The organism is Streptomyces sp. NPDC047853, from assembly GCF_043204535.1.
Taxonomy (GTDB): domain Bacteria; phylum Actinomycetota; class Actinomycetes; order Streptomycetales; family Streptomycetaceae; genus Streptomyces.
In genome coordinates, this window is record NZ_JBIDCI010000012.1 from 111,472 (window position 1) to 169,142 (window position 57,671).

Sequence of the window (57,671 nt, forward strand, 5' to 3'; positions counted from 1 at the left end):
AACCTGCCGTGCGCCTACTGGCGGGCTCCCCGGCAGCGGCCCCTGGACGTGCGCACCGGTCCGGGTGAGCTGCCGCCGACGCTGGTGCTGGCCGCGGAGCGGGACGCGGCCACTCCGTACGACGGCGCGCTGGAGCTGCGCCGGCGGCTGTCGGGCTCGGTGCTGGTGACCGAGCGCGACGCCGGTACGCACGGCATCGCCGGCGGGGCGAACGCGTGCGTCAACGGGCACCTGGAGGCGTACCTGCTGGAGGGCCGCCTCCCGGCGCGGGACGCGTCGTGCGCCCCGCGTCCGGAGCCGCGGCCGACCGGGGCCGCGGCACCGACGTCCTGATCAGGCGAGCCCGGCCACCAGCTCCGCGATGTCCTTGCGGCGCCCGGTGTAGAAGGGGACCTCCTCGCGGACGTGCATACGGGCCTCGGAGGCGCGCAGGTGACGCATGAGGTCGACGATGCGGTACAGCTCGTCGGCCTCGAAGGCGAGGATCCACTCGTAGTCGCCCAGCGAGAAGGAGGCGACCGTGTTGGCGCGCACGTCCGGGTAGCCGCGGGCCATCTTGCCGTGGTCGGCGAGCATGCGGCGGCGGTCCTCGTCGGGCAGCAGGTACCAGTCGTAGGAGCGCACGAACGGATAGACGCTGATGTAGTCGCGGGGCGTCTCGTCGGCCAGGAACGCCGGGATGTGCGAGCGGTTGAACTCGGCGGGGCGGTGCAGCGCCATGTTCGACCAGACGGGCTCCAGGGCGCGGCCGAGCTTCGTGCGGCGGAAGAGGTTGTACGCCTCCTGCAGCTCGTCGGCGGTCTCCGCGTGCCACCAGATCATGAGGTCGGCGTCGGCGCGCAGACCGGACACGTCGTAGGTGCCGCGGACGGTGACGTCCTTGGCGGCGAGCTGGTCGAACAGCTCCTGGACCTCGTCGGCCCAGCCCGCCCGGTCCTCCGGCAGCGTGTCCTTCAGCCTGAAGACGGACCAGAGGGTGTAGCGGATGACCTCGTTGAGGTCCTTGGCCAGCTTGCCCTTGTTCGGGATGCGCTCGGCGGCGGGGGTGGAGGCGTCGTCACTCATGGCCCTATTCTCCCGCTCCGCCGTGCAGGCTCTGCACCGGGTGGGCGGTGAGCTCCTCCACACCCCGCGAGTCGCCCCGGAGCCGGTCCACGGCCGCGTAGGCGCTCGCGATGCTCGCCGGGATCCCGACGCCGTCGTAGGCCGCGCCGCACACGGCGAGGCCCGGGACCCTGCCCACGTGCGCGCGGACGCGGGCCACGCGCGCGTGGTGACCGACGGGGTACTGGGGCAGGCCGTCCTGCCAGCGGGTGACGCGGGCGGCGACGGGCTCGGCCGTCAGCCCCGTGGCCGCCGCCAGGTCGTGCCGGGAGACGGCGACCAGGCCGGCGTCGTCGCGGCCGAGGATCTCCGTCTCCCCGTAGCGGCCGACGGAGGTGCGCAGGACGACCAGGTCCGGGTCCTCGTCGGCGATCCAGCCCCACTTGCGGGAGGCGAAGGTCGACGCCTTGACGGTGCGTCCCTCGACCGGCGGCACGAGGAAGCCGCTGCCGTCGGGGAGGGCGGCGGCGTCGCAGCGGCGGTAGGCAAGGGTGATCAGGGCCATGGAGGCGTACTCGACGGCGGCCAGCTCGGCCGCGGCGGCGGGGGCCTCGGCGCGCAGCAGCTCGGCGGCGGGGCCGGCGGGGACGGCGACGACGACCGCGCCGGCGTGCAGCACCCGGTCGCCGGCGACGATCCGCCAGCCGTCCGGGGCGGTGCGGCGCAGCTCCGTCACCGGGGCGCCCGTGACGATCTCGCCGCCCCGGGCGCGCACCGACTCGGCGACGGCGAGCGGGAGGGTGCCGACGCCGCCCTCGATACCCGTGAACACCGGGCCGGTCGCGGGCGAAGTGGCCGTCCTGCCCTGGATCGCGCGGACCGCTTCGGTGAGGGAGGTGTGGGTACGGGCGGCCTCGAAGAGCTGGGGCACGGCCGAGCGCAGCGAGATGCGGTACGCGTCACCGGCGTAGACGCCGCCCAGCAGCGGTTCGACGAGGCGGTCGACGACCTCGCGGCCGAGGCGCGCCGCCACGTACTCCCCCACCGCGACGTCGTCGCCGACCTCGGTGCGGGGCAGCTCGGCGTCGCGCTCGATGCGGGCGAGGCCCTCCGCGGAGAGGATCCCGGACAGCGCGGCCGCGGTGCCCGGGACGCCCATGACATGGCCCTTGGGCATGGGGCGCAGGGTGCCGCCGGTCCACAGCGAGGCCGACGCGGTCGCGGGGGGCTGGAGGCGGTCGGCGAGGCCCGCCTCGCGGGCCAGGCCCACGGCCTCCGGGCGGCGGGCCAGGAGCGACTCGGCGCCGAGGTCGACGCGTACACCGGCGATCTCGCCGGGCAGCAGCTTGCCGCCGACGCGGTCCGACGCCTCCAGCACGGTCACCCGCGCGCCGCGGGCCAGCAGCCGGTGGGCGGCGGCCAGTCCGGCGATGCCGGCTCCGACGACGACGACATGCCCCGGGTCCGCGGAGGTCAGGTTCACGCCGGTCTCGCTCTCGTCCATGCACCCAGCGTCTCAGACCGCACCGACAGCGACGCCGCCAGGCCGGTCGCCCGTGCCGGCTCCGCGAGTCCGGACCGTGACCTGTTCGGGACCGTTCCGCGCCGTCGTCGGGGGCCCTCCGCGCGTCGAAGGAGCGTCAGTCGTCACACACCCCGGGGGGTACCCACATGCACGTACGACGAGCAGCCCGGCGTTCCACGCCGCCCGCCCGCGCCCTGGCCGGCCTGCTGCTGGCCGCGGCCCTCGTCCTCACCGGCTGCAGCGGCTCGGGCGCCGACTCCGACGCGGGCGGTGACGCCAAGGTGGCCGCGCCCCAGGAGGGTGCGCGGGCGGAGGCGGGTGCCGAGGACCGGGCGGGCGCGGCGGGCGGCGGGGCCGACGGCGCCAGGGCGACCGCGCCGCCGCAGCTCGCACCCGCCCACGTCATCCGGACCGCCTCCCTGACCGTCCAGGTCGAGGACGCGCCGAAGGCCCTGACCGCGGCCCGTGCCGCCACCGAGGACGCCGGCGGGTACGTCGGAGACGAGACCACCACCCGGGACGAGGAGGGCCACGAGCGGACCCGGGTCGTCCTGCGGGTGCCCGTGGAGCGCTACGAGGAGGTGCTCGAGGAACTGGAGGGCACCGGCAAGCTCCTCGAACGCCGCGCGAAGGCGGAGGACGTCACCGACCAGGTCGTGGACGTGGACAGCCGCGTGACGTCGCAGCGTGCCAGCGTGGCCCGCGTCCGGGAGCTGATGGACCGGGCGACGAAGCTCGCCGACGTGGTGACGCTGGAGGGTGAGCTGAGCACCCGTCAGGCGGAGCTGGAGGCGCTGCTCGCCCGGCAGGCGGCCCTGAAGGACCGCACCAGCCTCGCCACCCTCACCCTCTCCCTGTCCGAGACACCGGTCGAGCGGGCCGACGAGGACGAGGACCCCGGCTTCACCGACGCGCTGGCCGGCGGCTGGGACGCCTTCGTGACGATGCTGCGCTGGCTTGCGGTGGCGCTCGGCGCGGTGCTGCCGTTCGCCGTGGTGGCGGCGCTGCTGGTGCTGCTGTGGCTGCGGGTGCTGCGGCCCCGGCTGCCGCGCCGCGCGGCGCCGGTGCCCGCGGCGCCTGCGGCCGGGGTGCCCGCGGCCCCGGCGCCGCTGCCGACGGCCCGTCCCGCGCCGGAGGGCGGCCCCGGCCGCCGGGAGGGGACCGGCGCCCAGGACTGAAAGGCCCCGCCCCCGTAGCGTGTTCCTCATGAGCATGAACGCTGCGAGCGGTAACGGGCGGGCCGGAGAGCGGCTGGTGGTGATCGGCGGTGACGCCGCGGGGATGTCCGCGGCGTCACAGGCACGCCGGCTGAAGGGCCCCGGCGAACTGGAGATCGTCGCCTTCGAGCGGGGTCACTTCAGTTCGTTCTCGGCCTGCGGCATCCCGTACTGGGTCGGCGGCGACGTCACCGACCGGGACCAGCTGATCGCCCGGACGCCCGAGGAGCACCGCGCCCGGGACATCGACCTGCGGACGCGCACCGAGGTCACGGAGATCGACGTCACCGGCCGGCGGGTGCGCGCGCGGGACCTCGACTCCGGGACGGAGGCCTGGACGCCGTACGACAAGCTCGTGATCGCGACCGGCGCCCGTCCGATCCGCCCCGGTCTGCCGGGCATCGACGCGCCCGGCGTGCACGGGGTGCAGACCCTGGACGACGGCCAGGCGCTGCTCGACACGCTGGAACACACGCGCGGCCGCCGCGCGGTGGTCGTCGGCGCCGGGTACATCGGCGTGGAGATGGCCGAGGCCCTCATCAAACGCGGGTACGAGGTGACGGTCGTCAACCGCGGCCGGGAGCCGATGTCCACCCTCGACCCGGACATGGGCCGCATGGTGCACGAGGCCATGGAGGGCCTGGGCATCACCATGGTGAACGGCACCGAGGCCACCGAGGTGCTCACCGGGGACGAGGGCCGGGTCCGCGCGGTCGCCACCGAGGAGGCCGAGTTCCCGGCGGACGTGGTGGTGCTGGGCATCGGCGTGCGCCCGGAGACCGCGCTCGCCGAGGCGGCCGGTCTTCCGCTGGGGGCGCACGGGGGGCTGCTGACCGACCGGGCCATGCGGGTGCGCGGGCACGAGAACATCTGGGCGGGCGGCGACTGCGTGGAGGTGCTCGACCTGGTCTCCGGGCAGGAACGGCACATCCCGCTCGGCACGCACGCAAACAAGCACGGGCAGGTCATCGGCACCAACGTGGGCGGCGGTTACGCCACCTTCCCGGGCGTGGTCGGCACGGCCGTCAGCAAGGTCTGCGACCTGGAGATCGCGCGGACCGGGCTGCGCGAGAAGGACGCGCTGCGGGCGGGGCTGCGGTTCGTCACGGCCACCATCGAGTCCACCAGCCGCGCCGGCTACTACCCGGGCGCGTCCTCCATGACGGTGAAGATGCTCGCCGAGCGGCGCACCGGCCGGCTGCTCGGCGTCCAGATCGTCGGCCGCGAGGGCGCGGGGAAACGGGTCGACGTCGCCGCGGTGGCCCTCACGGCCGGGATGACGGTGGAGCAGATGACGGCCCTGGACCTCGGTTACGCGCCGCCCTTCTCACCGGTCTGGGACCCCGTGCTGGTGGCCGCCCGCAAGGCGACGAGGGCGGTGGGGCAGCAGGCCTGAGGAGGTCCGCTACGCCGTGCCGTTGATCCGGTCGATGGCCTGCCGGGCCTGCTCGGCGGGGGGCCGTGACGGCAGGGACGAGACCGACGCCGGGGCGGTCGCCGGCGCCTGTGCGGGCAGCGGTGCCGGGCCGCCGGCCGCGGGCGGCTGCTCGCCGGCCGGTCTGGCGTGCGCCGCGCCCCGCGCGGAGCGCAGCCGGTGGCTCACCGCCTCGTCCAGCGTCACCGGCCGCTGCATCCGCGCGGCCAGCCGCCCGGCCTCCTGACCGAGCCGGGCGACGTCCTCCCAGGGCAGCCGCAGCACGAGGGCGACCTCGGCCTCGCCGTCGGGCAGGGCGTGCATCACCGGTGCCGGTGTGACCCGTTCACTCATCGCCTGTTCCTCACGTCGTCCCCGCGCCCCGCCTTCCCCGGACCGCGGGCGGTTGGGTGGACATACGTACGCCCGCGCGCGAGCGTTCAGGGTCGGTTTCGTCGTCGGCGTGCTGCTCCCCTGGCCGGGGGTGGTGGGGGGGGCTGGGTAAGCTCCCCGGGGCACAGGGTCTACGGCTTGGGGGGACCGATGGCGACGGTGGACGGGCCGGTACTGGACGAGGCCCGGATCAGGCATCTGGAGCTGATCCAGCTGACGGTGGCCCGGATGGGCAGCAACTCGTTCGTGATCAAGGGCTGGTCGCTGACGCTCACCGGCGCGCTGCTCGCCTTCGCGGTCGGCAACGACGACGCGTCCGTCGCGCTGGTCAGCTTCGTGCCCGTCGTGGCCTTCTGGTTCCTCGACGGGCACTTCGTCTACCAGGAGCGGCTGTTCCGGCGGCTCTACGACCGGGTGCGGCGTCCGGGGCCGGCCGTGGAGCCCTTCACCATGGACGTGGCACCGGGCCGGGAGCGCGCGGGGAGGCTGAAGGCGACGTTCTCGCCCACCCCCGCCTGCTTCTACGGAGGGCTGCTCGTCGCCCTGGCCCTCGCTCTGCTGTTCGTCGGCTGAGCCGCGGGCCGAGCGACCCGCGGGACGCCTCAGCGAGCGGTCTGCGTGTGGACGTACTCCACGAGGCGGGTCAGCGCGTCCGGGTCGGTGGTGGGCAGGACGCCGTGGCCGAGGTTGAAGACATGGCCCTCCAGGTCCGCCGCCGCGTCCAGGATCTCGCGGGTCTTGGTCTCGACCGCCTCCCGCGTGGAGAAGAGGACGGCCGGGTCCAGGTTGCCCTGGAGCGCCTTGCCGGGGCCGACGCGGCGGGCGGCCTCGTCCAGCGGGACGCGCCAGTCGACGCCGACGACGTCCGCGCCGGCCTCGCCCATGAGGCCGAGGAGCTCGCCGGTGCCGACACCGAAGTGGATGCGCGGCACGCCGTACCCGGCGACCGTCTCGAAGACCTTGCGCGAGGCGGGCATCACCGAGCGGCGGTAGTCGGCGGGCGAGAGGGCGCCGACCCAGGAGTCGAAGAGCTGGACGGCGCTCGCGCCCGCCTCGATCTGCACGGTGAGGAAGGCGGCCGTGATGTCGGCGAGCCGGTCCAGGAGGTCGGCCCACAGCTCGGGGTCGCCGTACATGAGCGCCTTGGTGTGCTCGTGATTGCGGGACGGGCCGCCCTCCACGAGGTAGCTCGCCAGGGTGAACGGGGCGCCGGCGAAGCCGATCAGCGGGGTGGCGCCCAGCTCGCGGGTGAGCAGGCCGAAGGCCTCGGTGACGTAGGAGACGTCCTCGGGGGTCAGGTCGCGCAGCCGTGCCAGGTCCGCGCGGGTGCGGATCGGCTTCTCGACCACCGGGCCGACGCCCGGCTTGATGTCGAGGTCGATGCCGATGGCCTTGAGCGGGACCACGATGTCGCTGAAGTAGATCGCCGCGTCCACGCCGTGCCGGCGCACCGGCTGGAGGGTGATCTCGGCGACCAGTTCGGGCCGCATGCAGGACTCGAGCATCGGGATGCCCTCGCGCACCTTGAGGTACTCGGGCAGCGAGCGACCGGCCTGCCGCATGAACCACACGGGGGTGTGCGGCACCGGCTCACGCCTGCACGCCCTGAGGAACGCGGAGTCGTACGTGGCGGTCGGCTGCTTGCCCGCGGGGCTCTGGTTGGCACTCACACCGGCAAGTCTCGCACGGCGCGTCCGGCGCGCCGGACCACGGGTGGGCCCGCGCGCGCGAGGCGCGGGGGCGCCCGCGCCGGGCCGCGTGATCCGGACATCGCGCCCGCACGCGGGTGTCCCTCCCTGCGCCGAGGCGCTGTTCCGCTTAATCTTCCCCGCATGGCTGCGGCTCAGGGACGACTGTCGGACGGCGCTGGCGGAATGGACGAACAGAAGGGTACAGAGGAGGGGGCCCGGGATACGGGGAGCACGGCACCGTCGGCCTTCACGGCCGCCGTCGAGGCGCTCAAGGCGGCGCGGCCGCGGCCGCAGATCGAGGTGGAGGCGACGCGCGCACCCCAGCGGCTCGCCCCGTACGCGTACGCGCTGGAGGCCGCGGTGGTCGACGGCGACGACGACCTCGCGGACGGCCGGCTGGTGCTGCTCCACGACCCGGCCGGGCACGACGCCTGGCGGGGCACCTTCCGGCTGGTGACGCTGGTGCGGGCGGAGCTGGAGCCGGAGATGGCCGCGGACCCGCTGCTGCCGGAGGTGTGCTGGTCGTGGCTCACCGGGGCATTGCAGGCCCGCGGGCTGGCGTACGGCGAGCCCAGCGGCACCGTCACGCGGGCCAGTTCCCACTACTTCGGTGGGCTCTCGGCCCGCCCGTCCGCCTCGCAGATCGAGATCCGGGCGTCCTGGACGCCCCGCGAGGGTCTGGGCGGCGTCCCGGACACCACCGCCCACCTCGCCTCGTGGTGCGACCTGCTGGCCCAGGTCGCGGGCCTTCCGCCGGCCACGCCGGGAGACTCGTCGATCGTCACGCTGCCGCAGCGCCGCGGCCCGCAGTCGCGCTAGGTCCGCGCTTCCTCCGGGTTCTCCCTCTCTCTCCTTCCTCCGTACCCTCCCCTGCTGTGCACCCGGGTCCCGTCCGGCCCGGGAAACGTTCCGTCACTTTGTCGACACGACAACTTTCGGCCCGTTATCGACAAAGTGCGAAACCGTTTGATCTTCGAATGATCGACCGCGTGTCCGAATTGCTCGGATTGTTACTCACTAGATCGTGATCATTCTCTAAAGGCGGACGGGTTCGGTGCCGAAGACGACTGTGACCTTGAAAGCACGGTTCGTCCCGGCTTCACCCCCACGAGCCGGCCCCGTCCCACTCCCCAGGAGGCCTGGTGTCCGTTCTCCTCGAGCAGCCTGCAAGCCTGGTCGCCTACCGCCCGAACAAGCCGACCGCCATGGTGGTCGTGGCCGACCCCCGCGTCCGTTCCACCGTCACCCGCCATCTGTGGGCCCTCGGTGTTCGCGACGTCATCGAGGCCTCGTCCGTCGCGGAGGCTCGTCCCCGCATCGGCAACCCCCGCGACATCTGTGTCGCAGACGTCCACCTCCCCGACGGCTCCGGCCTGACCCTGCTGTCGGAGACCCGTGCCGCGGGCTGGCCCAACGGGCTCGCCCTGTCCGCCGCCGACGACATCGGCGCCGTACGCAACGCCCTCGCCGGCGGAGTGAAGGGCTACGTCGTCACCGGTACCCGTACCAACGTCGGGCTCCCCACCCGGCCGGGCGCGGCCCCCATCGGCGCCGCCGCCGCCCGTCTGCACCGCCGTCCCCCGGGTGCCCCGAGCCACCCGGGCGGCTACCGCGAGCTCTCCGGCCGCGAGGTCGAGGTGCTGCGACTGGTCGCGGAGGGCCAGTCGAACAAGGCGATCGGCGTCTCGATGGGACTGTCCGCCCTGACCGTCAAGAGCCACCTGGCCCGCATCGCCCGCAAGCTCGGCACCGGCGACCGGGCCGGCATGGTCGCGGTGGCGCTGCGCACCGGCATCATCCACTGAGCGAAGTCCGCACCCACCGCTCCGTCCCGTCCCGACCGCTCCCCCTCTCTTCTCCCCTCCTCTTCTCCCCTCCTCTTCTCGCCCCTCCCCCCACCCCGCCGCCCCCTCCGCTCCCTCTCCTTGACGCGGATCTTTCACTGACCTGACTGGTTTACGACCCCCCGGCGCCCGCCGACGGAACGTTCCGTCGGCGGGCGCCGTCGATCCACGGATACCCTTGACAGGTGACCGACGCCCACGAAACCGCAGCAGACCCTTCACTGCGAACCACCGGAGGCGCCCCTCCGGACGACGCCGGATCTTCTGTGACTCAGGCGCCGACCCCCTTGCTCGAACCACGCGAGGGCGTTCCGCCGGTGATCGCCGACGCGTCCGCCCTCGCCGAGGTGACCGCCGCCTTCGCCGCCGGGAGCGGCCCCGTCGCCGTCGACGCCGAGCGTGCCTCCGGCTACCGCTACGGCCAGCGCGCGTATCTCGTGCAGCTGCGCCGCGCGGGCGCCGGCACCGCGCTCATCGACCCGGTGGCCTGCCCGGACCTGTCGGGGCTGGGCGCCGCGCTCTCCGACGTGGAGTGGGTGCTGCACGCGGCCACCCAGGACCTGCCGTGCCTGCGCGAAATAGGGATGGTGCCCACCCGCATCTTCGACACCGAGCTGGCCGGGCGGCTCGCCGGCTTCCCGCGGGTCGGACTCGGCGCGATGGTGGAGAACGTCCTGGGCTTCGTGCTGGAGAAGGGCCACTCGGCGGTCGACTGGTCGACCCGCCCGCTGCCCGAGCCGTGGCTGCGCTACGCCGCGCTCGACGTCGAGCTCCTCGTCGACCTGCGCGACGCGCTGGAGAAGGAGCTGGACCGGCAGGGGAAGCTGGAGTGGGCGCGGCAGGAGTTCGACGCGATCGCGTCCGCCCCGCCGGCCGAGCCCCGCAAGGACCCCTGGCGCCGTACCTCCGGCATGCACAAGGTGCGCCGCCGGCGTCAGCTCGCCGTCGTGCGGGAGCTGTGGGAGACCCGGGACCGCATCGCGCAGCGCCGCGACGTCTCCCCGGGCAAGGTGCTCGCGGACGCGGCCATCGTCGAGGCGGCGCTCGCACTCCCGCCCAACGCGCACGCGCTCGCCGCCCTGCACGGCTTCGGACGGATCAACCGCCGGCAGCTGGAGCAGTGGCAGGCCGCGGTCGACCGGGTCAGGGGGCTGTCCGAGTCGCAGCTGCCGCAGCCGGGCCAGCCGGTGACCGGCCCCCCGCCCCCGCGGGCGTGGGCCGACAAGGACCCCGCCGCCGCGGCCCGGCTGTCCGCCGCGCGGGCCGCGGTCACGGCGCTCGCCGAGCGCCTGAACATGCCGCAGGAGAACCTGATCACGCCGGACACCGTGCGCCGGGTCTGCTGGGAGCCCCCGGCGACCGTCGACGCCGAGTCCGTGGGCGCGGCCCTCGCGGGCCACGGGGCCCGGCCCTGGCAGGTGGAGCAGGTGACGCCCGCGCTGGTGGCGGCGCTGGATCAGGGCGTGTCGTAGGCGGAGCGGCGGCGAGTTCCGGCCAAGATCCAGGGTGGAGCGGTGCCCGGGCGGTGTGACGTTCGCCGCTCCAGCCGGGGGGACTGTGCAGCTACGTTACCCACAAGTAGCATGGGCCTGAGCGCGCGCTCAGTGCATGCGTGCCGCAGCAGTGCCACCCCGCACCCTGGAGGAGAGCCATCGTGCCTCGTACCGTCAGGGACGTCGTCTTCGTAGACGGCGTCCGCACCCCGTTCGGCAAGGCGGGCCCGAAGGGCATCTACCACGAGACCCGCGCCGACGACCTGGTCGTGAAGGCGATCCGGGAGCTGCTGCGCCGCAACCCCGGTCTCGACCCCAAGAAGATCGACGAGGTCGCGGTCGCCGCGACCACGCAGATCGGTGACCAGGGCCTGACCATCGGCCGCACCGCCGGCATCCTGGCGGGCCTGCCCACCTCGGTCCCGGGCTACTCGATCGACCGCATGTGCGCGGGCGCCCTGACCGCCGTCACCTCGGTGGCCGGCTCGGTCGCCTTCGGGGCGTACGACGTCGCCGTCGCGGGTGGTGTCGAGCACATGGGCCGCCACCCGATGGGCGAGGGCGTGGACCCGAACCCGCGGTTCGTCAGCGAGAAGCTGGTCGACGAGTCCGCCCTGTTCATGGGCATGACCGCCGAGAACCTGCACGACCGCTACCCGAGCATCACCAAGCAGCGCGCCGACGAGTACGCCGTGCGCTCCCAGGAGAAGGCCGCCAAGGCGTACGCCAACGGCAAGATCCAGGCCGACCTGGTCCCGGTCTCGGTGCGCCGCACCAACGAGGAGGCCGGCGAGACCGGCTGGGGTCTGGTCACGGCCGACGAGCCGATGCGTCCGGGCACCACCCTGGAGAACCTGGCGGGTCTGAAGACGCCGTTCCGCGTCCACGGCCGGGTCACCGCGGGCAACGCGGCCGGTCTGAACGACGGCGCGACCGCCTCCCTCATCGCGAGCGAGGACTTCGCCCGCGAGAACGGCCTCCCGGTCAAGATGCGCCTGGTCTCCTACGCCTTCGCGGGCGTCGAGCCCGAGGTGATGGGCTACGGCCCGATCCCGGCGACCGAGAAGGCCCTGGCCCAGGCCGGCCTCTCCATCGACGACATCGGCCTGTTCGAGATCAACGAGGCCTTCGCCGTCCAGGTCCTGGCCTTCCTGGAGCACTACGGCATCGCCGACGACGACGCGCGCGTCAACCAGTACGGCGGCGCCATCGCCTTCGGCCACCCGCTGGCCTCGTCCGGCGTGCGTCTGATGACGCAGCTGGCCCGCCAGTTCGAGGAGCAGCCGCACGTCCGCTACGGCCTGACCACCATGTGCGTCGGCTTCGGCATGGGCGCGACGGTCGTCTGGGAGAACCCGCACTTCGAGGGGGACAAGTGAGCACCACCGCAGAGCTTCTGAAGGGTGCGGCCGAGCTGTTCCCGGGCGAGGTCGTCACGCAGGCGCACGTACGCCACTTCGACCTCCCCCTGGGTGCGGGCCGTTTCGCCCTGATCACCCTGGACAACGGTCACGACCACACCAAGCCGACCACGCTCGGCCCGCAGTCGCTGGCGAACATCGACGCCGCGATCGACCGGGTCGAGAAGGAGGCCGCGGACGGCGAGATCGTCGGCGTCGGTGTCACCGGCAAGCCGTTCATCTTCGCGGTCGGCGCCGACCTCAAGGGCGTCGAGCTGCTGAAGCGGCACGAGGACGCGCTGGCCATCGGCAAGGGCGGCCACGACGTCTTCAAGCGGCTGTCGCAGCTGGCCGTGCCGACCTTCGCGTACTACAACGGCGCGGCCATGGGCGGCGGCGTCGAGATCGGCCTGCACTGCGCGTACCGCACGGTGTCGGCCGCGCTCCCGGCGTTCTCGCTCCCCGAGGTCTTCCTCGGCCTGGTCCCCGGCTGGGGCGGCTGCACGCTGCTGCCGAACCTGATCGGCGCCGAGAAGGCCGTCTCGGTCATCATCGAGAACAGCCTGAACCAGAACAAGCAGCTCAAGGGCGCGCAGGTCCACGCACTCGGCATCGCGGACGCGATCTTCGAGGGCGCCGACTTCCTCGAGCAGTCGCTGATCTGGACGGCGTCCGTCCTCAAGGGCGAGATCGTCGTCGAGCGTCCGGCGATCGACCGCGGTGAGGCCTGGGACCAGGCCGTCGCCAAGGGCCGCTTCGTCGCCGACTCCAAGGTGCACGGCGCCGCCCCGGCCGCCTACCGCGCCCTGGACATCATCGCGGCCGCCAAGAACGGCGACCTCCAGCAGGGCTACGACGCCGAGGACCAGGCCCTCGCCGACCTGATCATGGGCGGCGAGCTGCGCTCCGGCATCTACGCCTTCAACCTGGTGCAGAAGCGCGGCAAGCGCCCCGCGGGCGCCCCGGACAAGTCGCTGGCCCGCCCGGTCACCAAGGTGGGCGTCGTCGGCGCCGGTCTGATGGCCTCGCAGCTGGCCCTGCTCTTCCTGCGCCGCCTGGAGGTACCGGTCGTCCTGACCGACATCGACCAGGAGCGCGTCGACAAGGGTGTGGGCTACGTCCACGCCGAGATCGACAAGCTGCTCGGCAAGGGCCGGATCAACCAGGACAAGGCCAATCGCCTCAAGGCCCTGGTCACCGGCGTCCTGGACAAGGCCGAGGGCTTCGCGGACGCGGACTTCGTCATCGAGGCCGTGTTCGAGGAGATGGGCGTCAAGCAGAAGGTGTTCGCCGAGGTCGAGGCGGTCGCCCCGGCGCACGCGATCCTCGCCACCAACACCTCCTCGCTGTCCGTGTCGGAGATGGCGTCGAAGCTGAAGCACCCCGAGCGGGTCGTCGGCTTCCACTTCTTCAACCCGGTCGCGATCCTTCCGCTCCTGGAGATCGTCCGCGGCGAGCAGACCGACGACGCCTCGCTGGCCACGGCGTTCGGCGTCGCCAAGAAGCTGAAGAAGACCGCGGTCCTCACGAAGGACGCCCCGGCGTTCGTCGTGAACCGCATCCTGACCCGCTTCATGGGCGAGATCCAGAACGTCATCGACGAGGGCACCCCCGTCGAGGTCGCCGAGAAGGCCGTCGAGCCGCTCGGCCTGCCGATGTCGCCGCTGGTGCTGCTGGAGCTGGTCGGCCCGGCGATCGGCCTGCACGTCTCCGAGACGCTCAACCGGGCCTTCCCGGAGCGCTTCACCGTCTCCCCGAACCTCAAGGCGGTCGTCGAGGCGGGCAAGCGCGGCTTCTACGTCTACGACAGCGGCAAGCCCGAGCTGGACCCCGAGGTCGCCGCGCTGCTCAAGCAGGGCGACACCGTCCTCACCGAGGAGCAGGTCCGCGACCGCGTCCTGGACGCGGTGGCCCAGGAGATCGGCCTCATGCTGGACGAGGGCGTCGTCGCCGAGGCGCAGGACATCGACCTGTGCCTGATCACCGGCGCCGGCTGGCCCTTCCACCTGGGCGGCATCACGCCGTACCTGGACCGTGAGGGTGTCTCCGAGCGGGTGAACGGGAAGCGGTTCCTGGAGCCGGGCGTGGCGAGCGTGCCCGCGTAGTTCCGCGCGGCGTACTCCGGTACGACACGAGAGGGCCCCCGCCCTGAGGCGGGGGCCCTCTCGTGTGCCCTCGGGGGCGCGGTCAGTAGCCGTACGGCGTCGCGCCCGCCGGGGTGTGGGCGACGGCGAAGGGGACCAGGGTGGCCGGGGACTCGTTGCCCGCCGCGTCCACGGCGAACACCTCGACCGTGTGCCGGCCCTCCTGCCACGGCCAGCCGGAGTCCCAGGCCCAGCGTCCGTCGACCGCGACCGGGCTGCCCCCGAGGAGGGTGCCGCCCGCCCTGAACCCCACCTGCGCGGCCCCCCGGGCGAGGCCGGTGAACCGCACGGCCGGCGTCGTCACCTGCTCGTACGCCACCGGGGACTGGACCGCCGGGGCCGCCGGCCGCCCGCCCGCCGGGGCCGCCTCGAACCGCGCGGCGGGCTGGGCCGGGATCGCGCCCGCGGAGGCGGCGGTGGCGCCGGCCACCGTGGTGAACGGGACGACGACGCCCTTGGTGTGGCCTCCGGCCGCGTCCCAGGCGACGGCCTTGACCTGGTGCTTGCCCCTGCTCCAGGCCTTGCTCAGCTGCCAGGACCAGGTGCCGTCCGCGGCGACGGACGGCGAGCCCAGGAACTTGCCGTGCTCCCACAGGCTCACGCGTACGGCGCCGTGTGCCGTCCCGGTGAAGTACACACCGTCCGTGGGCAGTTCGCTGTGCGGCACCGGGTGGGTGACCACCGGCAGCGGGAGGTCGGCACGCTTGTCCTTGGAGGTGCCGGACAGGTAGGCGGTGATGGCCGAGGTGTCGCGGTCGGGTTCCTCGTACCCGTTGCGCACCATGCCGAGCCGCGGGGGGAGGCCGTCCGCGAGCATGTTGACGAGGCCCATCAGGAAGGGCACGTTGCGGCGCGTGACCTCCGAGTGCTTGGTGATGTAGGGCGACTCGCTGTAGACGAAGTTGAAGTTGTCGTATCCCTGGAAGAGCGGGAGGAACGGCTCGACCTGTTCCCTGTACTGCTCGTCCTGCGGCGAGGAGAGCAGGTAGATGTTGGCCTGCCGGGCCACCCCCGAACGCACGAGGTCGGGCAGGATCGCGTCGAGCACCCGCACGTTCTGCTCGGGCACCCCCTCGCCCAGCATGAAGCGGGCGGTCTTGGGGTGGACGGTGCTGATGTAGGTGCCGATGAGGAACTGCGGCACGATGGAGACGATGTTGCCGAACCCGTAGCGCATGCCGAAGTAGAGGGCCGCGCTGCCGCCCTTGGAACCGCCCCAGAGCGTGACCCGGTCCGGGGTGAGGTCCAGGGCGTTCATCACCTTGGAGATGACCCCGATCACGGACTGCTCCAGGGAGAAGTCCATCCCCTCGCACAGGTAGTAGCTGCGCATGCCGCGGAACCGGTCCCGGATCCACAGGATGTTGGCCCGGACCGGGTTGAGGACCCCGTTCGACCAGCCGTAGTCGTCGGTGACGCCGAAGTTGGCGAAGACGACGACGAGATGGCGGTTGCCGCCCTTGGCATGCGTGAAGCGGTACTCGACGGGGTGGGCCCCGGAGGTGTCTATCCCGTTGATCAGTTCGCGTGCTTGCGACGGTGCTGTGGGCATGTGTGGCTTCCACTCATGAGTTGTTCGACGGCGGTCGCGGCGGTGGTCAGTACCGCGGCGTGAAGGAGCCGGCCGGTGCGGCCGTGGGGGCGACGGCGAAGGGGACCTGGGTGGGCACGGACTCCACTCCGTCCGCGTCGACGGCGACGGCCTCGACCAGGTGCGGGCCGTCGGGCCAGGGCAGCCCCGGCTCCCAGGACCAGGTCCCGTCCGGCCGTACGGCGCCCGCCCCCAGCAGTGCGCCGTTCCCGCGGAACCTGACCTGTACGGCGCCGGGGGCGGTGCCGCGGAAGACGACCGCGGTCGCCGGCACCCGCTGGTGTGCCGCGGGCTGGGAGACGAGCGGCGGTCGCGCGACCGGCGCCGCGTGCGGTGCCGCCGGTGCGGCGGGGCCCGGTGCATGCGGCGGCAGGCCCGGGGCGGCGTCCGCGGTGGCCGTGAAGCGGACCTCCGTCGTCGCCGAGTGGAAGCCCGCCCCGTCCACCGCGAAGATCTTGACGCGGTGCTCCCCCGCGGCCCACGGCTTGGCCGGCGCCCACGACCAGGTGCCGTCGGCGGCGACCGGCGGCGAGGCCAGGAACTTGCCCTTCTCCCACAGGCTCACCCGCACCGCGCCGGGGGCCGTGCCGCTGAAGGGGGTACCCGTCGCGGGCAGTCGACCTCCGGCGGACGGGACGGCCACCACCGGCGGCTGGAAGGTGGTGCCCTCCTTGACCTTGGCGGTCGCGCCGAGGAAGTCGTCGATGGCGGAGGTGTCCCGGTCCGGCTGCTCGTAGCCGTGCCGGGTGACACCGAGCCGCGGGGTGATGCCCTCGACCAGCAGGTAGGCGATGCCGAGGAGGGGCGGCACGTTGCGCAGGGTGACCTGGTTGTGCTCCCGCACGAACGGCGACTCGCTGTGGATGTAGTTGAAGTTCGGGTAGCGCCGGAGCAGGTCCAGGAAGGGTTCGACCTGGTCCCGGTACTGCTCGTCCTGCGGCGACGACACCAGGTAGATGTGGGCCTCGGGGCTCGCGCCCGCTCTCAGCAGGTCGGGGAGGAGCGCGTCCAGCACCCGCGCGTTCTCCTCGGGGAGCCCCTCACCGAGCATGGAGCGCCCCACCTTGGGATACACCTCGCGGACGAAGGTGCCGATGCGGAACTGCGGGACGCAGGCGACGATGTTCCGGAAGCCGTACCGCAGCCCGAACCAGAGGGCCGCGCTGGCCCCCTTCGAACTGCCCCAGAGCGTGACGTCGTTCGGGGTCAGGCCGAGCGCCGACACGACCTTGGCGATCAGGTCGATGACGGACCGCTCGACGGAGAAGTCCATCTCCCGGCACAGGTAGTAGGTCAGCCCCCCGTCGAAACGGTCGCGGATCCAGAGGATGTTGGAACGCAGGTCGTCGAGGGTGCCCGTGGACCAGCCGTAGTCGTCCGGTGCCGCGAGGTTGGCGAAGACGACCGTCAGGTGACGGTTCCCCTTCTTCGCGTGGGTGAAGCGGTACTCGACCGGGTGCGCACCGGACGTGTCGATCCCGGTGATGATCTGACGCGCCTTCGACGCTGCTTTCGGCATGGGCGGCTTTCCACTCGTGGAGTCGTTGTGATCGGCGGCCGTCGGTACTCAGTACCGCGGCGGAAGGTGACCGGCGGGCACGGAGACGTCCAGCGCCGTGAAGTCGGCCGGGGCCGGAGCGGACTCCGCGCCGTGGGCGTCCACCGCGACGACCTCGACCAGGTGCCGGCCCACCGGCCACGTCCAGCCCGGTTCCCAGGCCCAGACGCCGTCCGGCGCGACGGCCGCCGCACCCAGGAGGACGCCGCTGCGCCGGAATCCCACCTGGACCGCGCCCGGCGCGGTTCCGTGGAAGGTGACCGACGTCCCCGTCTCCTGCCCGGGGCCGGGCACGGTGACGACCGGCGGCGCGGGGACGGCCGGACCCGCGGCGGGACCGTCGACCACCGTGAAGGGCACCTCCACCCGGCTCGAGTGGAAGCCGGCCGGGTCCACCGCGAAGATCTTGACCAGGTGGTTCCCGGGGGCCCACGGCTTGGCCGGCTGCCAGAACCAGGTTCCGTCGGCCGCGACCTCCGGCGACGCCACGAACTTGCCGTTGCGCCACATGCTCACCCGCACCGCCCCCGGGGCGAGCCCGGCGAAGTGGACGCCGGACACGGGGACCTCGCCGTGGTAGCCGGGTGAGGTGACCACCGGCGGCGCGAAGGCGTCGGTGTCCTGCACCTTGGAAGTGGCGGAGAGGTAGGCGTCGATGCCCGACTGGTCCCGGTCGAACTCCTCGGCGGCATGGCGGACGAACCCGAGGCGGGGGGCGTAACCGTCCGCCAGCAGGTTCAGCAGACCGACCAGCGCCGGGACGTTCCGCCGCGTCACCGTGGCGTGGCCGGTGATGGTGGGCGACTCGCTGTACAGGAAGTTGAAGTTCTCGTAGCCCTGGAAGATGCCCAGGAAGGGCTCCACCTGCACGGCGTAGTGCTCGTCCTGCGGCGAGGACAGGACGTAGATGTTGGCGCCGGGGTTGGCGCGGCTGCGCACCAGGTCGGGCAGAAGGGCGTCCAGGACCCGGGCGTTGTGCGCCGGCGCGCCCTCGCCGAGCATGTAGGCGGAGACCTTCGGGTGCCGCTTCTCCAGGGCGTCGCCGACGAGGAACTGCGGGACGATGGCCACGATGTTCCGGTAGCCGTGGCGCAGGCCGAAGTACAGTGCCGCGCTGCCGCCCTTGGAGCCGCCCCACAGGGTGACCTGGTCGGGGGTGAGCCCGAGGGAGCGCATGACGTTCGAGATGAGGGTCTGCACCGACTCCGCCAGGCCGAAGTCCATGTTCCGGCACAGGTAGTAGGCGTTCATCCCGTCGAAGCGGTCACGGATCCAGAGGATGTTGGCGCGTACGTTGTCGAAGACGCCGTTGGACCAGCCGTAGTCCTCGGGGGCCGAGAAGTTGGCGAACACCACGACGAGGTGGCGGTTGCCGCTCTTGGCGTGGGAGAACCGGTACTCGACCGGGAACGTCCCCGACGCCTCGATCCCGTTGAACAGCTTTCGCCCGCTCGAGGATGCTTTGGACATGGACGGCACTCCAGTTTCGGGGACAGATCGTCGGATTGGCTCCGAATCACCTGATCGGACATGATGTCGGGATGCCTCTCACGGCCCCCTCGCTTCCGCCCGGCCTGCGCCGGCGCGGCACACTGATCGCCCTGGTCCCGGTACTCGCCGTGTCGGCGGTCCTCGCGGCGGTGCTGGTGCGCACCGTCCCGGGTGACGGCATGGACGGCAGGGGGGACGGCAGGGGTGCGACACGGCCGCCGGTCGCCGAGCGCCTCCTGACGGTGGCGACCTGGAACATGTGCGGCGTGCGGCAGTGGGGTTGCGCGGACACCGGCAGCGGCCCGGAGAAGCGGCGGGCGGTGGAGCGGCTCGTCGGCGCCGGGGCCGACGTCGTGCTCCTCCAGGAGGCCTGCGCCACGCACGCGGAGTCGGTGCGCGAGGCACTCGGCGAGAGCTGGCAGTCGGCCTTCCGGCCCTACACCTGGCGGGACGGCGGCGGACGCACCGGAACGATCGACTGCGAGGGGCCCGGCCGGGGCACGGCAGGGCTCGCTGTCCTCTCGGACCGCCCGCTGTCCGCCGTCCGGTCCGTGCCCACCAGCCAGCCCGAGGTCGGACTGCGGCGCGGCATCCTGTGCGCGACCGTCGCGGCCGTCGACGTCCGGGTGTGCAACGCCCACCTGAGCCTTCCCGGCAGCGACCGGGCGCACCCCGGCTGGGAGTACCGTGACGACCAGTTGAAGGCGCTGGTCGCGGCGGTTCCCGGCCGGCGCACCGTGTTCGGCGGCGACTTCAACCTGAGACCGCCGGGTGCCCGCAACCGGTCCGGCTGGGTGTGGCCCCCGGCCGCCTACGACGCGTTCCGGGAGTGCGACCAGACGTCCGGCGCCGACCGGTCGGGCCGTGCGACCCATGTCTCCGGTCACAAACTGGACTACCTCTTCGCCGGGTTGCCCCGCTCCTCCTGCGCGGTGCGCGACACCGGGGTCTCCGACCACCGGGCGCTGCTGATGCGGGTGGACACCGGCTGAGGCCGTGCCGGAGGGGCGCCCGGCTCCTCCCCCGTGGTCGGGGGACGGTCCGGGCGCCGACGGGGCGGGCCAGGGCGCGGTCATGGGGCGCCGGTGCCTTCGGCGGCGGCGCCGCGCGGCCGGGGGCCGCCGTCGGGAAGGATCGTCGGCGTCATACGATCGCGCCCTCGTAGGTCCGGCCCTCGGCGGCAGGCGCCTGCCCGAACGGGTCGGCCGGCTGGTCGGACCCGGCCGGCGTGAGCCGCGGCAGGTGGGGGTGCTGCTGCGGCAGGTGCACCTGCCGAGGGGCGGCGGCGGGCGCGGTGGCGGGCCCGGGCTGCGCGGGGACCGCCCCGGCCGGCTCCGTCTCGGCGGTCCGGGCCCGCACCGCCCGGCGCGGTGCGGTGAACCAGCTGCCGGCCATGCCCCGCACCGGTGTCATGGCCCGCCCGGCCTGCCGGGTGTCGCCGGTCCCGACGGCGGGTGCCTGCGCCTGACCGGGCGCGAGGTCGCCGCCCGCGACCAGCATCCGGTCGGCGAGGCGCGCGGAGGCGTACCCGTCGTCGAGGTCGCAGAACTCGCGCTGGAACCAGCGGTACCGCTCGGCGTAGGCGTCCTGGATCCGGTCGATCTGCTCGACCGCCGACACCAGGTCCTCGGAGGTGTCCAGGAGGGGGCCCGGGGCGCTGCTCGCGAAGTCGAAGTAGAAGCCGCGCAGGGTGTCGCGGTAGTGCTCGAGGTCGTAGGTGAAGAAGAGGATCGGCCGTCCGGTGTTGACGTAGTCGAACATCAGGGACGAGTAGTCCGTGATCATGATGTCGGTGATCAGGGAGAGGTCGGCCATGTCGGGGTAGTCGGAGACGTCGAAGACGAACCCGTCGCCGGCGCCCGGGACCGGGTCCACGACGTTGGGGTGGCGGCGGACCAGGAGCACGTGCTCGGCGCCGAGCCGGGCGCGGGCGTCCGCCAGGTCGATGCGGAAGTCCAGTTTGTACTTGCCGGGCGCGTAGTACTGGTCGTCGCGCCAGGTGGGCGCGTACATCACGACCCGCTTGCCGTCGGGGAGGCCGATCCGGCGCCGGATCTCCTGCTCCCGCTGCTCGGTGCCGGGCAGGCGCAGGATGTCGTTGCGCGGGTAGCCGGACTCCACCATCTCGCCGGGGAAGCCGAAGGCGCGCTTCAGGATCGGGGTGGAGAAGCTGTTGGGCGAGACCAGCATGTCCCAGTTCCGCACCTCCTTCTCGACCCGTTCCAGGTAGCGCTGGTCGGCGAAGTGGATGGACTCGATGTCGTGGCCGATCTTCTTCAGCGGGGTGCCGTGCCAGGTCTGGACGACGATCTGGCCGTCCCGCTTCTGGAACCAGTCCGGGAGGTGGTTGTTGGCGACGACGTACCGGCTGGTGGCGAGGGCCTCGTACCACTCGGGCGACCACATGCGGATCGGGATCGCGGTGTGCGGCACCTCGACCTGGTCGTCGCGGACCACCCACAGGTGTTCGAGGTCGGTACCGCGCCGCAGCAGTTCCTCGTGCAGGGCCCGGGGGCTGTCCGAGTACTGGGTGCCCTTGAAGGCGTCGAAGAGGATCGCGGGGCGCACCCGCTGCCGGCGGGCCGCCGGGTACGCCCTGGTGCGCAGCAGTTTCTGGCGGTAGGGGCCGCGGGCGTCGTCGGGCATGGCCGAGTGCACCAGCAGGGACAGCCGGTCGTAGGCCTCGGCCTGGAGGTCGTAGCGCCGCTCGTCCTCCTCGTACTCCTCGGGGAGGGCGGTGATGAGGTCCTGTTCGGTCTTCAGCATCAGGTCTTCGAGGCGGTCCTCGCGGGCCACCGCCGACAGGTCCTGGCGCCGCAGGAAGAAGTCCCAGCGGCCGGCCGCGAGCGGGATGTCGCCGGCCAGGGTGCGCATGGCGGCCGGATGGACGACGGCCCGGAACGCGTTGCCGTTCCACTCCACGGGGACCGCGCGCTCCGCGCCGTGCGCCCGTGAGCGGACCACCAGGTGCGCGTCCTGGTACTCCCGCGGCGACAGCCGGTCCGCGGCCAGGTACCGGCCGCGGAGCTCCAGCGAGCCGTCCTCGTGCCAGGTGAACGCCGTCGTCGTGGGGAGGGTGGCCCGCTCGAAGAGCACCAGGTAGCCCGAGCCGTTGCGGTGGACCACGACCTCCCGGTCGCCCTCACGGGTCTGCAGCGGGGCGGGCACGCGGTAGTGCCCGTCCGGGGTCTCCTCCGCCATGACGGGGTAGAGGGCCGCCTTGCGGCCCTCCACGTGGAGGGTCGTCTTCCAGCCGTTGCTGCCCATGCTCCACGACTGCGGGATGTCCGCGTCGGCCTGGGCGTCGGCCCGGAAGGCCGGCACCAGCGAGCGCAGCGGCAGCCTGGCCGCGAAGGTGCACCACCCCTCGCCGCCCGGGGTGAACCAGACCCGCCCGTCGTGCTGGCCCGCGCCGCTCAGGCTGGTCACGCGGAGCTTGCCCCACTCGGGCACCTTCGGGCCGAGGTACACGCCGCGCAGCTCCAGCTGGTCGCCGACCACCTGGTGGGACGTGATCCGGCAGCGCACGACCTCCACCCGCAGCTTCAGCTTGCCCTGGAGGAAGACCGGAAGGATGCGGGTGTTCTTGTCGACGTACCGGTACGGCGGGTTCGCGGCGCTGCCCGCGCCGCCGCGGTCGATGCCGCGGTAGCGGAACAGGCCGCGGCTGAGGACGCCGGTGGCCACGTCCCAGGTCCCCTCGGCCCACTGGCCCTTGCGCTTGAGGCGGGTGGTGTCGATGCGGGCCTCGAAGCCGGCCCAGTCGTAGCAGTAACGATTCTGGTTGGAGGACTCGGTGGCCTGCGGCGCGTAGGTGGTCTTCGCCGCGGTGATCACCATGCGGCCCTGCTTCTTGTTCCGCAGGGCGATCGCCTTCACCGACATGTGCCGCTTGTGCACGTTGATGTAGCGCACGTACGCGGTGCCGGTGAGGGTCAGCAGGTGGCCGTTGGTGCTCCAGCGGGCGCCGCTGAGCGAACCGTGCAGGGAGAGTTCCTTGTCGAGGCGGAACGCCTTCTTGTCGAGGCCCACCCCGCGGTCCCCGAGGTAGGGGTACTTCAGGTAGCGGTGGAAGCGGCGCTGGACCGGCATCGGCCCGCCCCGGCGCTCGAACTCGATGACCTCCAGCAACTCGGTCAGCCGCAACTCGCGCACCAGCAGCCACTTGACCCGGGCGTCCGCGGGCAGTTCGTCGATGATGGTGAGGTCGGTCTCGTCGAGGAACTCGTTGGCCCACCGCATGAACGACTGGCGGTACTCCTCGTCCGCGTCCGGCAGCACCTTGAGGTGCAGCATCAGGTCGGACTTCAGACAGGCGAGGTCGTACTTGCGCTTGCTCTCCTCGTACTGCCGCGAGCGCCGGTCCGCCAGGAAGCGGCTGACCGACTGCACCGCCGCGACCCGGTCGCGGAGGTTGGACAGTTCGGTGTGACGCTGGGTGATCGAGGGCGCGGCCCCGCCCTCGCGCCGGCGCCAGAAGTACACGATGTCGGTGATGACGTCGACCTTGGCGGCCCGGAAGTGGGCGTACATGTTGACCCAGGAGTCCTCGTACATGACGCCTTCGGGGAACGCGATGTAGTGGTAGTCCCAGAAGGACCGCCGGAACATCTTGTTCCAGACCGTGCGGTCGTAGATCAGCGCCTCGAACCTGGTGATGTGCGTGCCGCGCCGGTTCTTCTGCATCGGCCCCTTGTGCAGCGGTGACTGCCACTTCTTGGTGGAGTTCATCATCTGCACGTTGCCGGAGACGAAGTCGGAGTCGGATCCCTCCAGGGTCCGTACCAGCAGCCCGTAGGCGTACTCGGGGATGACGTCGTCACCGTCGACGAAGGCCAGGAACTCACCTTGGGGGTGCATGGCGCGCAGCCCGGTGTTGCGCGCGTGCCCCGGGCCGTTCGGCTCCTGGCGGATCATGCGGAAGCGCGGGTCGGCGGCGCAGAAGTCGGCGGCGATGCGCGAGGAACCGTCGGTGGAGCCGTCGTCGACGAGGATCACCTCGAAGTCGCGGAACGACTGGCGCGCGATGGACTCCAGGCATTCGGCGAGATAGGTCTCGACGTCCTGAAAGGGCACGACGATGCTCAGACGCGGATGATCCACCAACTCGTACTCCTACCAAGACATTTCGCCCAGCGGGCCACCAACAGTCCGTACCGGCAACGGCCCGTACGGACTTCCCACCCCTACCTGGTGCACCCGCGGTCCCCTCAACCGCCTCGGCTTCACCTGTCCCCCTGACCGCAGACGAAGCCCCCCTCGCTACGGTCACAGGTTCGCCACATCTTATGTCACCCTTAAGGATGGTCAAGGCCAGTTAATGTGGCGTACATCGCTGTGACGCGATAAGGTTTCCGGCTCGTAAAATCACTGTGCGTAAGCGCATATAGTTCTCGCAACGACATGACCGCATAGTGGACCGGCCTCCCCCCACCCGGGCCCCTGCGACTCCGCCCCGCGGAGCCCGTGAGGAGAGGAACCGAACACCATGAGCCATACCGCCACCACGGAGCCCCGGCGCACCCGCCGGGCCGCACCGAACGGCGGTCGCCGTGCGCCACGCCGCCGCAGGCGCTGGGGACGGATCGTCCTGCTGTCGTTCCTCGTCCTCCTGCTCGCCGCCGGGGGCACCGGCTACTGGCTCTACAGCGGCCTGAACGGGAACATCGACGGGGTCGACCTCAACAAGGCCCTGGGCGAGGACCGGCCCGAGAAGCTGCCGACCTCGGGGCAGAACCTGCTGGTCCTCGGTTCCGACTCGCGGGCCGGCGCCAACGCCTCGCTGGACACCGGCAAGGCCTCCGGGGCGCGTTCGGACACCGCCCTGGTGGTGCACATACCCGAGGGCCGCAAGCAGGCCGTCGCCGTGAGCATCCCCCGCGACACCCTCGTCACCCGCCCGCAGTGCGCCAGGTCGGACGGCTCCGACCTGCCCGAGGCGAAGCGGGTGATGTTCAACTCGGTGTACTCCTCCGCGGGTCCGGCCTGCGTGGTCAAGACCGTGGAGAAGATGTCCGGCGTCCGCATGGACCACTACGTGGAGATCGACTTCGCCGGCTTCAAGGGACTGGTCGACGCCATCGGCGGCGTGCCCGTCACGGTCGACGAACCCATCAAGGACAGCGCCAGCGGCCTGGACCTGAGCGCCGGCACCCACACGCTGGACGGCACCGAGTCCCTGGCCTTCGTACGGACCCGGCACGGCGTCGGCGACGGCAGCGACCTCGGCCGCATCGGGCTCCAGCAGCAGTTCCTGGTCGCGCTGCTGAGCGAGGTGAAGAAGCAGGACCTGCTGGGCAGCCCCACCAAGACCTACAAGATCGCCGACACGCTGACCTCGGCGCTCACCACCGACTCCGAACTCGCCTCGCTGACCAGCCTGGCCGACTTCGGGCGCAGCATGAACGGGGTCGACCCCGCGACGATGGAGACGGTCATGCTGCCGGTGGCGTACGACAAGACCGACCCCAACCGGGTGGTCGCCGCCGAGCCCCAGGCGACCGAGCTGTGGAAGGCCGTCCGCTCGGACTCCGAGATCCCCGAGTCGGCCAAGAAGTCGCCCGCGACGGGCGGCTGACCCGGGGCCCCACGGCGCGAAGGTGCCGGCCGCTCAGCCCCCAAGGGTGTGCCACCGGGTGAAGGAGAGGCCGGCGCCGTCGTCCTGGCGCGCCACCTTCGGCGCGCCGTCGGGTCCGATCAGCGCCAGCACCACGCGCCCGTGCCCGTCCCGGGCGAGCGCGGGGACGCCCTGGCAGGACTCGCCCAGCGGGTACCACCAGAAGCCGCCGGCCTCGTTCTCGGTGCCGCCCATGCCGAGCGTCACGGAGCCGTCCCGCTCCCGGTGGGCGAGGACGACGCAGTCGTAACCGTCCACCGCCGTACGCAGGGACGCGTATCCCTGCCCGGCCGGCGCCCCGCCCAGCGCGGCCGGCCAGTCGCCCTCCCGCCACGCGGCCGCGCCCCCGCTGTCGGCGTCGGTCCAGAAGAACGTGGCGCGGTCCGGCCCGGTCTCCAGGGCGGTGACCGTCCCCGGCAGCGGGCGCAGGGCGAAGCCGCGGGGGCCGGTGAAGTCGCCGCCGGGCACGGTCTGGCGCCAGACGAGGACACCCGACGCGGACGCGGCGCAGACCTCCAGCCGCCCCCCGGCGAGGGCGACCGGCGCGGGCAGGGCGTCGGTCTCGCCGCCCTGGAGGTCCTCCCACGCCCGCCACTTGCCGTTCGGCGACTCGCGGCGCAGCGCCAGCCCGCCGTGCGCGTTCCGCACGAAGACGTGCACCGTGCCGTCGGCCGCCACGGCCCCGACCGGCGGCCCGAGCAGGCGGCCCTGCTCACGGTCGCGGTGCGGGTTGCCGAGCGAACGCCATTCCGTGAAGGCCAGTCCCGTCTGGTACTGGATCGCGTGGACGACGTCCACACCGAGCGCGCCGTCGGCCCGCTCGCGCTCCCTGCGGCCGAGGAAGTGGACGTAGGTGTCCGCGCCCTGCACCACCGTCAGGTGGGTCAGTCCGGGCGCGGACACGGCGTGCGGTCCGCTCCAGTCGGGGCCGCCCACGGCGGTCTCCGTCCAGCGCACCAGGCCGCCGTCGGCGGGCGCGTAGAGGCTGAGGCGGCCGTCCTTGCCGAGGGTGAGCCAGTCGCCGTGGGCCGCTGCGGGCGCGTCGGCACGCTCCGGGGCGCCGGGCCCGTCCTGGCGAGCGGTGCCGACGGGGGCTGCCGACTTTCTCCGCATGGGCTGCTGCCCCTTCCTGAAGCCCGCCGGGTCACGGACAGGGACCCTGGAACGCGCAACATCATATGCGGTTCGTTCACCAGTTCCCCATGGTGTGGTCGGCGGACCCCACCGGGCGGTCGCCAAGCCGTCGAGGAACGGTCACCAAGCCGTGGAGGGACGGTCGCGAAGCCGTCGGGGACGGTCGGGTGCCCGGTCAGACGGTCTGCCAGGGGCCGAGCGCGAGTCCTGGTTCGTCCTTGCGCCGGGTGAGGCGCAGCTCGCCGGTGGAGGGGCAGAGCGTGGCCGCCACCAGCCGGCCGTCCGCGTCCAGGGCCAGGGACACCACCGCGTCGGTGGGCAGCGCGGGACCCGACTCCGTCCACTGCGCCCCCATCTCCTCCTGCTCCGAGGGATAGGCCGCGAAGACGACCCGGCCGGTGTCCGTCGAACGCTGGGCGACGAGCGTGCAGTCGTGGCCGTCGATGACGCAGCGGACGGCCGCGACCGGGCCCGGGCCGGCGGCGGTCACCAGGGGCACCGGCTTGCCGCCGGGGCGCCAGGCGCGGAGTTCACCGGTGTCGGCGTCGGTGAAGAAGACGGTGGTGCGCTCCTCGGAGGTCGCGAGCGCGCGCAGCGAGCCCGGGCGGACCGACGCGTCGACGGCCTCACCGAGCACCGGCCGCGCGCCCGGCTTCTCCTGGTACCAGTGCCGGATGCCGTCCGTGACGGCCGCGTAGACCTCGACCCTGCCGGACTCCCCCGTCACGGCCGCGGGCTCCTCCTGGACACCCCGTCCCTTCAGGTCCCGCCAGGGGTCCCAGCCGCCCTTCTCCTTCTGGGCCACCATGCTCAGGCCGCCGCCCCCGTTGCGGACGAAGACGTGGGCGCGTCCCTGCGCGTCGACCGCCACCGCCGGGGTGCCGGTGCGGTCGCCCTGCTTGTTGGGGTGACCGGCGGGCTGCCAGTCCAGCGGCGCGAGCAGCGGACGGAAATGGGTGGTGTGCACCAGGTCGGACCGGTCCGCCCCGGTGGGCCGCCAGGCGACCAGGTGGGCGTAGCCGTCGGGGCCCCGGCCGACCGAGAGCCCGGGGCGCAGTTCCTGGTCGCCGCCGATCCTGCGCGGGGCCTCCCAGGGCCCGGCGGGCATGCGCTCGGCACGCCACAGGGCGGCGTCGTCCGACGGGAGGTAGACACTGAGGCGGCCGTCGCGGCCGAGGAGAAGCCAGTCGCCGTTCACCCGTCCACTCTATGCGGGACGGCCGGTTCCGCGTCGGGCGGGTGCGGACCGGCACGAGGGCCTCGTGCGACCCTGACGGCATGGACGCCAGCGCACCCCTGCTCGTGATCGTCGACGCCGCGAACGTGGTCGGGTCGGTGCCCGACGGCTGGTGGCGGGACCGGCGCGGGGCCGCGGAGCGGTTGCGGGACCTGCTGGCGGCGGACGGGGTGCCGGGGCGGCCCGGCCCGGTGGAGGTCGTCCTGGTCGTCGAGGGCGCCGCCCGCGGGGTGGGCTCCGTGCCCGGCGTGCGGGTGGAGTCGGCGCCGGGCAGCGGGGACGACCACATGGTCGAGCTCGTCGCCCGGGTCGCGGGCGAGCGTGCGGTACTGGTCGTGACGGCCGACCGGGAGCTGCGCCGCCGGGTGACGGAGCTGGGCGCCGAGGTGGCGGGGCCGCGGACGGTGCGTCCCACGTGACGACACCCCGCACCTGCCCCCACGCTCCGGCCGACCCGACCGCACCCCCCGAGCGCTCCGGCCGACCCGACTGCACCCTCCCCGCGATCCGGCCCACGCGACCGCGCCCCGCACCCGCGGACGCGTCCGGCCCGGCGGTTCCCGTGGAGGGGGACGCACCGGGCCGGAGCGGCAGGTGACCGGGCGGATCACACCGCGGCGTCACCCCCGGGTGGCTTCGACGGCCCGCCGGCCGGTGTCTCCTCGCCGAGGGCCATGCGGCTGTGGGTGCGGCTGTACAGGAAGTACACGACGACACCGATCGCCATCCAGACGCCGAACCGCACCCACGTCTCGGCGGGCAGGTTCAGCATCAACCACAGCGAGGCGGCGACCGACACGATCGGCAGCACCGGCACCAGCGGGGTGCGGAAGGCGCGCGGCAGGTCGGGGCGGGTCCTGCGCAGGATGATCACGCTGATCGCGACGATGACGAACGCGAACAGCGTGCCGATGTTCACCAGCTCGGCCAGTTCGCTGAGGCTGGTGAAGCCCGCGACGATCGCGATGATCACGCCGAGCAGGATGGTCGGCCGGTAGGGGGTGCGGAACTTGGGGTGGACCCGCGAGAAGAAGCGGGGCAGCAGCCCGTCCCGGCTCATCGCGAAGAACACCCGGGTCTGGCCGAGCAGCAGGATCATGCACACCGTGGTCAGGCCGACGGCGGCGCCGAAACTGATCACACCCGCGAAGAAGGGGTGTCCGGTGGACTTGAACGCGTCGGCGAGCGGGGCGTCGACCGACAGCTCGCTGTAGTGCTGCATGCCGGTGACCACGATGGAGACGGCTACGTACAGCGCGGTGCAGATGAACAGGGAGCCGAGGATGCCGCGGGGCATGTCGCGCTGCGGGTTCTTGGTCTCCTCGGCGGCGGTGGCGACGATGTCGAAGCCGATGAAGGCGAAGAAGACGACCGAGGCCGCGGTGAAGATGCCCATCACACCGAAGTTGGCCGGCGCCCACCCGAACATCAGCTGGATCAGGGGTGAGTCGAGGCCCGCCCCCGCCTCCACGGGCTTCGACTCCGGGATGAACGGGTCGTAGTTGGAGCCCTTCACGAAGAAGGCACCCGCGATGATCACGATGAGGACGACGGTCACCTTGATGGCGACCACGAGCGAGGTGATCCGCGCCGACAGCTTCATGCCGAGGACCAGGATGCCGGTGAGCACCAGCACCAGGGCGGCGGCCAGGATGTCGAAGCCGAAGCCCTCGGCCCCGTCCCGGCCGCTCAGGGCCTCGGGGAAGGTCACGCCGGCGTTGTCGAAGAACGAGCGGATGTAGCCCGACCAGCCGACGGCCACCACCGCCGTGCCGAGCGCGAACTCCAGGACCAGGTCCCAGCCGATGATCCAGGCGGGCAGTTCGCCCAGCGAGGCGTAGGAGAAGGTGTACGCGGAGCCCGCCACCGGAACCGTGGAGGCGAACTCGGCGTAGCAGAGCGCGGCGAGCGCGCAGACGACACCGGCGACGACGAACGCCAGGGCCGTGGAGGGTCCGGCGTTGTCCTTGGCGACGGTGCCGGTCAGTACGAAGATGCCGGTGCCGATGATGACACCGACGCCGAAGACGGTCAGGTCCAGCGCGGACAGGGATTTCTTGAGCGCGTGCTCCGGCTCCTCCGTGTCACGGATGGACTGCTCGATCTTCTTGGTCCTGAAAAGACTGCTGCTCACGGGGGTTACCTCCGACGCTTGTCGTCCCCGACATGATCGAGAGGGGGGCGTACTGCGTATGCCCCGGCGTGAGCGGATTCACGCGGATGGGCAGGTTTCACCACCCCGATGAGTGGAGAACCTGCCCATCCGGTCGTACGTCAGTCGCGCGCGGCCTCCACCGGGTCCGCCTCGGCGCCCGCACGCTCGTAGCGGCCGTCGAGCTTCGCGACCAGACCGGTGACCTGGCGGGCGATGTCCGGCGCGGTGAGCCCGATCTCGGCCAGCACCTCGGCGCGGGAGGCGTGGTCGAGGAAGCGCGGCGGGATGCCGAAGTCGCGCAGCGGCACGTCGACACCCGCGTCGCGCAGGGCCTGGGCGACGGCGGAGCCCACGCCGCCGACGCGCGAGTTGTCCTCGACGGTGACGACCACGCGGTGGCGCTCGGCGAGCGGGGCCATGGCCTCGTCGACGGGCTTGACCCAGCGCGGGTCGACGACGGTGGTGGAGATGCCCTGCTTGTCCAGCAGGTCCGCCACCTCCAGGCACATCGGCGCGAGGGCGCCGACGGAGACCAGGAGGACGTCGGGCGTGTCGGTGCCGGGGGCGCTCAGCACATCCATGCCGCCGACGCGGCCGACGGCCGGTACGGCGGGGCCGACGGCGCCCTTGGAGAAGCGCACCACGGTCGGCGCGTCGTCCACCTCGACGGCCTCGCGCAGCTGGGCGCGGACCTGATCGGCGTCGCGCGGGGCGGCGAGCCGCAGGCCGGGGACGACCTGGAGGATCGACATGTCCCACATACCGTTGTGGGAGGCGCCGTCGGTGCCGGTGACGCCGGCGCGGTCCAGCACGAAGGTGACGCCGCACTTGTGCAGGGCCACGTCCATCAGCACCTGGTCGAAGGCGCGGTTGAGGAAGGTGGCGTACACCGCGAAGACCGGGTGCACTCCCCCGTGGGCGAGGCCGGCCGCGGAGACGGCGCCGTGCTGCTCGGCGATGCCGACGTCGTAGACGCGGTCGGGGAAGGCCTTGGCGAACTTGTCGAGGCCGACCGGCTGGAGCATGGCGGCGGTGATGGCGACGACGTCCTCGCGCTCCTCGCCGATCTTCACCATCTCCTCGCCGAAGACGCTGGTCCAGTCGGCGCCGGAGGTGGAGATGGGCAGGCCCGTGTCGGGGTGGATCTTGCCGACGGCGTGGAAGCGGTCGGCCTCGTCCTGGAGCGCGGGCTGGTAGCCGCGGCCCTTCTCGGTGAGGCAGTGCACGATGACCGGGCCGCCGAAGCGCTTGGCGCGGGTCAGCGCGGACTCCAGGGCCTCCAGGTCGTGGCCGTCGATCGGGCCGACGTACTTCAGGCCGAGGTCCTCGAACATGCCCTGCGGGGCGATGAAGTCCTTCAGGCCCTTCTTGGCGCCGTGCAGGGTGTCGTAGAGCGGGCGGCCGACGACCGGGGTGCGCTCCAGGACCTCCTTGGTGCGGGCCAGGAAGCGCTCGTAGCCGTCGGTGGTGCGCAGGGTCGCCAGGTGGTTGGCGAGGCCGCCGATGGTGGGGGCGTAGGAGCGCTCGTTGTCGTTGACGACGATGACGAGGGGGCGGTCCTTGGCGGCGGCGATGTTGTTCAGCGCCTCCCAGGCCATGCCGCCGGTGAGGGCGCCGTCGCCGATGACCGCGACGACGTGGCGGTCGCGGCCGAGGACCTCGTTGGCCTTGGCGAGACCGTCGGCCCAGCCGAGGACGGTCGAGGCGTGGCTGTTCTCGATGACGTCGTGCTCGGACTCGGCCTGCGAGGGGTAGCCGGACAGGCCGCCCTTCATCTTCAGCTTCGAGAAGTCCTGGCGGCCGGTGAGCAGCTTGTGCACGTAGGACTGGTGTCCGGTGTCCCAGAGCACCTTGTCGCTCGGCGAGTCGAAGACGCGGTGCAGGGCGAGGGTGAGTTCCACCACGCCGAGGTTGGGGCCCAGGTGGCCGCCGGTCTTGGAGACGGCGTCGACGAGGAAGGTGCGGATCTCCTCTGCCAGCCGGTCCAGCTCTTCCAGGCTGAGCCGGTCCAGATCGCGCGGTCCCGTGATGCGGGTCAGCAGCGGCACCCGTGCCTCCTTGCAGTAGAGCTGTTGCCGGGCTTGTCGAGTCTAATGTTCCGCCGTGGCGGAACGTGTCCGGGCGGTGCGTCGTACGTCACGCGTTCGGCCTTACCCATCGGCGGTCCGTTCTACGACTTCCCCGGGCGGCCGCGCCGCGGATGCCCCCGGGACCGGTGCGACGGGCGGGGCGCGGGCGGACGGCGAACCGCCCGCCCGGGTGCTGGACCCGGGCGGGCGGTGGTGGAGCGGTGACGGGCGTGGCGGCGCCTAGGCGCGGCCGGCCGTCTTCTGCGTCTTGCGGGTGACCGCGTCGATGACGACGGTCGCCAGCAGCACGCCACCGGTGATCATGTACTGGACCGGCGAGGCGATGCCCTCCAGGGCGAGGCCGTACTGGATCGAGATGATCACCATGACGCCGAGCAGCGCGTCCCAGGTGCGGCCGCGGCCGCCGAAGAGGGACGTGCCGCCGATGACGGCCGCGGCGATGACGTTCATCAGGAACTCGCCGGTGCCCGCGCCCTGGTTGGCGGAGGCGATCTTCGAGGCGACGAAGAGGCCGCCGATCGCGGCGAAGGTGCCGGCGATCGCGAAGACCGAGATGCGGACCAGGTCCACGTTGATGCCGGCCCTGCGGGACGCCTCGACGCTGCCGCCGAGCGCGTAGACCTTGCGGCCGTAGGCGGTGCGGCGCAGGACGAAGTCCGTGAGCAGCAGGAACGCGAGGAAGATCACCACGGCCAGCGGCAGGCCCTTGTACTGGTTGAAGACGATCGCCACGGCGAAGGCCAGCACGGCGAGCAGCACCGTGCGCACGATGATCTCGTTCAGCGGCCGGGACGGCACCCCGGCGGCCTCGCGCCGGCGGTTGTCGAAGTACGCGGCGAGGAAGTACCCCGCGGTCACGACGACCGCCAGACCGTACGCGGCCGCCACGTCGCTGAAGTAGTAGCTGGTCAGCTTGGCGACGACGCCCTCGGAGTCCAGGTTGATCGTGCCGTTGCTGCCGAGGACCTGGAGCATGAAGCCCTGCCAGAACAGCAGGCCGGCCAGGGTCACGGCGAAGGCCGGGACGCCGATCTTCGCGAAGACGAAGCCGTGGATGGCGCCCGCCACCGTGCCGGTGAGGATGGCCAGCACCAGGGCGAGTATCTCGTTCATCCCGTGCGTGACGCTGAGCACCGCGAAGGTGGCGCCCGCGACACCGCTGACCGAGCCGACCGACAGGTCGATCTCGCCGAGCAGCAGCACGAAGACGATGCCGACGGCGATCATGCCGGTGCCGACCATGGCCACCGACATGTCGGTGAAGTTGCCGGCGGTGAGGAAGTTGGAGTTCAGGCTGGTGAAGATGGCCCAGATGACCAGCAGGCCGACGACGACCGGGAGGGAGCCGAGGTCACCGGCCTTCATCTTCCGCTTGAACTCGCCGAGGTAGCCCGCGAAGCCCTGCTCGCGCACCAGCAGCCGCGGGTCGACCGCGGCGACGGCGGCGGGAGCGGCTTCCGGGTTCGCCGCCGCGCTGTCCGCGGCGGGGGTGGAGGTCTTGTCGATGCTCACTTCTTGATCTCCCCATTGGTGCGCGCCGCACGACGGGTCACGGCGTTCTCCGTGGCGCCCGTGATGGCGGAGATGATCTCCTCCTGCGAGGTCGACTTGACCTCGAAGACGCCGTTGTTGCGCCCGAGGCGCAGGACGGCGACCTTGTCGGCGACCGCCTTGACATCGGCCATGTTGTGGCTGATGAGGATGACGGCGTGCCCGCGTTCGCGCAGCCGCTCGACGAGGTCGAGGACCTGGGCGGTCTGTTCGACGCCGAGGGCGGCGGTGGGCTCGTCGAGGATGACCAGCTTGGGCTCGCCGAGCATGGAGCGGGCGATCGCCACGACCTGGCGCTGACCGCCGGAGAGCGAGGCGATCGGGATGCGGACGCTGGGGATGCGGATGGACAGCGTGTCCAGCAGCTCGCGGGACCGGCGCTCCATCTCCACCTCGTCCAGGACGCCGCGCTTGCGGATCTCCCGGCCCAGGTAGAGGTTGCCGACGACGTCGATGTTGTCGCACAGCGCGAGGTCCTGGTAGACGGTCGCGATGCCCAGGTTCTGGGCGTCGTGCGGCTTGTTGATGCTGACGGCCTTGCCGTCCCACTCGATGGCGCCTTCATCGATGGGGTGCACGCCGGCGATCGTCTTGACCAGCGTGGACTTTCCGGCTCCGTTGTCGCCCACCAGGGCGACCACCTCACCGGCGTGGACCTCAAGCTCTACGTCGGTGAGCGCCTGGACGGCACCGAATCGCTTGGAGACCCCGCGCAACGCCAGCACGGGCGTAGCGGACACGTGAACCATCTCCTTCGCCGCCTGACCCGGCGGGAGGTTGTACAGAGAACTGGGTGGGGGTGCGGGGAGTGCCCGCGGGGGTGTTCCGTCCGGCGCCCCGCGTAGCTTGCGGGGCTGTGAGTGCGGGGCGCCGGAGGAAGCCGCGTGCAGCCGGTCCCGTACGCGCTCAGGCGGTACGGGGGGCGGGGCTGCTTACTTGAGGCCGATCTTGTCGCAGGCCGCCTTGTACTTGCCGCCACAGATCTCGTCGATCGTGTAGAAGCCCTCCTTGACGACGGTGTCCTTGATGTTGTCCTTGGTCAGCGAGACGACCGGGACGAGGACCGTCGGGATGCCCTTGGTGGTGGCGCTGTCGGCCTTGTCCTTGGCGATGGAGTCGAGCGACTCGCCCTTGGCGAGGGCGACGGCCATCTCGCCGGCGACCTCGGCCTCCTGCGGGTAGGACTTGTAGACGCTCATGTACTGCTCGCCGGTGACGATGCGCTGCACGCCCGCGAGTTCGGCGTCCTGGCCGGTGACCGGGATGTCGGAGATGCCGGCGGCCTTCAGGGCGGTGATGATGCCGCCCGCCATGCCGTCGTTGGCGGAGTAGACGCCGACGATCTTGTCCTTGCCGAGGGCGGAGATGGCGCCCTCCATGTTGGCGTTGGCGTTCTCCGGCTTCCACTCCTTGGTGTCGTACTCGCGGCCGACCTTCACCTTGCCGTCGAGGACGGAGTGGGCGCCCTCCTTGAACTGGGCGGCGTTCGGGTCGGTGGAGGAGCCGTTCATCATGACGATCTGGCCGCCCTTGGCCTTGTCGCCGAGCGCCTCCAGGAGGGCCTCGCCCTGGGTCTTGCCGACCGTGACGTTGTCGAACGAGGTGTAGGCGTCGATCGGACCCTCGGCGAGGCGGTCGTAGGCGACGACCGGGATGCCCGCGTCCTTGGCCTTCTTGATCGAGCCGGCGATGGCCTTGGAGTCCACCGCGTCCACGACCAGCACGTCGACCTTGTTGGTCACCATCGTGTCGACCTGCTGCGACTGGAGCGTGGCGTCCTGCTTGGCGTTGGCGTAGACGACCTCGCCCTTGTTGTTCGTGAGCTCCTTGACCTTCTTCTCGATCAAGGGCTTGTCGAACTTCTCGTAGCGCGCGGTCTGGTTCTCCGGAAGGAGGAGCCCGACCTTGATGTCGTCGCCCTTCTTGGCGGCCGAGTCGGACGAGTCGTTCTTGTCGCCGGACTCCTTGGCGCTGCCGCAGGCGGCGAGCGAGACGGCCATGGTGGTGGCGGCGACGACGACGGCGGCACGACGCATACGCGTGTTCACTTCAGAAACCTCCCTGACGAGGCCGCGTCGTTGCGGCCGAGGTGGCTGGAAGTCAACTCGGCCACACGTGCGACGTCAAGAAGTAAATCCTTAACGAGATGACAACGGTGCCATCCGTGCTCTAAGTGAAGGCAGGGGTGGCGGCGGACAGAGCGCCGGTCGCACTTCCGTCCAAAAGGGTCGAATCGCCCATCTCGCTGAGGGCGAGGGCGAGCGCCCCGAGCACCTCCGCGCGGCCTCCCAGTGCCCCTGGGAGCACCGAGAGTTGACGCGCCGCGCTGGGGATCGCGTAGCGGCCCACGGACTCCCTGATGGGCCCCAGAACCAGCTCACCGGCCTCCGCGAGGTCGCCGCCGAGGACGACCCGGCTCGGGTTGAGCAGGTTGCAGAGGTTGGCGACTCCGCTGCCGATGTGGCGGCCCACGTCGGCGATGACCCGCCGGCAGCCCGGGTCGCCGTCCCGGGCCAGCCGCACGACGCCCTCCATGGTCAGATCGGTGCCGTGGCTCGGCTGGAGGAGCGGCAGCACGTAGCGCGCGGCCGCGAAGGTCTCCAGACAGCCCCGGTTGCCGCAGCGGCAGACGGGGCCGGACTCGTCCAGGGTGATGTGCCCGATCTCGCCCGCGGTGCCGCCGGGGCCGCGGTAGATCTTGCCGTCGATCACCAGGCCCGCGCCGACCCCGCTGGCGACCTTGATGTACGCCAGGTCCCGCACGCCCCTGCCGCTGCCCCAGACCAGCTCGCCCAGCGCCCCGAGGTTGGCGTCGTTGTCCACGTGCACCGGCACCCCGAGCCGCCCCCGCAGCTCCTCGGCGGGCTTGGTGCCGCCCCAGCCGGGCAGGATGGCGGTCGAGCCCAGCGTCCCCGACTCCACGTCGATCGGACCGGGCACGCCGAGCCCCACGCCGGCGACCTTGGAGGGGTCGATGCCGGTGGCCGCGATCAGCCGGTTGACCAGCTGTTCCGCCCGGTCGAAGCCCTGCGCGGCGGACGCGTCGACGTCCAGCGGCTCGGACTCCTCGGCCAGCACCTGGTGGGCCAGGTTCCCCACCGCGACGCGCAGGTGGGTGTGCCCGAAGTCCACGCCGATGACGATGCCGGCGTCCCCGCTCAGCGAGACGCTGCGGGCCCGGCGGCCGCCCGCCGAGGTGGGTGTGACCTCGACCGTCCCGCCGTCCTTCAGCTCCCGGACGATGTTCGAGACGGTCGCCGCGGACAGGCCCGTCGTCCTCGCGATCTCCGCCTGCGTGAGCGACCCGGCGAGCCGTACTGCTCGTACGACCCGTTCCAGGTTGGCTCGGTGCAGCGACGACTGCGACCCGGGAGTCTCCACGACGACCTCCTGCGCGCGGGGCCGCTTCTATGAGGCCCCGTCCATGTCCAACTAGTGAACTCTAAGCTGAGCCGTTCGGGTCGCCTCCCGTCAAGAGGTTGAACCGCATCCGGGTGCCCGGTACACAGGGGCACACACGGGTGCGTGCCGCCCCGGGACTCCGGGAGCGGCACGCGCGCGAGGGCGGGGGCGCTATTTCAGGGCGCCCGCCGTCAGGCCCTGCACCACCTGGCGCTGGAAGATGATGTACGCCGCCAGCACCGGCAGCATCGCCATCACCAGGCCGGCGAACAGGCCCGACCAGTCGCCCTTGTAGCCCTGGCTCACCGCCAGCTGCACCAGGCCCTGGGTCAGCACGTGCTTGTCCGGGTCCGTGTTCAGCACGGTCGGCAGCATGTACTGGTTCCACTGCCCCAGGAAGTTGAAGATGCCCACGCTGATCAGGCCCGGCTTGGCCATCGGCAGCATGACCTGGAAGAACGTCCGGGTGTGCGAGGCCCCGTCCACGAACGCGGCCTCCGCCACCGAACTCGGCAGGGTCCGGAAGAAGGCGGTCAGGAAGAACACCGTGAAGGGCAGCGAATAGGCGATGTAGACGAGGATCAGCCCGTGAATGGTGTTCAGCAGCCCCATGTTGTCCACCACGTAGAACAACGGGACCAGCGCCAGCATGATCGGGAAACTCATGCCGCCGACGAACAGGTAATAGATGAAGCGGTTGCCCGGGAATTCGAACCGGGCGAGCACATAGGCGGCCATGGAGCCGAGCACCAGCGTGCCGATGAGCGAACCGCCCACCACCAGGACCGTGTTGAGGAAGTAGTCGCTCATGTGCGCCTGGGACCAGGCCCGCGACCAGTTGTCGAAGTTCAGCTTGTCCGGGAGCGACCAGGGTGAGCCGAAGATGGAGGCGTCGTCCTTGAAGGAGGTCATCACCGCCCACACCAGCGGCATGCCGACCATGATCGCCCAGATCACGAGGACGCCGTGGGAGAAGACGTTGAGGGTGGTGCCCTCCTTCTTCCCCTTCTTGAGGCCGCCGGGTGCGGCCTCGGCCTTCAGGACGGGCGTGCCGGACTCGGCCGGCACGGGGGCGGGGGTCTCGGTCGTCTTCATCTGATCAGTACTCCAGCCGCTCGCGCCGGCCCAGCTTCATCACGACGGCCGCGAAGGCCAGCGTGACGAGGAGCAGGGCGACGCCGATCGTGGTGGCGTAGGCGGCCTGACCGTCCCGGAACGCCTTCTGGTACACGTACAGGACCATCACGGTGGTCGAGTAGTCGGGCCCGCCGGGTCCGACCGTCATGATCTGCACGACGGCGAACGACTCGGCGCCCAGCGCGAGGATGCCCATGTAGACCCAGCCGGACTGCACGGTGTCCCACAGCAGCGGCAGGGTGACCTTGAAGAAGGTCGTGACGCGGGTCGCCCCGTCCAGCAGCGCGGCCTCGTACAGCTCCGCCGGAATGGAGGCCATGCCCGCGGAGAAGAGGACCACGAAGAAGCCGACCGTCGACCAGACGAGCACCGCCATCACGCACCACAGCGCGAGGTTCGGGTCGCCGAGCCACAGCGGCTGCACGGAGTCCAGGCCGAGCCCGCGCAGCAGGGAGTTGACCGCGCCGCTGTCCGGGTTGTACGCGAACTGGAACAGCAGGGCGACGATGGCGATGGAGAGCACCTGCGGGAAGAAGTAGACGATCTTGTAGAAGCCGGAACCCCGGACCCCGGTGATCACCGGGCCGCCCTTCCGCTTCCGGCCGCCCACGTTGATCATGAAGGAGAAGAAGAGCGCCAGGCCGAGCGTCACCAGCGGCACCAGCAGGGCGAACAGGACGCTGTGCCAGAGCGACTTCCAGAAGATGTCGTCGTCGAGCATCCGCGAGTAGTTGTCGAAGCCGACCATCTCGAACTCGGGACTCAGTCCCGTCCAGTCCGTGAACGAGTAGTAGATGGACTGGATGAACGGCCAGACGACGAAGAGCGCGTACAGTCCCAGGGGAACCGCCAGGAACCCCACGATGAACCGGTACTTGCCGTGCTGCATTGCTGATGACCCCGATCTGCGCGCGGGTGGCGCCGCCAGGGCCCGTCCGGCGCCGGAGCGCGGGACGGGCCCTGGCGGCACGTCCTCACTGGTGCTTGTAGTGCTTGATCGACGAGTCCTTGGCGGCCTCGTCGGCGAAGCCCTGGATCTTCTTGATCGTCTCGGCCGGGGTGAGCCGGCCGGCCATCATCTCGCCCAGACAGGAGACGCCGATCTTCTCCTTCTGCAGCTGCACGTACCAGTCCTGCATGCGCGGGTTCACCACGTTGTCGCCGGCCAGTTCCAGCGCCGCGACGCCGGCCTTGAGGCCCGGGGTCAGCTCGATGCCGTCGGTGCCTCCGTTGTAGGCGCTCAGCGACTTCACCTTGCTGGTGAAGTTCTTCGAGGACGCCTCGCTCAGCATGATGCGCAACTGCTCCATGCCGCCGGCGCCGTTGGCCGCCTTGGCCGGGACGATGAAGGGCTCACCGCCGGAGGCCCAGATGGTGCCGAAGGGCATCTTGTCGCTGCCGTCGATGCCGGGCGGGGCCGAGACGGCGAGGTCGAAGTCGGCGGGGATGACGTTGGCCGACTCGTTCTCCACCCAGGAGCCGTTGGGCAGGAACAGGGCGTCGCCCTTGGCCCAGGCGGTCTGCGACTGGATGTGGTCCAGGCCCGGGGTGCCCTTGAGGACGTAGCCCTTCTTGTACAGCTCGTACCAGGCCTCGAAGACCGTCTTGACCGCCGGGTGCTTCCAGGCGTTCGGCTCCAGGTTGTCGATGGCGTCGAGCACCTCGACGCCTCCGACCTTGGCGATCATCGGGGACATCGAGAAGGGGATGTAGTACGGGTACTTGCCCGCGTACGTCCAGCCGGCCATGCCCTTCTTCTTGGCCTTCGCGCAGACCGCGAGCATCTCGTCCCAGGTCTGCGGGTACTCCGCGTCCAGCGAGTCCAGCGCCTTCTTGGAGTACCAGTTCCCGTAGACCGTGTAGGCGTAGTACAGGATCCAGACCGGGTCGCCGTCGAACTGGCCCATCTCGACGATGCCCGGCCGCAGGGTGTCGCGAACCTTCTTGTTCGGGTCGTCGTAGGACGGGGCGTCCAGCAGCGGGGTGAGGTCCGTGAGCTGCTTCTTGCCCACCAGGACGCCCATGTCCATCTGCTCGGCGCCGGAGTTGTCGACGAGGTCGGGCGGGTTGCCGCCGTTGAAGCGCGGCTGGAGGGTGGACTGGATCTTCTGGGTGGCGGAGAACTTCACCGTGGCCTCGGGGAAGGCCTTCTCGTACAGCTTCACGGCGTCCTCGGCGTACTCCTTGCCGAAGCCCCCGTCGAAGAGGACGAACTCCATCTTGGCGCTCTCGTTGACCGCCAGCGGGTTCTCTGCGGACTTCTTGCCCGCCTCCGCCTTCTCCTGGTCGTCCCCGCCGCCGCTCGCGCAGGCGGAGAGGAAGCTCATGGTCGGTACGGAGATCAGGCCGAGCGCCGCGGAACGCTTGATCAGATCGCGGCGGCCGACGCCCTTGCCGTCGTTCTCGGCGGAAGTGGATCCCATGCTCAAGTCCTCGCCTTCTCCAGGACTCAGGCGGTGAACCGGATCCTCCCCGGCACCGCGATCGGGTCACGCTGGGTCGTGCAGGAAATGCGGGTACTGCTGTACGGACACTGCTGTTCGGGCGCTCTGGCGGTTCCTCTTCGCGATTCCCCCGGATCCCCCCGATGGGCGACAGGTATAGTCCACTTTCCGTCGGCTGAGCAAGATCGAATGCAAGGTTGGCGGTACGTCTTTTCCGAGTTGAGACCTCCCGGAAATATGAACGGCCTGTGTCTCACTTGCCGGAAGAATCCCCTCCATAAGCCTCGAACGCCACAAGCAACACCCTTGACATCACATGTCACTTGACCGCTACTGGTCCTTGCGCAGTTGAGTTGACAACGTTGTCCCCAGCGCAGGGAGGGTGGCCAGGGCATGCAGTACAGAGTTCGGCACAGATGGGGTCCGGCGGTCGTGATGACGACCGCCTTCGCCGTGGCGGTGGGTTCGCAGGGGGCGGCCGTCGCGCTGCCCGGGGCGCCCGCCAAGGCCGACCGGGAGTTCAGCTCCTCGTTCGAGGCGGACGATCCGGCTCCGGACTGGCTCAACACCGTGGACACGGGCCGGGACGGCAAGAAGCGGGCCTCGGGCGTCGACGGCGGATTCAGCACCGGCATACCGGGCAGCGTCACCGACCACGTCACCGAGGTGCGGGCGAGCGCGGAGAACGCGGGCGGCGGTGAGGTCAAGGAGAACCTCGTCGACGGTGAACCGACCACCAAGTGGCTGACCTTCGAGAAGACCGGCTGGGTCGAGTTCGACCTGGACGAGCCGGCGAAGATCGCGAAGTACGCGCTCACCTCCGCCAACGACCACGACGAGCGCGACCCGGTCGACTGGACCCTCAAGGGCTCGGCGGACGGCGCCGACTGGCGGACGCTGGACACCCGTTCCGGGGAGTCCTTCGACGAGCGGTTCCAGACGACGACGTACGACCTGGCCGAGGCGGCCGAGTACCGACACTTCCGACTGGAGATCACGAAGAACAACGGGGCGGGCGACGCGCTCCAGCTCGCCGACGTGCACCTGGCCACCGCCGCCACCGAGACGCCGACCCCCGAGGACATGCTCTCGCTCGTCGACCGCGGCCCCAGCGGCTCGCCGACGGCGAAGGCGGGCGCCGGCTTCACCGGCAGGCACGCGCTGCGGTACGCGGGCCGGCACACCGCGGACGGCCGGGCCTACTCGTACAACAAGGTCTTCGACGTCGACGTGAAGGTCGACCGCCGCACGGAGCTGTCGTACAAGATCTTCCCGGCGATGGCCGACGGCGACCTCGACTACGACGCCACGAACGTCTCCGTCGACCTCGCCTTCACCGACGGCACCCACCTGAGCGACCTCAGGGCCACCGACCAGCACGGGTTCCCGCTGACGCCGCGCGGTCAGGGCGACGCCAAGATCCTCTACGTCAACCAGTGGAACAGCGTGAGGTCGGGGATCGGGTCGGTCGCGGCCGGCAAGACCGTCGACCGCATCCTGGTGGCGTACGACTCCCCCAAGGGCCCGGCGAAGTTCCGGGGCTGGCTGGACGACGTGGCCATCGAGCGGGCCGAGCCCGAGCGGCCGAAGGCCCACCTGTCGGACTACGCGCTGACCACCCGCGGTACCAACTCCACCGGCGGCTTCTCGCGCGGCAACAACATCCCGGCGACCGCCGTCCCGCACGGCTTCAACTTCTGGACGCCGGTGACCAACGCCGGGTCGCTGAGCTGGCTGTACGACTACGCGCGCGGCAACAACGCGGACAACCTGCCGACCCTGCAGGCGTTCAGCGCGAGCCACGAGCCGAGCCCCTGGATGGGCGACCGGCAGACCTTCCAGGTGATGCCGTCCGCGGCCTCCGGCACCCCGGACACCGGCCGTGACGCCCGCGAGCTGGCCTTCCGGCACGAGAACGAGACCGCCCGGCCGTACTACTACGGGGTGCGGTTCGAGAACGGTCTGAAGGCCGAGATGGCGCCGACCGACCACGCCGCGATGATGCGCTTCACCTACCCCGGTGACGACGCGAGCGTGATCTTCGACAACGTCAACGACCAGGCCGGCCTGACCCTGGACAAGGAGAACGGCACCTTCAGCGGCTACTCCGACGTCAAGTCGGGGCTGTCCACGGGCGCCACCCGCCTCTTCGTCCACGGCGAGTTCGACAGCAAGGTCACCGGCGGCGACGCCGGCGGCGTCAAGGGCCACCTGCGCTTCGACGCGGGCCGGGACCGCACCGTGACGCTGCGCATCGCCACCTCGCTGATCAGCGTCGAGCAGGCGAAGGACAACCTGCGCCAGGAACTCCCGGCACGCGCCTCCTTCGACAGGGTCAAGCGCGACGCCCAGAAGCAGTGGGACAAGATCCTCGGCAAGGTCGAGGTCGAGGGCGCCACGCAGGACCAGCTGACCACGCTGTACTCCAGCCTCTACCGGCTGTACCTGTACCCGAACGCGGGCCACGAGAAGGTCGACGGGACGTACAAGTACGCCTCCCCGTTCTCCAAGGCGGTCAAGGAGGACACCCCGACGGAGACCGGCGCCAAGATCGTCGACGGCAAGGTCTACGTCAACAACGGCTTCTGGGACACCTACCGGACCACCTGGCCCGCGTACTCCTTCCTGACCCCGTCCAAGGCCGGTGAACTGGTCGACGGCTTCGTGCAGCACTACAAGGACGGCGGCTGGACCTCCCGCTGGTCCTCCCCCGGCTACGCGGACCTGATGACCGGCACCTCCTCGGACGTGGCCTTCGCCGACGCCTACGTCAAGGGCGTCGACTTCGACGCGAAGGCGGCGTACGACGCGGCCGTCAAGAACGCCACCACCGTGCCCCCGTCCTCGGGCGTGGGCCGCAAGGGCATGGCGACCTCGCCGTTCCTCGGCTACACCAGCACCGCGACGCACGAGGGCCTGTCGTGGGCGCTGGAGGGCTACCTCAACGACTACGGCATCGCGAAGATGGGCGAGCAGCTCTACAAGGAGACGGGACAGAAGCGGTACAAGGAGGAGTCGGCGTACTTCCTCAACCGCGCCCAGGACTACGTCAACATGTTCGACGCGAAGGCCGGCTTCTTCCAGGGCAAGGACGCGGCGGGCAAGTGGCGCGTGGACTCCGAGAAGTACGACCCGCGCGTGTGGGGCCACGACTACACGGAGACCAACGGCTGGGGCTACGCCTTCACCGCCCCGCAGGACAGCCGGGGCCTGGCCAACCTCTACGGCGGCCGCCAGGGACTCGGTGACAAGCTCGACGAGTACCTGTCCACACCCGAGACGGCCTCCCCCGAGTTCGTCGGCTCCTACGGCGGGGTCATCCACGAGATGACCGAGGCGCGGGACGTCCGGATGGGCATGTACGGGCACTCCAACCAGGTCGCCCACCACGCCCTGTACATGTACGACGCGGCCGGGCAGCCGTACAAGACGCAGAAGAACGTCCGCGAGGTGCTCTCCCGCCTGTACACCGGCAGCGACATCGGCCAGGGCTACCACGGCGACGAGGACAACGGCGAGCAGTCGGCCTGGTTCCTCTTCTCCGCCCTCGGCTTCTACCCGCTGGTGATGGGCAGCGGCGAGTACGCCATCGGCTCCCCGCTGTTCACCAAGGCGACCGTCCACCTGGAGAACGGCCGCGAGCTGGTCGTCAAGGCGCCGAAGAACAGCATGAAGAACGTCTACGTGCAGGGTCTGAAGGTCAACGGCAAGCGGTGGAACTCCACTTCGCTCCCGCACTCGCTGATCGCGAAGGGCGGTGTCCTGGAGTTCGACATGGGCGCGAAGCCCTCCGCGTGGGGCACCGGCGCGAACGCCGCGCCGCCGTCGATCACGCAGGACGACGAGGTGCCGACCCCGCGCGCGGACGCCGTCGGGGGCGAGGGCGCCCTGTTCGACGACACGTCGGCGACGGAGGCGGCCGTGACCTCGCTCGACCTGCCGGTGTCCGGGAAGGGCGCCGAGGCGGTCCAGTACACCCTGACGTCGCCGGCCGACCGGACGAAGGCCCCGACGGGCTGGAAGCTCGAGGGCTCGGCCGACGGCACGACCTGGCGGACGCTGGACCAGCGCACGGGCGAGTCCTTCGCCTGGGACCGGCAGACGCGGGCGTTCTCGGTGAAGTCACCGGGCACGTACACGAAGTACCGGCTGGTCCTGGACGGCGAGCACACGCTGGCGGAGGTGGAACTGCTGGCGTGAGGGTGAGCGCGCGCCGAAGGTGAGCGCGGGATGACGACGCGGGGTACGCCGGGCGACTGGCGTACCCCGCAAAAGGTTGTACGGCCCACGTTGCGCTTGCATACCTGTTCTGTACCGCTCTCGTCCCCTGCCGTAAATCTGATTGACGTGTGAACGTCATGTGTAAGGATCACGAAGTACCCCGGGAACCTGCGGACTTACCCGTCCGCGATCCCTTCAGCATGACCAGATGGAGGACCCACGTGGCCAAAAGCTCCGGCCTGAACACGCGTCGCGCCCTGGCGCGTGCCACGGCTGCGGCGCTCACCGCCGCTCTGGTGGCGACCGGTGCGAGCACCGCCGTCGCCGCCGACGCGCCGGGACCGATCGCGTCCCGGCCGCACGTCGACGCGAAGACGTCGGACAAGTCGAAGTTCGGCGCGTCCGCGCTGCCCGGCGACGCGCAGATCAACCCGCTGTTCGGTGTGGACGGCAACGGCGACCTGTGGAGCTACTACCCCACCGGCGAGGGCGGTCTGGACTCCCGCCTGGACTCCGGGTACGGGTGGGCTTCGGCCCGCGCCATGACGCAGGTCGACCAGGACGACGACGGCTACTCGGACGGCCTCTGGCACGTCACCTCCGGCGGACAGCTCTACTACGCCCCCTGGAACACGGAGGACCACACCTTCGTCGGCAACGGCTGGAAGATCTACAACCAGGTGTTCTCGCCGGCGAACGTCGGTGGCGCCGCCGCCGACGACCTGCTCGCCCGGGACAGCTCCGGCGTGCTGTGGCTGTACCTCGGCTACGGCAACGGCAAGCTGACCCAGCGTTACAAGGTCGGCAGCGGGTGGAACGCGTACACCCACATCACCGGCAAGGGCGACCTGACCGGTGACGGCAAGGACGACATCGTCGCCAAGGACAAGTCCGGCGTGCTGTGGCTCTACAAGGGCACCGGCAACTACAAGGCGCCGTTCTCGTCCCGCGCCCGCATCGGTGGCGGCTGGAACACGTACAACAACATCGTGTCCGTCGGTGACATCGACATCGACGGCATCACGGACCTGGTCGCCCGCAACAAGAGCGGGGCCCTGTACCTGTACAAGGGCACCGGCAACGGCGCCAAGCCGCTCAGCTCGCCGGTGAAGATCGGCGCCGGCGGCTGGAACACGTACCGCCTGCTCTTCTGAGGCACCCCGTGCCTTCGCTGAAGGCATGAACGAGGGCCGCACCCCCGGTGATCCGGGGGTGCGGCCCTCAGTCGTCGTGCGGTGGAACCTACTTGCGGATCAGGCTGCGCAGCACGTACTGCAGGATGCCGCCGTTGCGGTAGTAGTCCGCCTCACCGGGGGTGTCGATGCGGACGACCGCGTCGAACTCGACACCGGTGTCGGTGGTGACCTTCACCGTGCGCGGGGTGGTGCCCTCGTTCAGCTCGGTCACGCCGGAGACGGAGAAGGACTCCTCGCCGGTCAGGCCGAGGGAGGCCGCGGTCTGGCCCTCCGGGAACTGGAGCGGCAGGACGCCCATGCCGATGAGGTTCGAGCGGTGGATGCGCTCGTAGGACTCGGCGATGACGGCCTTGACGCCGAGGAGCGCGGTGCCCTTGGCGGCCCAGTCGCGGGACGAGCCGGAACCGTACTCCTTGCCGGCCAGGACGACGAGCGGGATGCCCTGCTCGATGTAGTTGCGCGAGGCGTCGTAGATGAACGACACCGGACCGCCGTCCTGGGTGAAGTCGCGGGTGTAGCCGCCCTCGGTGCCCGGCGCGATCTGGTTGCGCAGGCGGATGTTGGCGAAGGTGCCGCGGATCATGATCTCGTGGTTGCCGCGACGCGAGCCGTAGCTGTTGAAGTCGCGGCGCTCGACGCCGTGCTCCGTCAGGTACTTGCCGGCCGGGGTGTCGGCCTTGATCGCGCCGGCCGGGGAGATGTGGTCGGTGGTGACCGAGTCGCCCAGCTTGGCGAGCACGCGGGCACCGGAGATGTCCTCGACCGGGGCCGGCTCCATGCCCATGCCCTCGAAGTACGGGGGCTTGCGCACGTAGGTGGACTCGCCGTCCCACTCGAAGGTGTCGCCGGTGGGGATGGACAGCGCCTGCCACTGGGCGTCGCCCGCGAAGACGTCGCTGTAGGACTTGGCGAACATGTCCTCGCCGATGGCGTTGGCGACGACGTCGTTGACCTCGGCCTCGGAGGGCCAGATGTCCTTCAGGTAGACGGGGTTGCCGTCCTGGTCGGCGCCCAGGGCGTCCTTGGTGATGTCCACCTTCATGGAGCCCGCGAGGGCGTAGGCGACCACCAGCGGCGGGGACGCCAGGTAGTTCATCTTGACGTCGGGGTTGATCCGGCCCTCGAAGTTGCGGTTGCCGGAGAGCACCGAGGTGACGGCGAGGTCGTGGTCGTTGACGGCCTTGGAGACCTCGTCCGGCAGCGGGCCGGAGTTGCCGATGCAGGTGGTGCAGCCGTAGCCGACGAGGTTGAAGCCGACCTTGTCGAGGTAGGGGGTCAGGCCCGCCTTCTCGAAGTAGTCGGTGACGACCTTGGAGCCCGGGGCGAGGGTGGTCTTGACCCACGGCTTGCGGGTCAGGCCCTTCTCGACCGCCTTCTTGGCCACCAGGGCGGCGGCGACCATGACGTACGGGTTGGAGGTGTTGGTGCAGGAGGTGATGGCCGCGACCGTCACCGCACCGTGGTCCAGCTCGTAGGTCGTGCCGTCGGGGGCGGTGACCGGGACCGGGTTGGACGGCACGCCGTTGGTGACGGCGGGGGCGTCGGAGGCCGGGAAGGACTCCTGGCCCGCCTCGTCCACGCTGTCGACGTAGTTGCGCACGTCCTGCTTGAACTGCTCGGCGGCGTTCGCGAGGACGATGCGGTCCTGCGGGCGCTTCGGGCCGGCGATGGAGGGGACGACCGTGGAGAGGTCCAGCTCCAGCTTCTCGGAGAAGTCCGGCTCGGCCTTCGGGTCCAGCCAGAGGCCCTGCTGCTTGGCGTACGCCTCGACGAGCGCGACCTGCTGGTCGGAGCGGCCGGTCAGACGCATGTAGTTCAGCGTCTCGTCGTCGATCGGGAAGATCGCGGCGGTGGAGCCGAACTCCGGCGACATGTTGCCGATGGTGGCGCGGTTGGCGAGGCTCGTGGCCGCCACACCCTCGCCGTAGAACTCGACGAACTTGCCGACGACGCCGTGCTTGCGCAGCATCTCGGTGATCGTGAGGACCAGGTCGGTGGCGGTGGTGCCGGGGGTCAGCTCACCGGTGAGCTTGAAGCCGACGACGCGCGGGATCAGCATGGAGACCGGCTGGCCGAGCATCGCGGCCTCGGCCTCGATGCCGCCGACGCCCCAGCCGAGGACGCCGAGGCCGTTGACCATGGTGGTGTGCGAGTCGGTGCCGACCAGGGTGTCGGGGTAGGCCTTGCCGTCACGGGTCATGACGACGCGGGCCAGGTGCTCGATGTTCACCTGGTGGACGATGCCGGTGCCCGGGGGGACGACCTTGAAGTCGTCGAAGGCGGTCTGGCCCCAGCGCAGGAACTGGTAGCGCTCCTTGTTGCGGCCGTACTCCAGGTCGACGTTCTGCTGGAAGGCGTCGTTGGTGCCGAACTTGTCGGCGATGACCGAGTGGTCGATGACCATCTCGGCCGGGGAGAGCGGGTTGATCTTGTTCGGGTCGCCGCCCAGCTCCTTGACGGCCTCACGCATGGTGGCGAGGTCGACCACGCAGGGCACGCCCGTGAAGTCCTGCATGATCACGCGGGCGGGCGTGAACTGGATCTCCTGGGACGGCTGGGCCTGCGAGTCCCATCCGCCGAGGGCGCGGATGTGGTCGGCGGTGATGTTCGCGCCGTCCTCGGTGCGGAGCAGGTTCTCCAGCAGGACCTTCAGGCTGTAGGGAAGGCGCGCGGAGCCCTCGACCTTGTCCAGCCGGAAGATCTCGTACGACTCGTCGCCCACCTGCAGCGTGCTGCGGGCGTCGAAGCTGTTCGCCGACACGACAGTCTCCTTCATTTATGTGCGCGTACCACCGCATCCTGCCGCCACGCCACCCTGGCCAATCCGCTAAGGTAAGGCTAAGTTAGGTAACCCTTACCAGGGTGGCGACCGCGGTACGCCTCGGCAGATATCTCGATGTCGAGATAACTCTAGTACATGGGGGCGGCCGGGTCATGCCCGGGCGCGGTGTGGCGTGCGCCCCACCCGGGTGACCCCGGCGGCCATCTCTACGCCGAACCGGGGTATCCGACTTGCGCCGGAACCCCCGGCACTACTCGGAAGGGGGCAAGATGCCGCTCACGTTCCGCAAGAGCTTCCGGATCCTCCCCGGAGTGCGGCTGAACATCAACAAGCGCTCGTGGTCCATCACGACCGGTGGCAAGAACGGTCCGCGCCACACCCGCAGCAGCACCGGACGTCGTACGACATCGATGGATTTGCCCGGGCCTTTCGGATGGCGCCGCACGACGACCAGCAAGCGGCGCTGAGCCCGGCGTCGACACCCCGTCACCCGGACGGACCCCCCGAGAGGCGCGATCTCATATCTGAGATAGCCTCAAGCTCATGGCAGACGACTACCTCGTACGCATCGGCAAGCTCATCCGTGACGCCCGGCAGCACCGCGGCTGGACCCAGTCACAGCTTGCGGAGGCGCTCAACACCAGTCAGAGCGCCGTCAACCGCATCGAGCGCGGCAACCAGAACATCAGCCTTGAGATGATCGCCCGAATCGGTGAAGCGCTGGACAGCGAGATCGTCTCTCTGGGTTACTCGGGCCCGATGCACCTGCGTGTGGTCGGCGGCCGGCGCCTCTCGGGGGCCATCGACGTCAAGACCAGCAAGAACGCCTGCGTGGCCCTGCTGTGCGCCTCGCTGCTCAACAAGGGGCGCACGGTGCTGCGCCGGGTCGCCCGGATCGAGGAGGTCTACCGCCTCCTGGAGGTCCTCAACTCCATCGGCGTGCGCACCCGCTGGATCAACGACGGCACCGACCTGGAGATCGTGCCGCCGAGCGAGCTGAACATGGAGGCCATCGACGCCGAGGCGGCCGTCCGCACCCGCTCCATCATCATGTTCCTCGGCCCGCTGCTGCACCGCATGGACCGCTTCCGGCTGCCCTACGCCGGCGGCTGCGACCTCGGCACCCGGACCATCGAGCCGCACATGATCGCGCTGCGCCGCTTCGGCCTGGACGTCGCCGCGACGGAGGGCCACTACCACGCGGTCGTGGACCGCCAGGTGCGCCCGGACCGCCCGATCGTGCTGACCGAGCGCGGCGACACGGTCACCGAGAACGCGCTCCTCGCCGCCGCCCGCCACGACGGCGTCACCGTCATCCGCAACGCCTCCTCCAACTACATGGTCCAGGACCTCTGCTTCTTCCTGGAGGCCCTCGGCGTCCGCGTCGAAGGCATCGGCACCACCACCCTCACCGTGCACGGCATGCCGGTCATCGACGCCGACGTCGACTACTCCCCCTCCGAGGACCCGGTGGAGGCGATGAGCCTGCTCGCCGCCGCCGTGGTCACGGAGTCGGAGCTGACGGTCCGCCGGGTCCCGATCGAGTTCCTGGAGATCGAGCTGGCGGTCCTGGAGGAGATGGGCCTGGACAACGACCGCACGCCGGAGTACTTCGCCGACAACGGCCGTACCCGCCTGGTGGACCTGACCGTGCGCCCCTCCAAACTCGAAGCGCCGATCGACAAGATCCACCCCATGCCCTTCCCGGGCCTGAACATCGACAACGTCCCCTTCTTCGCGGCCATCGCGGCCTCGGCGCAGGGCCAGACCCTCATCCACGACTGGGTCTACGACAACCGCGCCATCTACCTGACCGACCTCAACCGCCTCGGCGGCCGCCTCCAGCTCCTGGACCCCCACCGCGTCCTGGTCGAGGGCCCCACCCGCTGGCGCGCCGCCGAGATGATGTGCCCGCCGGCCCTGCGCCCCGCCGTGGTCGTCCTGCTGGCCATGATGGCCGCCGAGGGCACGTCGGTGCTGCGCAACGTGTACGTCATCAACCGCGGCTACGAGGACCTGGCGGAGCGGCTGAACTCGATCGGGGCGCAGATCGAGATCTTCCGGGACATCTGAGCCCGAGTAGGGCACGGCGTGCGACGCAGGCGGGGCCGGAGGGACGTGTCGTCCCTCCGGCCCCGCCGTGCTGCCTGAGCCCCGCCGGCCTCCGCGTGGGACCGGTCGTCCCTGGGGCTCAGGCGGTCGGTGGGTCCGCCGGTCAGTAGGCGGAGTCGACGTTGTCCATGGAGCCGTACTTGTCGGCCGCGTAGTTGCAGGCGGCGACGATGTTGGCGACCGGGTCGGTGATGGAGTCCTTCGTGCCCTTGACGTGGAAGGCGTCGAACGTGGGCTGGATCGTCTGGAGCAGGCCCTTGGAGGGGATGCCGTTCTGGGCGTTGACGTCCCAGTTGTTCTGCGCGTTCGGGTTGCCGGACGACTCGCGCATGATGTTGCGGTGCACGCCCTCGTAGGTGCCCGGGATGTTCTTGGCGTGCATGACGTCCAGGGCGGTGCGGATCCAGCCGTCGAGGTCGTCCCCGTGCTTCTTCTCGCCGGCCTTGACGATGGCCGCGATCTTGTCGGTCTGGGCCTGGGTCTGCGCGGTGGAGGCCTTGGCCGGCTCGGCGGCGTGCGCCGGGCTCGGGACGAGGGTGAGGCTGACGGCGGCGGCGCCCGCGGCGGCGAGGGAGGCCACGGCGGACTTGCGGACGTGGGGGCGGCGCATGAGGGCGTGCATGGGTGTACCTCTCCATTCGGGAACGTGATGGGGAGGCCGACGGGGGGTCGGCGACGCGGTGTCCGCGTGGGACGCGTCTTCGCGTCATCAGGGCCGGTGTCTGGATCCCGGACGGGTTTTCCCGTCCCGGTCCGGCGCTCGGCTCCCCGGTACGCCGAACAGACTGCGGAACGTTCGGGCGCCGCGACAAGTGTGTGACCTACTACGCCGCTTCGCAGACCGTCCGCGTGACCGCCCGGACGGCCGGCGACCACGTGGGCGAGCGGCCGTCGGGCGTCTACTAACCCCGGCCCTGTGTGACGTGAGCCCTGTGCGCGCCCTCACAGAGCCGGTCACCCGACGGTCGCTCCTCGTCACCCTGCGGAAGCAGGTGCCTCACTCCATGAAACGGAACAGTCACCTTTCGGGGACGAAGAACGAAGGACGAATGGGCCGCCACGACCACGTCACCGGTCGCCCCGCCGCCCCGGCGCTCACTTCGGGCAGAGCGGGCGGGACTCGGGTCCCGGGGGTACGGCCTCGCGCCACCGGGCGGTGGTGAACGCGCCGCCCGCCCATCCGCACAGTGACCGGACCGGGTCCACCGTCACGTCGACGTTCCACCGCTGTGCCGTGCCGTCCTGGGCCCAGCTGATCAGCGTCCTACCGTCAGGGGGGAACGCCACACCGGCGACGCCCGCGGCGTGACCTTCCAGCGGATCGCCGATCTGGCGCTCGGTGGCGACGTCCCAGAGGCGGACGGTGTGGTCGTTGCCCCCGGTGGCGAGGGTGCTTCCGTCGGGGCTGAAGACCACGGACGTGACACCGCCGCGGTGGCCCCGCAGTGGGGTCCCGATCCGTTCGTGCGTGGCCGCGTCCCAGAGCCGGACGGTGTCGTCGCGGCTCGCGGTGGCGAGCGTGGTGCCGTCCGGGCTCCAGGCCACCGCCGTGATCTGCGCGGTGTGATCGATCGGCGTCTCGTCGATGCGGTGGTGCGTGACCATGTTCCAGAACGCCACGGTGTTGTCCTCCGTGACGGTGGCGAGGACCCGGCCGTCCGGGCTCCACGCGAAGCTGTCGGACCGGGCACCCAGTGTGGTGCTGGTGGGAGGCCGCGCTGACAGGTCCCACACGCGGACGGAGTCCGGACCGCCGCTCACGAGGGTCCTGCCCTTCGGGCCGAAGGCCAGCGCACCGACGTCGCCTGTGTCCAGCAGCGGTTCGCCGAGGGGGCGGCGGGTGGTGACGTCCCAGAGTCGTAGCCCGTCGGACCCGATCGCGAGGACCGCGCTGTCGGCGCGGAACGCGAGGCCGGGGTCGAGCTCGTCGGCATCGCGGACCAGTGGATCGTCGCCCCGGCGTCGCGTGGCGACGTTCCAGAGGCTCACGGTCTCCTCGGGGTCGGCGACGGCCAGGGTCCGACCGTCCGGGCTGAGCGCTGCGTTGCCCTGTCCCCCTGTGTCGATCGGTGCTGCGGCCCGACGCAGCGTACGGATGTCCCAGAGGCGGACCGCGGTGTCCTCGCTCGAACTGGCCAGGACCGATCCGTCCGGGCTGAAGGCGACGGCCCGGGCCGTGGTGGTGTGGCCGATGAGCGGGCCGCCCACCTGGGCGCGCCGCCGGAGATCCCAGAGTCGCACTCCGCCGTCCTCGTAGGCGGCGGCGAGCACGGTGCTGTCGGGGCTGAAGGTGATCGATCTGATCCCCGTGGAAGGGGAGGCGATCGGCTCTCCGATCGGGGTCTGCGTCGACATGTCCCACCACCGGAGGCCGCCGTCGATGTCAGCCGTGGCGAAGGTCTCACCGTCGGGGCTGAAGGAGAGTGACGTGACGACCTCGCCGGGGTGCCTCGACGCTCCCGCGACCGGTGCGCGCGAGTCGGTGTCCCAGAGCTGCACTCCGCCCCGGTCAGCGCTGGAGCCCACACGAGTGCCGTCGGAGTTCACGGCGAGGAAGTGTCCCGCGCTGTCGAGCGGCTGACCGATCTGGCGGCGGGTCGCCAGGTCCCACACCCGTAGCGTCCCCAGCCCGACGGTGACGAGTGTTCTGCCGTCGTGACGGAAGGCGACTGAATGGACCGCCCCGGAGCGGGCGTTGAGGGGGGCGCCGATCTGCGTGCCGCCGGAGACGTCCCAGAGCCGGACGGTGCCGTCGAATCCCGAGCTGGCGAGTGTCCTGCCGTCCGGCGCGAAGGCGATCGACGTGATGCCCTGGTGGTGCCCGATGAGGGGGCGCCCCGTCGTCCGTTGTGTCCGGGTCCGCCAGAGTCTCACCACCCCGTCGCCACCGCCGGAGGCCACGGTCCTGCCGTCAGGGCTGAAGGCCACCGCGTCCACGGGCACCGAGTGGGAGAGCACTCCGGACGCCGGATCGACCGATGCGTGCAGGACCGCGAAACGGGTCTGTGGAGAAGGGTCGATACGCCACGCGGCCAAGGCCTTCAACCGGGCGGCGAACGGGTCCCGGCCGGTGAGCGACGAGCTCTGGTTGACGAGTTGCTGGACGACGGCCTGGTCGCGCTGCCGGGTGGCCTCGGCACGCGAGAGGACCGCGACCACCGACAAGGTGCTCGCGATCAGCGTCAGACAGCCCAACACGGCGGCGACGATCCTCGCCGTCCGCAGGTTGCGCCGGGTGTCGCGCAAGCCTTCCGACCGGAGTTCGTCCTCGGAGAGGCCGCGCACGACGGACGCGACACCGAAGGCGACTCCGTCGACATCGGGAGCGAAGCCCGCGCCACCGTGGGGGCGCAGGTCCACGGTCTTCCAGACGGGTTGCTGCTGGAACTTCCCCGCCAGCCGGGCCGGTAGCGCCGTCGACAGTTCAGGATCCCAGTCGCCCTGCCGCTCGTCCCACACCAGTTGCCCGGCCGTGACGACGAGCAGGATGGTGTGTACCGACTTGTGCTCCAACCACCAGGCGATCTCGCGGTCGACCCACACCGACGCCCTCGCCTCCGGTGACGCCAGGACCACGAGCCAGTCGGAGCGGGCGAGACCGGCCTCGATCTTGCCCCACAGCTCCGGCCCGATCGACACACCCGTCTTGTCGAGGAAGACCCTGATGCGCGGTGGCTTGTACCAGGGCCGGGACTGCTTCTCGATCTCGTGCCGCAGCCGAGGCAGCCATCGTCGGTCGCGCTCACCGCTGTAGGACAGGAAGACGCCGTACCCCAGCTCGGCTCTGACCGGTCCGCGGCCGGCCACGGCGGAGCGCAGCCGGGCGGACACCGATCCGAGCCTCCGCTCACGAGGCGACCAGGGCGTCCGCATCAACCGGTCGGCAGGTAGTCGCGACCGTCCCAGCGCAGGGTCACCTTCGAGGTCGCGCCCTCGGCGCAGGAGGGATCGCACCCCTTGATGGAATGGACGATCGCGTATTGGCCGTCCTCTCCGGGGCCGACCGGCCTCGCGTGGTAGAAGGCGAATCTGCCGCCGCTGTAGTGGTCACCCGCGCTGCTCCAGCCGATGTCGGCGAACCCGTCCGCGGTGGGCACGAGCACCAGCACCCCGTCGTAGCGCCCGGGGTTGTAGGTCACGAAGACGTTCCTGGTCGAGTCGGTCGCCGGGGCGGCGAAACGCAACGCGCCCTCCATGGTCCAGTTGGCGTCCACCTCGGCCGGGGCCAGCGTGCGTCCGTCGTGGGTGACGGCCGTGACGCATCCGGCCGGCTGCTCGGAGGCGGGCCGCCGGACCAGGAACACGCGGACCGGTCCGAGGTCCGGATGCCGGATGTCCCGATGGTCGAGCGTCCTTCCGGTACACCCGGCGTCGGGCGGTGAACTCGGCGGGAACGAGGCGCCCGTAGGAGCCGACACGGTCGCCTTGCCCTCGTTCGCCCCGCTCCGGTCCGGCCCGCTCCGGTCCGGTCCGGCCGCATCGGAGCAACCGGCGACGAGCGTCGCCGCCAGGGCCGACATCAGCAGTGCGGCCCGAGCCGCGGCCGAGCCGCGCCGGAACACCCGTCGACGTGAACAGGGCACTGGACTGGGCGACATGTCGTTTCCTCTGCTTCGAGGCTGCTGCGAGGCGAGACCGGTCATGGCTGGGCAGACCCGGAATCCTATCGCGCGCCTACGCACAGTGAAGGCCCAATGACCAATCCGTGAGTGCGAGGCTCTCCCACTGCGGCGGCCGCGGGCCGTCCCGGTCCCCGGTCCCCGGTCCCGGCCGGACAGTGCCCGTTCACCGTCGGCGCGGCTCCGCATTGGGCGGCGGAACAGATCTGCGCTCGAGGCGTACGGGAGTACGCGGCCGTCTGATTGACTCCGCGCCCACCCCCACACCCGTACGCGCCCCTTCGTGGGGTGCCGGAGCAACGTGAGCGGAGCCGCACACATGTCCTTGGGACCGCAGCCCTGGCACGGGCCGCCTCACCATGACGAGCCCTCAGCCGGCGTACCGGGCCCGGCGGAACACGAGCGACGGGACGCCGAGGAGGCGGCACGACTCGCCGTCGGGCTGCGGCTCGGCCTCCGGATCGCCGTCGTCTGGCTGCTCTACGTGGTGCCCGCCGCCCTCGCACCCGCCGCGTACGGCACACGGGTCGTGGGACCGCTGAGCCTCGGCGTGCTCCTCGCCCTGGTGCCGTTCGCCGTCGGTGTGCACGCACTGATGGTGTACGGGCGGCGGATCGACCGGCTCCAGCCGCAGCAGGACGCGCGGAGGTGGTCATGACCACGCTCCTCGACCCCTCGTCCCGGTCCCTGGTCTTCGCCGTGTTCTGCGTGTTCGTCGTGATCTGCCTGATGCTGTGCGTCGTCACCGGCGCCGACGAGGACGACCGGGCCCTCGTACGGTCCGACAGCCGTCGGCTGCGCTCCTGGCAGCAGGGCATCGCGATGGGCGGCGACACCACCACGGTCGCGACGGTCACCGTACTGGTGGGCATGGTCGCCACCTTCGGCTTCGACGGCCTCGGCGTCATGCTGGGCAGCCTGATCGGGGTGCTGCTGCTCCTTGTGCTGATCATCGAGCCGCTGCGCAGGCACGCCTCGTCGACCCCCGCGGACATGCTGGACGCGCGCGGCAGCGGCGGGCCCGCCGTCCGCGTCTCGTGGGGTGCGGTGACCCTGCTCGTCTGCTTCCCGCTGCTGGTCGTGCAGTTGGTGGTGGTCGGCAACGTGGCCGCCGCGCTGATCGGGCAGCCGGGTGTGCGGACCGGCTGCGTCGTGGTGATCGGCTGCGTGATGACGGCGCTGGCCGTCAGCGGCGGGATCCGGGGCACCGGCGTGGTCATGATCGCGAAGTCGGTGGTCACGCTGCCCGTGCTGGTGATCGCCGCCGTGCTCGTGCTCCACCGCTTCGGCGGGGACCCCGGGCGGCTGCTCGACGCCGCCGCGCACGGCTCGGGGACGGGTGAGGCCTTCCTGCGGCCGGGCGGCTACACCGGCGACGGATGGGTGGGCGCCGTGAACCGGATCGGCCAGACCTTCGGCATGTCGATGGCCACGCTGGCGATGCCCGCCGTGCTGATGCGGGCCATCGCCACGAAGAGCCCCCGGGGCGCCCGGACCGTCGGCCGCTGGATGCTCGGCGAACTCACCCTGCTGTACGGCGCGCTCGCCGTCGTCGGCATCGGGGCGGCGGCCCTGGTCGGCGGGGCGCTGCGCGAGGCCGGGCCGGCGGCTCAGACGTTCACGCCGCTGCTGCTCGGGCGGGCGCTCGACAGCGGGGGCATCCTGGTCGCGGCCCTGGCCTGCGTTCTCTTCCTCACCGCGCTGGCGGCCGTGGTGGATGTGACGCTCGCCGCCGGCCTCGCCCTGGGCCGGGACGTGCTGGGCGCGTCCGGCAGACGGACGGCGGGACTGGCGGACGGTGCCGCGTCACGGGGCTCCGCGGCCCTGACGGGGGCGGTGGCCACGCTGATGGCGGTCGTCGCCGCCGACTGGAATTTGGTGGTCGTCTCGACGCTCTGGCTCGCCGTCTGCGGCGCCGCCCTCGCGCCCGTGCTGCTGTACGCCCTGTACTGGCCCGGGTTCACGGCCCGTGGCGCGCTGTGGTGCCTGTGGGGGGCGACGGCGCTGAGCGTCGCGGCGCTCGCACTGTCGCCGTACACGTCCGGCACGCCCGAGTCGATCTTCCCGGGTCTCGACTTCCGGGTCTGGGACGTGACGATCCCGGGCCTGCTGACGGTGCCCGCCGGATTCCTGCTCGGCTGGCTGGGCAGCGTCACCGATCCCGGCCGCT

41 protein-coding genes (2 of these 41 only partly in view) are annotated in these 57,671 nt (G+C 71.2%); 18 read left to right on the top strand and 23 right to left on the bottom strand.

The window, feature by feature from the left end; genetic code table 11:
• On the top strand, positions 1–333 hold the 3' end of the coding sequence (locus ACGF5T_RS22870; protein WP_361009290.1) for an alpha/beta hydrolase. It extends 1,266 nt beyond the left edge of the window; 333 of the gene's 1,599 nt are visible here — the last part of the coding sequence; the start codon falls outside the window, past its left edge; the stop codon is at positions 331–333.
• Here the strand turns inward: ACGF5T_RS22870 and hemQ are convergent, their stop codons facing one another.
• Entirely contained in the window at positions 334–1,065 is a 732-nt protein-coding gene (gene hemQ, locus ACGF5T_RS22875) for a hydrogen peroxide-dependent heme synthase (protein ID WP_361009287.1), read from the bottom strand.
• Positions 1,066–1,069: 4 nt separating this feature from the next.
• Entirely contained in the window at positions 1,070–2,548 is a 1,479-nt protein-coding gene (gene hemG, locus ACGF5T_RS22880; protein ID WP_366767729.1) for a protoporphyrinogen oxidase, read from the bottom strand.
• Between the two features lie 167 nt (positions 2,549–2,715).
• Between hemG and ACGF5T_RS22885 the strand changes: the two genes are divergently transcribed.
• On the top strand, positions 2,716–3,747 hold the full coding sequence (locus tag ACGF5T_RS22885) for a DUF4349 domain-containing protein (RefSeq protein ID WP_366767728.1): 1,032 nt from the start codon (positions 2,716–2,718) through the stop codon (positions 3,745–3,747).
• A 28-nt stretch (positions 3,748–3,775) separates the two neighbouring features.
• Positions 3,776–5,182, top strand: a complete 1,407-nt coding sequence (locus ACGF5T_RS22890; protein ID WP_392888999.1) for an FAD-dependent oxidoreductase — start codon at positions 3,776–3,778, stop codon at positions 5,180–5,182.
• A gap of 9 nt (positions 5,183–5,191) precedes the next feature.
• On the opposite strand, the gene ACGF5T_RS22895 is transcribed toward ACGF5T_RS22890, so the two are convergent.
• Positions 5,192–5,554 carry a hypothetical protein gene (locus ACGF5T_RS22895; RefSeq protein WP_356607554.1) on the bottom strand — a complete coding sequence of 121 codons (363 nt, stop codon included), beginning with the start codon at positions 5,552–5,554 and terminating at the stop codon, positions 5,192–5,194.
• Between the two features lie 189 nt (positions 5,555–5,743).
• Here ACGF5T_RS22895 and ACGF5T_RS22900 point away from each other — a divergent pair, with 189 nt between their 5' ends.
• Complete coding sequence (locus tag ACGF5T_RS22900) at positions 5,744–6,166, top strand: hypothetical protein (protein WP_366767727.1); 423 nt, start codon at positions 5,744–5,746, stop codon at positions 6,164–6,166.
• Between the two features lie 29 nt (positions 6,167–6,195).
• Here ACGF5T_RS22900 and hemE read toward each other — a convergent pair whose 3' ends face one another.
• Complete coding sequence (gene hemE / locus ACGF5T_RS22905) at positions 6,196–7,263, bottom strand: uroporphyrinogen decarboxylase (protein ID WP_366767726.1); 1,068 nt, start codon at positions 7,261–7,263, stop codon at positions 6,196–6,198.
• Positions 7,264–7,425: 162 nt separating this feature from the next.
• On the opposite strand from hemE, the gene ACGF5T_RS22910 reads away from it, so the two are divergent.
• From ACGF5T_RS22910 to ACGF5T_RS22930, 5 genes are all read left to right on the top strand, one after another.
• Complete coding sequence (locus ACGF5T_RS22910; protein ID WP_356607560.1) at positions 7,426–8,103, top strand: DUF3000 domain-containing protein; 678 nt, start codon at positions 7,426–7,428, stop codon at positions 8,101–8,103.
• Positions 8,104–8,426: 323 nt separating this feature from the next.
• The gene (locus ACGF5T_RS22915; protein ID WP_003972894.1) at positions 8,427–9,089 is read left to right on the top strand and encodes a response regulator transcription factor; all 663 of its coding nucleotides are present in this window, start codon (positions 8,427–8,429) and stop codon (positions 9,087–9,089) included.
• Between the two features lie 224 nt (positions 9,090–9,313).
• Entirely contained in the window at positions 9,314–10,600 is a 1,287-nt protein-coding gene (locus ACGF5T_RS22920) for a ribonuclease D (RefSeq protein WP_361009273.1), read from the top strand.
• Positions 10,601–10,782: 182 nt separating this feature from the next.
• On the top strand, positions 10,783–12,000 hold the full coding sequence (locus tag ACGF5T_RS22925) for an acetyl-CoA C-acyltransferase (protein WP_356611959.1): 1,218 nt from the start codon (positions 10,783–10,785) through the stop codon (positions 11,998–12,000).
• Positions 11,997–14,126 carry a 3-hydroxyacyl-CoA dehydrogenase NAD-binding domain-containing protein gene (locus ACGF5T_RS22930; protein WP_361009269.1) on the top strand — a complete coding sequence of 710 codons (2,130 nt, stop codon included), beginning with the start codon at positions 11,997–11,999 and terminating at the stop codon, positions 14,124–14,126. Before ACGF5T_RS22925 ends, ACGF5T_RS22930 begins: the two co-directional genes overlap by 4 nt.
• A gap of 82 nt (positions 14,127–14,208) precedes the next feature.
• On the opposite strand, the gene ACGF5T_RS22935 is transcribed toward ACGF5T_RS22930, so the two are convergent.
• The 3 genes from ACGF5T_RS22935 to ACGF5T_RS22945 are packed head-to-tail and all read right to left on the bottom strand — an operon-like array spanning position 14,209 to position 18,784.
• Positions 14,209–15,717, bottom strand: coding sequence for a hypothetical protein (locus tag ACGF5T_RS22935; RefSeq protein WP_366767880.1), 1,509 nt, complete (start codon positions 15,715–15,717; stop codon positions 14,209–14,211).
• 46 nt (positions 15,718–15,763) lie between these two features.
• Positions 15,764–17,275 (bottom strand): hypothetical protein, encoded by a 1,512-nt coding sequence (locus tag ACGF5T_RS22940; protein ID WP_366767879.1) that lies wholly within the window; start codon positions 17,273–17,275, stop codon positions 15,764–15,766.
• 48 nt (positions 17,276–17,323) lie between these two features.
• A complete protein-coding gene (locus tag ACGF5T_RS22945) occupies positions 17,324–18,784 on the bottom strand; it encodes a hypothetical protein (RefSeq protein WP_356611966.1) in 1,461 nt (486 codons plus the stop codon).
• 71 nt (positions 18,785–18,855) lie between these two features.
• Here ACGF5T_RS22945 and ACGF5T_RS22950 point away from each other — a divergent pair, with 71 nt between their 5' ends.
• Entirely contained in the window at positions 18,856–19,797 is a 942-nt protein-coding gene (locus tag ACGF5T_RS22950; protein ID WP_366767878.1) for an endonuclease/exonuclease/phosphatase family protein, read from the top strand.
• Between the two features lie 151 nt (positions 19,798–19,948).
• On the opposite strand, the gene ACGF5T_RS22955 is transcribed toward ACGF5T_RS22950, so the two are convergent.
• Entirely contained in the window at positions 19,949–23,908 is a 3,960-nt protein-coding gene (locus ACGF5T_RS22955; protein ID WP_361009258.1) for a bifunctional glycosyltransferase family 2 protein/CDP-glycerol:glycerophosphate glycerophosphotransferase, read from the bottom strand.
• Positions 23,909–24,293: 385 nt separating this feature from the next.
• Here ACGF5T_RS22955 and ACGF5T_RS22960 point away from each other — a divergent pair, with 385 nt between their 5' ends.
• Positions 24,294–25,382 carry an LCP family protein gene (locus ACGF5T_RS22960; protein ID WP_361009255.1) on the top strand — a complete coding sequence of 363 codons (1,089 nt, stop codon included), beginning with the start codon at positions 24,294–24,296 and terminating at the stop codon, positions 25,380–25,382.
• Between the two features lie 33 nt (positions 25,383–25,415).
• On the opposite strand, the gene ACGF5T_RS22965 is transcribed toward ACGF5T_RS22960, so the two are convergent.
• On the bottom strand, positions 25,416–26,534 hold the full coding sequence (locus ACGF5T_RS22965) for a hypothetical protein (RefSeq protein ID WP_366767877.1): 1,119 nt from the start codon (positions 26,532–26,534) through the stop codon (positions 25,416–25,418).
• Between the two features lie 196 nt (positions 26,535–26,730).
• Positions 26,731–27,753, bottom strand: a complete 1,023-nt coding sequence (locus ACGF5T_RS22970; protein ID WP_366767876.1) for a hypothetical protein — start codon at positions 27,751–27,753, stop codon at positions 26,731–26,733.
• Positions 27,754–27,833: 80 nt separating this feature from the next.
• On the opposite strand from ACGF5T_RS22970, the gene ACGF5T_RS22975 reads away from it, so the two are divergent.
• On the top strand, positions 27,834–28,211 hold the full coding sequence (locus ACGF5T_RS22975) for an NTP pyrophosphohydrolase (protein ID WP_361009246.1): 378 nt from the start codon (positions 27,834–27,836) through the stop codon (positions 28,209–28,211).
• 188 nt (positions 28,212–28,399) lie between these two features.
• Here ACGF5T_RS22975 and ACGF5T_RS22980 read toward each other — a convergent pair whose 3' ends face one another.
• From ACGF5T_RS22980 to ngcE, 9 genes are all read right to left on the bottom strand, one after another.
• The gene (locus ACGF5T_RS22980) at positions 28,400–29,926 is read right to left on the bottom strand and encodes an amino acid permease (RefSeq protein WP_356611982.1); all 1,527 of its coding nucleotides are present in this window, start codon (positions 29,924–29,926) and stop codon (positions 28,400–28,402) included.
• Between the two features lie 140 nt (positions 29,927–30,066).
• A complete protein-coding gene (gene dxs, locus ACGF5T_RS22985) occupies positions 30,067–31,995 on the bottom strand; it encodes a 1-deoxy-D-xylulose-5-phosphate synthase (protein WP_366767875.1) in 1,929 nt (642 codons plus the stop codon).
• Between the two features lie 261 nt (positions 31,996–32,256).
• The gene (locus ACGF5T_RS22990) at positions 32,257–33,549 is read right to left on the bottom strand and encodes a sugar ABC transporter permease (RefSeq protein WP_356611985.1); all 1,293 of its coding nucleotides are present in this window, start codon (positions 33,547–33,549) and stop codon (positions 32,257–32,259) included.
• Positions 33,546–34,337, bottom strand: a complete 792-nt coding sequence (locus ACGF5T_RS22995) for an ATP-binding cassette domain-containing protein (protein ID WP_356611986.1) — start codon at positions 34,335–34,337, stop codon at positions 33,546–33,548. Before ACGF5T_RS22995 ends, ACGF5T_RS22990 begins: the two co-directional genes overlap by 4 nt.
• A 183-nt stretch (positions 34,338–34,520) precedes the next feature.
• A complete protein-coding gene (locus ACGF5T_RS23000) occupies positions 34,521–35,624 on the bottom strand; it encodes a substrate-binding domain-containing protein (protein WP_356612059.1) in 1,104 nt (367 codons plus the stop codon).
• Positions 35,625–35,757: 133 nt separating this feature from the next.
• Entirely contained in the window at positions 35,758–36,969 is a 1,212-nt protein-coding gene (locus ACGF5T_RS23005; protein ID WP_356611988.1) for an ROK family transcriptional regulator, read from the bottom strand.
• A gap of 192 nt (positions 36,970–37,161) precedes the next feature.
• Positions 37,162–38,085: a carbohydrate ABC transporter permease gene (locus ACGF5T_RS23010; protein WP_356611989.1), complete on the bottom strand. Its 924-nt coding sequence runs from the start codon at positions 38,083–38,085 to the stop codon at positions 37,162–37,164.
• A 4-nt stretch (positions 38,086–38,089) separates the two neighbouring features.
• Entirely contained in the window at positions 38,090–39,016 is a 927-nt protein-coding gene (locus tag ACGF5T_RS23015; RefSeq protein ID WP_356611991.1) for a sugar ABC transporter permease, read from the bottom strand.
• 85 nt (positions 39,017–39,101) lie between these two features.
• Positions 39,102–40,550 carry an N-acetylglucosamine/diacetylchitobiose ABC transporter substrate-binding protein gene (gene ngcE, locus ACGF5T_RS23020; RefSeq protein ID WP_356611992.1) on the bottom strand — a complete coding sequence of 483 codons (1,449 nt, stop codon included), beginning with the start codon at positions 40,548–40,550 and terminating at the stop codon, positions 39,102–39,104.
• A gap of 414 nt (positions 40,551–40,964) precedes the next feature.
• Here ngcE and ACGF5T_RS23025 point away from each other — a divergent pair, with 414 nt between their 5' ends.
• Entirely contained in the window at positions 40,965–44,771 is a 3,807-nt protein-coding gene (locus ACGF5T_RS23025) for a GH92 family glycosyl hydrolase (protein ID WP_366767874.1), read from the top strand.
• Positions 44,772–45,013: 242 nt separating this feature from the next.
• Positions 45,014–45,946, top strand: a complete 933-nt coding sequence (locus ACGF5T_RS23030; RefSeq protein ID WP_366767873.1) for a VCBS repeat-containing protein — start codon at positions 45,014–45,016, stop codon at positions 45,944–45,946.
• 88 nt (positions 45,947–46,034) lie between these two features.
• On the opposite strand, the gene acnA is transcribed toward ACGF5T_RS23030, so the two are convergent.
• Positions 46,035–48,749 carry an aconitate hydratase AcnA gene (gene acnA, locus ACGF5T_RS23035; protein WP_356611998.1) on the bottom strand — a complete coding sequence of 905 codons (2,715 nt, stop codon included), beginning with the start codon at positions 48,747–48,749 and terminating at the stop codon, positions 46,035–46,037.
• Positions 48,750–49,039: 290 nt separating this feature from the next.
• On the opposite strand from acnA, the gene ACGF5T_RS23040 reads away from it, so the two are divergent.
• Positions 49,040–49,237 (top strand): DUF4236 domain-containing protein, encoded by a 198-nt coding sequence (locus ACGF5T_RS23040; protein ID WP_079030465.1) that lies wholly within the window; start codon positions 49,040–49,042, stop codon positions 49,235–49,237.
• Positions 49,238–49,313: 76 nt separating this feature from the next.
• The gene (locus ACGF5T_RS23045; RefSeq protein WP_053138723.1) at positions 49,314–50,843 is read left to right on the top strand and encodes a UDP-N-acetylglucosamine 1-carboxyvinyltransferase; all 1,530 of its coding nucleotides are present in this window, start codon (positions 49,314–49,316) and stop codon (positions 50,841–50,843) included.
• 142 nt (positions 50,844–50,985) lie between these two features.
• Here the strand turns inward: ACGF5T_RS23045 and ACGF5T_RS23050 are convergent, their stop codons facing one another.
• From ACGF5T_RS23050 to ACGF5T_RS23060, 3 genes are all read right to left on the bottom strand, one after another.
• Entirely contained in the window at positions 50,986–51,504 is a 519-nt protein-coding gene (locus ACGF5T_RS23050; protein ID WP_356612000.1) for a transglycosylase SLT domain-containing protein, read from the bottom strand.
• A gap of 473 nt (positions 51,505–51,977) precedes the next feature.
• A complete protein-coding gene (locus ACGF5T_RS23055; protein WP_366767872.1) occupies positions 51,978–54,713 on the bottom strand; it encodes a TIR domain-containing protein in 2,736 nt (911 codons plus the stop codon).
• Between the two features lie 41 nt (positions 54,714–54,754).
• Positions 54,755–55,186 (bottom strand): hypothetical protein, encoded by a 432-nt coding sequence (locus tag ACGF5T_RS23060; RefSeq protein WP_361009228.1) that lies wholly within the window; start codon positions 55,184–55,186, stop codon positions 54,755–54,757.
• Positions 55,187–55,820: 634 nt separating this feature from the next.
• On the opposite strand from ACGF5T_RS23060, the gene ACGF5T_RS23065 reads away from it, so the two are divergent.
• Positions 55,821–56,159 carry a hypothetical protein gene (locus ACGF5T_RS23065; protein WP_356612004.1) on the top strand — a complete coding sequence of 113 codons (339 nt, stop codon included), beginning with the start codon at positions 55,821–55,823 and terminating at the stop codon, positions 56,157–56,159.
• A protein-coding gene (locus ACGF5T_RS23070; RefSeq protein WP_356612006.1) for a transporter crosses the window boundary here: on the top strand, positions 56,156–57,671 show its 5' portion. The gene runs 53 nt beyond the window's last position; the window shows 1,516 of its 1,569 coding nt (coding positions 1–1,516); the start codon lies at positions 56,156–56,158; its stop codon lies off the right edge, out of view. The genes ACGF5T_RS23065 and ACGF5T_RS23070 overlap by 4 nt, the downstream gene beginning before the upstream one ends.

Excerpts from the sequence above, each read along its gene's own strand:
- hemQ (WP_361009287.1), bottom strand. The coding sequence starts at position 1,065 with ATGAGTGACGACGCCTCCACCCCCGCCGCCGAGCGCATCCCGAACAAG.
- hemG (WP_366767729.1), bottom strand. The coding sequence starts at position 2,548 with ATGGACGAGAGCGAGACCGGCGTGAACCTGACCTCCGCGGACCCGGGG.
- ACGF5T_RS22885 (WP_366767728.1), top strand. The coding sequence starts at position 2,716 with ATGCACGTACGACGAGCAGCCCGGCGTTCCACGCCGCCCGCCCGCGCC.
- ACGF5T_RS22890 (WP_392888999.1), top strand. The coding sequence starts at position 3,776 with ATGAGCATGAACGCTGCGAGCGGTAACGGGCGGGCCGGAGAGCGGCTG.
- ACGF5T_RS22895 (WP_356607554.1), bottom strand. The coding sequence starts at position 5,554 with ATGAGTGAACGGGTCACACCGGCACCGGTGATGCACGCCCTGCCCGAC.
- ACGF5T_RS22900 (WP_366767727.1), top strand. The coding sequence starts at position 5,744 with ATGGCGACGGTGGACGGGCCGGTACTGGACGAGGCCCGGATCAGGCAT.
- ACGF5T_RS22910 (WP_356607560.1), top strand. The coding sequence starts at position 7,426 with ATGGCTGCGGCTCAGGGACGACTGTCGGACGGCGCTGGCGGAATGGAC.
- ACGF5T_RS22935 (WP_366767880.1), bottom strand. The coding sequence starts at position 15,717 with ATGCCCACAGCACCGTCGCAAGCACGCGAACTGATCAACGGGATAGAC.
- ACGF5T_RS22940 (WP_366767879.1), bottom strand. The coding sequence starts at position 17,275 with ATGCCGAAAGCAGCGTCGAAGGCGCGTCAGATCATCACCGGGATCGAC.
- ACGF5T_RS22945 (WP_356611966.1), bottom strand. The coding sequence starts at position 18,784 with ATGTCCAAAGCATCCTCGAGCGGGCGAAAGCTGTTCAACGGGATCGAG.
- ACGF5T_RS22950 (WP_366767878.1), top strand. The coding sequence starts at position 18,856 with ATGCCTCTCACGGCCCCCTCGCTTCCGCCCGGCCTGCGCCGGCGCGGC.
- ACGF5T_RS22960 (WP_361009255.1), top strand. The coding sequence starts at position 24,294 with ATGAGCCATACCGCCACCACGGAGCCCCGGCGCACCCGCCGGGCCGCA.
- ACGF5T_RS22965 (WP_366767877.1), bottom strand. The coding sequence starts at position 26,534 with ATGCGGAGAAAGTCGGCAGCCCCCGTCGGCACCGCTCGCCAGGACGGG.
- ACGF5T_RS22975 (WP_361009246.1), top strand. The coding sequence starts at position 27,834 with ATGGACGCCAGCGCACCCCTGCTCGTGATCGTCGACGCCGCGAACGTG.
- ACGF5T_RS22995 (WP_356611986.1), bottom strand. The coding sequence starts at position 34,337 with ATGGTTCACGTGTCCGCTACGCCCGTGCTGGCGTTGCGCGGGGTCTCC.
- ACGF5T_RS23000 (WP_356612059.1), bottom strand. The coding sequence starts at position 35,624 with ATGCGTCGTGCCGCCGTCGTCGTCGCCGCCACCACCATGGCCGTCTCG.
- ACGF5T_RS23010 (WP_356611989.1), bottom strand. The coding sequence starts at position 38,085 with ATGAAGACGACCGAGACCCCCGCCCCCGTGCCGGCCGAGTCCGGCACG.
- ACGF5T_RS23015 (WP_356611991.1), bottom strand. The coding sequence starts at position 39,016 with ATGCAGCACGGCAAGTACCGGTTCATCGTGGGGTTCCTGGCGGTTCCC.
- ngcE (WP_356611992.1), bottom strand. The coding sequence starts at position 40,550 with ATGGGATCCACTTCCGCCGAGAACGACGGCAAGGGCGTCGGCCGCCGC.
- ACGF5T_RS23025 (WP_366767874.1), top strand. The coding sequence starts at position 40,965 with ATGCAGTACAGAGTTCGGCACAGATGGGGTCCGGCGGTCGTGATGACG.
- ACGF5T_RS23040 (WP_079030465.1), top strand. The coding sequence starts at position 49,040 with ATGCCGCTCACGTTCCGCAAGAGCTTCCGGATCCTCCCCGGAGTGCGG.
- ACGF5T_RS23045 (WP_053138723.1), top strand. The coding sequence starts at position 49,314 with ATGGCAGACGACTACCTCGTACGCATCGGCAAGCTCATCCGTGACGCC.
- ACGF5T_RS23050 (WP_356612000.1), bottom strand. The coding sequence starts at position 51,504 with ATGCACGCCCTCATGCGCCGCCCCCACGTCCGCAAGTCCGCCGTGGCC.
- ACGF5T_RS23065 (WP_356612004.1), top strand. The coding sequence starts at position 55,821 with ATGTCCTTGGGACCGCAGCCCTGGCACGGGCCGCCTCACCATGACGAG.